The organism is Acinetobacter baumannii, assembly GCF_009759685.1.
Classification (GTDB): Bacteria; Pseudomonadota; Gammaproteobacteria; order Pseudomonadales; family Moraxellaceae; genus Acinetobacter; species Acinetobacter baumannii.
This window is the reverse complement of the sequence record NZ_CP046654.1, coordinates 3,861,927-3,919,597: the sequence shown is the minus strand read 5'-3', so window position 1 is coordinate 3,919,597 and position 57,671 is coordinate 3,861,927. Positions and strand designations below refer to the sequence as shown.

Sequence of the window (57,671 nt, the reverse complement as noted above, 5' to 3'; positions counted from 1 at the left end):
GCGAGTTAAAGCGCTCAATTATTTTTTAGATGACATCTATCATGGGCAACATATTTTAAAAGAGCAATTAATTCCGGAAAGTCAGATTATTTGTCATGAGGCTTTTCAGCCCCATATGCTTAAACACACGCTCAAAGGCAAAATTTATTCTCAAATTAGCGGAATAGATATTATTCGTGACAGTGAAGGCGAGTTTTTTGTACTTGAAGATAATTTAAGAACACCATCTGGCGTATCTTATATGATTGAATGTAGGAATATTAGTCAGCAACTCATGCCTGAGCTCTGTGCTGCTAACAATCTGCAAGGTATTGAACACTACCCAAGCTTATTAAAAGAAATACTTCAAGAAAACTCCGAGGTTGATCAGCCTTTTATTGTGGTCTTAACGCCAGGACGTTTTAACAGTGCTTATTATGAACACGCTTTTTTAGCACGTGAAATGGATGTGCCACTGGTTACCAATCGAGATTTATTTGTAGAAAATGATCAAGTATTTGTAAAAACGATTCGCGGCCGTCAAAAGGTTGATGTGATTTATCGCCGTTTAGATGATGATTTTTTAGATCCACTTGCATTTAGACCTGATAGTGCTTTAGGTGTGGCAGGTTTAATGTCTGCTTATTTACAGAAAAACGTAGTGATTGCCAATGCACCTGGCACTGGAGTAGCTGACGATAAATCGATTTATCCATATGTTGATCAGATGATCCAATATTATTTAGGTGAAACACCCATTTTAAAGAATGTACCTACTTATCAGTGCCGTGAGAAAGAACATCTGGACTATGTACTGGCTCATTTAGATCAATTGGTCATTAAAGAAGCTCAAGGATCGGGTGGATATGGCATGTTAATTGGTCCTAAAGCAAGCTCATGTGAAATTGATGAATTTAGACAAAAACTGATTGCTACGCCGCATGAATATATTGCCCAGCCAACATTGGCTTTATCGGTTGCACCGACTTTAACTACAGCAGGAGTGGCTGAGCGCCACATCGACCTACGCCCGTTTGTACTCAGTTCTCCTTATCGGACCGAAATTGTGCCCGGAGGTTTAACACGAGTAGCCATGCAGGCAGGTTCTTTAGTCGTTAACTCCTCACAAGGAGGAGGTATTAAAGATACATGGGTTGTTGAAACGCTACATTCTTAATGGTTGGTTAAAGAGGAAATTTATGGTTTTACTCAATTCGAGTGCGCACCACATTTATTGGTTGGGTCGTTATTTAATGCGAATTCAATTTGCTGTATCACATTTGCCATTTACAGATGATGCTAAAGCAGCCCAATTTGCAGCAGCATTTGGGCTAGTCATTGATCAAGCAGAATTACTGAATTGCTATATGTTGGATACGAAACAAACATATTCGTTACTGAATCAGTTCGCTATTGCCAAAGATAATATTCAAGAGTTAAGAGGAATATTATCTTCAAATGCCTATGCAGAATTAAATCATGCGATTAAGGGAGTTCAAGCTCATCCTGACTCATTAAAGCAGGCTTTAGCGAAATGTAATCAAATACTTGATGCTGAACATGAAGATATAGCGTTATTTCTGCATTTAGGACAAAAGATAGAATTATTTGATATACAACTACGTTTTCAGCAAGACCTTACACAGCTCTTGCAGGAGTTAGAACAATTACTTCAACAGCTGAATGACTTAGGGTGGAATAAATTAACTCAACCATGGCAATTATTAAAAGATCATCCAAATTGGGAAGCTTATTATAATTTTACCCAGCAGTTGGAATATATGTTCGAGGCATAATTATGAAATTGATGGTTAATCATCAAACGCATTATAACTATACTGAAACTGCTAAAAACAGTATTCAGTATATCAAGATGATGCCTCAAACATCGCTGCATCAACATGTTATTAATTGGGCAATCAGTGTACCTGGTGACAAGACGCTCAAAAGAGATATTTTTAATAATATTTGGATAACGGCTAGCCAGCGTTATGAGTATCAGCACCTTACTTTTATGGCACAAGGCATTGTAGAGCTTCTAAATACAGAAATAGGAGGAGTAGATGTATCTATACCAATAAATCTATTTCTCCAAAGTACAGAGGCCACTAAATATGATGCTGAAATGTTGGATTTTGCCCAGAGAATTGTAACTGTCAAAGACCGACAACATATTGCTTTGCTCAGTGAAAATATTCTGCAAAAGATGCCATATCAACCGGATAGTACATCTGTTCATACAACGGCTACGCAAGCCTTTCAGGCAGGTCAGGGGGTGTGTCAAGATCATGCACATGTTTTAATCGCTATGTGCCGTGCGTTACAATTACCAGCACGTTATGTCTCTGGTTATCTATTTGATCAAAATTCTCCACACCTTGCCAGTCACGCTTGGGCGGAGGTATTTTTAGATAATCAGTGGTATTGTTTTGATGTGAGCAATCAATTGTTTACACCAAAGCATCATATTTATCTTGCTGTTGGTCGGGACTATCTCGATGTTGCGCCCATTAGGGGAGTGCGAGAAAAAGGTGGTACTGAAAATATGATGTCTGTGGTTCAAGTGCTGGCTTGTTGAATGTAAAGAGAACGAAATGACCTATTGTTGTGCGCTGAGATTGGAACAGGGGTTGGTGTTTATAAGTGATACTCGAACCAATGCCGGGGTCGATCATATTTCTGTGTTCCGTAAACTGCATACTTTTGGAGTAACGGGAGAGCGGTTTATTGCCTTGCAAACAGCAGGCAATTTAGCAACTACACAAGCGGTTATCGGGCATTTGCAAAATGCGCTTATTTTGCAACAAGAACCTAATTTATATAGCATTAATACTATGTTTGAAGTGGCTGACCTAGTCGGTAAAACCTTGAAAAGCGTTTTAGAAGATATCAGTTCAGATACCCAAGAACAAATGAATTATGCCTGTAGTATTTTAGTGGGGGGACAAATCAAAGGCGGAGATATGCAGCTTTATAATGTTTATCCGCAAGGCAATTTTATTTGTGCCACCACAGATACGCCTTACTTTCAAATTGGCGAAAGTAAATATGGCAAACCTATTTTAGATCGAGCTTTATATTATGCGATGCCATTAGATGATGCTCTTCGTTGTAGTCTAATTTCATTTGATTCTACATTGCGTTCTAATGTCTCTGTTGGTTTACCGTTAGATGCATTGGTTTATAGTAAAGATAGTTTTGTGATCCCTATGGGTAAGCGAATTACTGAAGACGATCCATATTTTTCACAAATTAGTCGTCAATGGTCAGATACGTTACGCCGTGGTTTACAGGAAATGCCAAAACCTACAGATGATTATTGGCGCTAAAATTTATTCAAAAAAAATCCAAGCAAGCTTGGATTTTTTATTTACTAAATTATTAAGTACTTTGGCGGACTGGACGAGTGCTTAAGCGGCAAAGTAATTCATAACCAATTGTGCCGTTAGCTTCAGCAACGTCATCAACTAAACGGTGATTTCCCAAAAGTTCAACTTGGGTGCCAAGTTTTACTTGAGTATTTGTGACATCAATCGCAATCATATCCATACTTACACGGCCCACAACTGGGCAAAGTTTGCCATCAATAGCGACAAAATTTTGCTTAACATAAGCTCTTGGATAACCATCACCATAGCCAATAGAAACAATGGCGATATCCATAGCCTGTTGAGCACAAAAAGTAGAGCCATAACCTACGTGTTCACCAGCTTCAATATGGTTTAACGCTATTATTTCTGCAGTAAAAGTCATGACAGGTTTCAAATCAAGATCATGCACTGTTTTATCTGCAAAAGGTGAAGCGCCGTAGAGCATAATACCAGGACGTACATAGTCAAAATTTAGTTCTGGCCATTTAAAGATGGCAGCTGAATTGCAGCACGATGCTAAAATTGGATCGCAAGTTTCTTTAATATGCAAAAATTGCTGTTTTTGTTGTTCATTTAAAGGGTGATCTACATCTGCATTTGCAAAATGCATAGCAAGTACACATGTAAAACCTTCAGACTTTAATGTCTTAATCACTTCAATAATTTCTGGGTTTTTAAAACCTAAACGGTTCATACCGCTATTTAATTTAACCCATACTTTTAAGCCTTGGGCAATATATGCTTGTTTGTGTTTAATTAACCATTCAAACTGTTGTTGATGGTGAATGACGCATTCAAATTTTTGTTCAATTGCGATGGGCATTTCATCTTCAGAAAATACCCCTTCAATTAAAGTAACTGGTTGCTCGAAACCAAGTTCGCGGATTTCTAATCCCTCTTGTAGGCAGGCGACACCAAAGGCATCTGAGGCATTTAAGGCTGCTAAACAGTCTTTGACTCCATGTCCGTAAGCATTGGCCTTTACCATGCTTACGATTTTTGAATTTGCTGCGAGTTGTTTGACACGGTTTAAATTATATTGAAGCGCTTGGCGATCAATATAAACTGTTGCTTGACGCACCCTCATTTACTCCTTTGGGCTAGAGATAGAGTTTATTCTTCATCATCATATTGGCTGTAATACTCAGGAGAGAGATTACTAAACCGAGTATATTGGCCTTCAAAGGCAAGGCGAACGGTACCAATTGGACCATTACGCTGTTTACCGATGATAATTTCTGCGGTGCCTGCTTCTTTCGATTCTTTGTTATAGACTTCATCACGGTAAATAAACATGATTAAGTCGGCATCCTGTTCAATCGCACCAGATTCACGTAAGTCAGACATTACTGGGCGTTTATTCGGTCGGTTTTCCAGACTTCGGTTAAGCTGAGATAGTGCAATCACAGGACAGTTCATTTCTTTAGCTAAAGCTTTTAAGCTACGTGAAATTTCCGAGATCTCACCAACACGGTTGTCACCCATGCCCGGAACTTTCATCAACTGTAAATAGTCGACCATGATACAGCCGATTTTACCATCATGCATTTTTGCGATACGTCTAGCTCGGGCACGAACTTCAGTAGGTGGTAGGGCAGAGGAATCATCAATATACAAATGCATTTGTTGAAGTTGCAGAATGGTACCCGTTACTTTAGTCCATTCATCAGCATCCAAATTACCTGAACGTAAATGCCCTTGATGCACTTTACCCATAGCTGAAATTAGACGCATCGCAATAGAGTCTGCTGGCATCTCCATAGAGAATACGAGAGCTGGGAGTTTATTGTATTGCAAAACACTTTCAACCAAGTTCATGGCGAAAGTAGTTTTACCCATAGATGGACGTGCTGCGACAATAATCAAATCACCCGGTTGCATACCAGAAGTTTTATTATCGAGCTCTAAGAAGCCAGTCGTTAAACCAGTAATATTTCCGTCTAATTTTGAAAGTTCATCAAGTTTACTAATTACATCGGCAGTTACAGAACTAATTGCTTTAGGTCCAGAATCTTTTTTATTGTTGTTATGTTGTTCTGCTAAAGAGAAAATACTCGTTTCGGCTAAATCTAAAATTTCACTTACACCTCGACCTTTTGTGTCGTAAGCATTTTGTAAAATTTCAGTACTTACCTTAATCATACTGCGTAGTGTAGAAAATTCTTTAATTTTAGTCGCATAAGTTTCAAGATTATAGAAACTCGAAGGTGAGTCAGCCATAAGCTGCATCAAATATTCTTCACCGCCAATCGCATCGAGTAAGTTTTGTTTTAAAAGCCAGTCGTTGACCAAAACCGCATCATACGGTGAGTTTTCCTGTGCTAATTTTTCAATTGCACGATAAATATATTTATGGCGAGTGGCATAAAAATCATTTTCTTTGAGTAAGTCACTGACTTGTTCAAAAGATTCAGCAACGGTCATCAGCGCAGCAAGTACAGCTTGCTCAATGGCTAAATTGTGTGGGGGAGTGCGAAACTCTTTAAGTTGGCCTGATTCACTCGTCTTATTTTCTGTTGGAGATGAAAGGGTTAAAGAAGTGGCATTCGCCTGAGACATAATTAGACCTGATGATAAAATGTGTACACAAAAAGGGTTTTAAGCCGAGAACTATCTTAAAACAAAACTAAATAAACTACCTAATTAAAAAACCAATTAAACTGAAGAACTGATCAGGAATTAATATATCTAATTTTATTGCTTAAATTTAAGAGATAAAAAAAGAGCATGCGTAAGCATGCTCTTTTTTTGATGAGAAATTACTCAGATACGATAGTAACGAGAACTTCTGCAACAACATCATGGTGCAATTGAATTGCGATGTTGAATTCACCAGTGTGACGAAGCGCACCGTTTGGTAAACGAACTTCTGCACGGTCAACTGTAAGACCAGCATTCGTTAACGCGTCAGCGATGTCACGAGTACCGATAGAACCGAAGAGTTTACCTTCGTCACCAGCTTTAGCAGTGATAACGATGTTAACTTCGTTCAATTGTTCAGCACGTGCTTGAGCAGCAGCTAATACTTCAGCTTCTTGCTTCTCAAGTTCAGCGCGACGAGCTTCGAAAGCAGCAGTGTTAGCTTCAGTAGCTGCAACTGCTTTACCTTGAGGGATAAGGAAGTTACGGCCGTAACCAGCTTTAACTGATACTTTATCGCCTAATTTACCAAGGTTCTTAATGCGTTGTAATAAGATAACGTCCACAGATCACCTCACTTATGGTTGTCAGTGTACGGAATCAAAGACAAGTAGCGAGCTTGTTTGATAGCAAGCGCTAATTGACGTTGATAACGAGCTTTAGTACCAGTGATACGGCTAGGAACAATCTTGCCGTTTTCAGTGATGTACTGTTTTAAAGTATCGATATCTTTGTAGTCGATGTACGCAACATTCTCAGCTGTAAAGCGGCAGAACTTGCGACGACGGTAAAAACGTGCCATTGATGTTCTCCTTATTCAGCTTCTTGAGCAACTTGCTGTGCTTCTTCACGTTGAGCTTTACGCGCACGCTTTTCTTCAGCACTCTTAGCAAGCAATGACTCTTCAGTGATTGCGTGTTCACGACGGATGATAAGGTTACGAATGATTGCGTCGTTATAACGGAATAATTCTTCTAACTCATCAAGCGTAGATTGACCACATTCAACATTCATAAGAATGTAGTGCGCTTTGTGAATTTTGTTAATTGGGTAAGCCAATTGACGACGGCCCCAATCTTCTAAACGGTGAATTTGACCATCAGCTTCTTTGATCTGAGAGATATAGCGTTCAACCATACCTACAACTTGATCGCTTTGGTCTGGGTGTACCAAAAGTACGATTTCGTAATGACGCATTGTCAGCTCCTTACGGTTTAAACAGCCCCTAATAAAATTAGAAGCAAGGAGTCATAGCTAAAAATATAAATAGCTACGTCGCAAAAAATGCGAAGGCTGAATTATAGGTAAAAATTAGACTAAAAACAAATCTTTTGATGAGAAATATAAAAGTTATTTGAGAGAGGAGGAAATCCTCCCTTAATTAAAAGAGAGGAAGATTTGGAGCAGGGGATTGATAGGTAAAGCTAAAACTTAAACTTAGCAAAGTAATTAAGATTACTGAGTAAAGGAAAAAGCGTTTAGCCCAAAGTTGGTCGTTTTCGGCTTTAAATCCAATAATTGATAAATAAAACCAGTATGCGGTCAAAGCATTAAAGGTAATCAAGAAAAATACATTGGTGTAGCCAAAACAATATAACCCATTCAAAACAGCTGCAAACAACAGGATATAGATTACACATTCAATTTTCGTGCGATAAATGGAACGTGCTACAGGCAAGATAGGAATTCCCGCATTTTTGTAATCATCAAAACGATAAATTGCAATTGCCCAAGAGTGAGGCATTTGCCATAAAGCGTATGCTAAAAACAAAAGCAAGGCTGCCACATCAAATTGATGAGTTACTGCTGTATAACCAATAACAGGAGGGCTCGCTCCGGAGATACTACCAATGACGGTTTGATGGATTGAGGTACGTTTAGTCCACAAACTGTAAAAACCGACATAGACAATAAAACCAATCATTGCAAACAAAAATGCGTAACCATTTACACCAAACCACAAAATGCTAAAACCTATTACTCCGAGTACGAAAGCATATACAAGCGCAACAGTAGGAGAGATGGTTTTTTTAACAAGTGCACGGTTTTGAGTGCGTTGCATCTTTGTATCAATATCTTGATCTATAACATTATTAACCACACAGCCTGAAGCAACAACTAATGTTGTTCCAATAAGAGTGAGCAATAATAATAAGATGTCTATAGAGCCTTGGGCGGCTAAGAAGAAGCCGCCCAAGGTGGTAATGAAATTACCGAAGAGAATTCCTGGTTTAGTCAGGAATAAATACTTTTTCAACATGACAATCAGTTTAGATCATCATATTGTAGTGAAGGTAATTCATAATCCACACAGAACCGATTAAAAGTACAGCGATACATAGGATTGTGTAGATAAATGCAATCATATTCCAACGTTGTTCAGATGATGTATTCATGTGTAAGAAATACACAAGTTGTACAAGAACCTGAGCAACGGCAGTGATTGCAATCACTGTAACCAAAAGACCGCGGCTGAAACCACCTGCCATCACCATCCCGAATGGGATGATGGTAAGGATGACAGAAAGAATAAAGCCAACAGTGTATTGCTTAAAGTTACCGTGTGACGCACCAGCAGCATTATGCTCATGACTACTCATTAGAGAACTCCCAGTAAGTAAACGACGCTGAATACACAGATCCAAACGATGTCAAGGAAGTGCCAGAACAAGCTTAAGCAAGCAAGACGACGTGTATTCGGTAAAGTCAAACCTTTAGTTTTGATTTGATACATCAGTACCAACATCCACACTAAACCAGAAGTTACGTGGATACCGTGCGTACCTACCAAAGTAAAGAACGATGATAAGAAAGCACTGTGAGTTGGACCATGACCTTCTTCTACAAGGTGATGGAATTCATAGAGTTCCATCCCGATGAAGGTTGCACCAAAAAGGAATGTAATAAATAACCAAGTGATAACTTGATTTACATTCTTTTTATAAGATGCAAGTACCGCAAAACCGAAAGTCACCGATGAAATCAATAAGGCAAATGTTTCAGTTAACACGTAGCCTAATGATTCATGGAACAGGTCATATGCACTTGGAGTTCCTGGTGGAACATGACTGCTTAATACAGCGAACGCAATGAAGAGTGATCCGAAAAGAATCAAGTCACTCATCAAGTATGTCCAGAAACCAAAGACCGTTAAGTCAGTATCATCATGTTCATGATGACCATCATGGCCATGGTTGTCGTGATGAAGTACTTCAGCCATTTCCTTAGTCCTTCTTCAAGTGTTTTTCAAGTAAAGCATAGCGTTCGTTTTCAATACGCTCAACTTCTGCAGCTGGAACATAGTAATCAACATTCTTAGTGAATGAGCTTACGATCAAGCTAACAACAGCTGCAACGAATGAAACAACAACGAGCCACCAAATATGCCAGATGAGTGCAAAGCCAAGAAGAGTAATGAACATTGCAATGACAAAACCAGCAGCACGATCAGTCGGCATGTGGATGTCTTCATATTTAGTATTACGTGCGTATGCTACACCGTTCTCTTTGTCAGTCCAGAAACGGTCAATACCGCTTGCATCTGGTTCATGAGCAAAGTTATAGAATGGAGCAGGGGAAGAAGTAGCCCATTCAAGTGTACGAGCATCCCATGGATCGCCTGTGTAGTCCATGTTTTGGTGACGTTGTAAGAAACCAACGATGATTTGCATTAAGAAACATGCAATACCAATCGCAACAAGAACAGCACCGAATAATGCAATCGCAAGGTATGGGTCCCATTCAGGGTTGTCATATGTATTCAAACGACGAGTCATACCCATGAAACCAAGGATATAAAGTGGCATGAATGCAAAATAGAAACCGAAGAACCAGAACCAGAATGCAGCTTTACCCCATGCTTCATTGAGCTTCCAACCAAACATTTTTGGCCAGTAGTAAATGATGCCGGCAAACATACCAAACACCACACCACCGATAATTACGTTATGGAAGTGAGCGATCAAGAATAATGAGTTGTGTACAAGGAAGTCCGCAGGTGGAACAGCCATAAGTACACCAGTTAAACCACCGATACCGAATGTTACAAGGAAGCCAAGCGTCCATAACATTGGAGTAGTAAAGGTGATGCGACCTTTATACATGGTGAATAACCAAGAGAAGATTTTCACACCAGTAGGAATCGCAATAACCATGGTCATGATACCGAAGAACGCGTTAACGTTCGCACCAGCACCCATGGTGAAGAAGTGGTGAAGCCATACAACAAATGCTAATACAGTAATTGCAATTGTTGCATATACCATAGACTTGTAACCGAACAACGCTTTACGAGAGAAGGTTGCAACGATTTCTGAGTATAAACCAAATGCTGGTAATACCAAGATATATACTTCAGGGTGACCCCATGTCCAGATCAAGTTCACATAAAGCATTGGGCTACCGCCAAGCTCATTTGTGAAGAAATGGAAACCGAAGTAACGGTCTAATGTAAGCATCGCAAGAGTACCTGTTAATACAGGGAAAGATGCAATGATTAATACAGCCGTACAAAGTGAAGTCCACGTGAAAATAGGCATATCCATCAATTTCATGCCAGGCGCACGCATTTTGATGATGGTAACGAAGAAGTTAACACCAGATAAAAGCGTACCTAGACCAGAAACCTGAAGTGCCCAGATATAGTAGTCAACACCTACACCAGGAGAATATTGAATACCAGACAGAGGAGGGTAAGCCATCCAACCAGTCGCAGCAAATTCACCTAATACAAGTGAAAGCATCATTAAACCAGCAGCACCAGCGAATAACCAGAAGCTTAAAGAGTTTAATAATGGGAAAGCAACGTCACGAGCACCGATCTGTAAAGGTACAGAGATGTTCATCATACCTACAACTAGACCCATTGCTACGAAGAAGATCATGATTACACCGTGTGCGGTGAAGATCTGGTCGTAATGGTCAGGATGTAAATAACCTTCACCACCGCCTTTAGCGAGGAAAAGTTGTAAACGCATCATGATCGCATCGGCGAAACCACGCAAAAGCATGACAACAGATACGATGATATACATGATACCAATCTTTTTATGGTCTACAGTTGTAAACCATTCTTTCCACAAATATCCCCATTTTTTGAAATAGGTGATACCGCCAAGCACAGCAATTGCACCAAGTGCCATAAAGACCATGGTGACAAGTACGATTGGCTCTGTCGGGATAGAGTCCCAACCCAATTTACCAAAAATCATATCCATGTCTTATTCCCCTTGAGCAGCGTGTTCAGCTGCAACATGAGTTTCTGCTGTTGTATGTGCAGCAGAGTGGTCAGCACCATGATAGTTACTCATATAATGGTTGATAATTGTTTCAAACAATTTTGGTTCAACTGAAGAGTAATAAGTCACAGGGTGTGGCTTAGTCGGGAACGGTTTCATCGCTTCTGCTTTAGCAAGCGCTTCTTGATCACCAGCAGCTTTAGCACGATTTACTAAATGCTCGATTTGGTGCTTAGAACGATCGCCATCACGTAAGGTTGCCAATTCAGCTTGGTCAAGCGTAGTTTTTTGAACTGCTTCTGGGTTAATAGTTGTACCATTACCTGCTTTAACAGCCGCTACCCATTCGTTGAATTGTTGCTCTGTAACGCTATGCGCTTTGAAACGCATTTGAGAGAAACCATAGCCTGAGTAGTTAGAAGAGAAACCACGATATACACCAGTTTCATTTGCTAACAAATGAAGGTGAGTTTGCATACCTGCCATTGCATAAATCTGACCGCCTAACTGTGGAATGAAGAATGAGTTCATCGTGAAGTTAGAAGTGATTTTGAAACTTAACGGAGTTTTCTCTGGGAAACGTACTTCGTTAACAGTCGCAATGTTTTGTTCAGGATAAATAAAAATCCACTTGAACTGTTCAGCAATAACCTGAATAGTTAAAGGTGCTTTATCTGATTCTAAAGGACGGTATGGGTCATACTTGTGGGAACCCCACCAAGTTAACCAAGCTAAAATACCAATAATAATGACAGGAATACCCCATACTACAACTTCAATTGCAGTTGAGTGTGCCCATGTAGGTTTATAGTCTGCATCTTTATTTGACGCACGATATTTCCAACCAAACCATAATGCCATGATGATTGAAGGAATCACCACAAGTAACATTAAATAGATCGCAGTCATCATAAGGTCACTTTGACCTTGACCAACTGGACCTTTAGAGTTTAGAAGTACCATATCACCACCACACCCAGTCAAAAGTGCGGCAAGCGTTGATAAAGACAATACAGCTAAAATCGTTTGTCTCATTTTACAACCTCGGTGAAGAGTCCCATTCCCTAATTAAATATGGGATAGCGATTAAAGTGTCGCATGATTGAGAACGCTAGTCTTAAAAATTAGACTTCTCAATGATGTGACACCGCTACGTTGTAGGGCATTATGCCTCATATCGACAAACTAAGCTACACATAAAGTCGTCTGAAATAATTGTTTTAAAACCCGATTTTTTTTGTAGGGTATCTAATTTCAACAGAGCTTTTATTTAAATATCAACTCTCTATGGAAAAAAAGGAGGCGAGGTGCCTCCTTTTTTTTAGACATTAAATGAATGAGTCATTTACTATCATTTGATCACTTTTGTTCTTGCAATTTTGTCATGTAGAGCTTGTCGCTTTTGTCCTAATGCAAAAGCATAGTCAATAATTGTACTAATAGGCATAAATAGTAAGTTTAATATAATGAAAACGACACTTCTTAGAAGGAAGATACGCGTTAAATTAACTTTACCATTGTTTTCGGCATCGACAATTCTAATTCCGACAATTTTTTTACCAATACTTTGCCCAAACTTGGTCAACAAAAATGCTTGAATAGCGAGCATTATGACGACATAAAGTAGCATTGTATGCCAAGCTTCTATAGGAATAAGGGTAAAAAGCTGCTGTTGGAGTTCAGCTGCTTTAGTTGATGCAACTTCTGCAGATTGCATCTGTTTTTGTAACTCAAAAAGTTGTTTATATTGAGCTTCATTAAAGAAAAAAGACGGAATAGCTGCAATAGGTAGCCAAAGTAATAAGTCAATAATTTTTGCAAGAGCACGAGACGAAATTGAAGCAAGCTCGTGTGTTTTAGTTTCTACACGAATGTGCTGAATGGTCTTATTATAAGGCGTATTTGTATTTGCTGAAAAAGCAGAATAACCAGTAGGTTGATATACAAGTTTACCTTGGGTTAATTCTCCTAAAGCTTTCCATTCTGTCATGCCTTCATGCCAAGCTAAATCAGTAAGCAAAACTTGTTGGCTTGCCAACATTTGATTTAGTTGTTCTAAGGTATAAGGCCCAGCTTGTTGATTATTACGTGCCAAGTAAATTTGCATAAGTAAAAATTCTCTATTCTAAAGATGAAAAAAGACCCACGGATGGGTCTTTTTTTATAACAAATTAGATTTGCTTGATTTTTTCTTCAGCAAGGAAGAACCATGTATCTAAAACCGAGTCAGGGTTAAGAGATACTGATTCAATGCCTTGCTCCATTAACCATTTTGCAAGGTCAGGGTGGTCTGATGGTCCTTGACCACAGATACCGACATATTTACCAGCTTTACGACAAGCATGAATTGCCATTGAAAGGAGAGCTTTTACAGCAGCATCACGTTCATCGAACAAGTGAGAAACAATACCAGAGTCACGGTCAAGACCAAGTGTTAACTGAGTTAAGTCGTTAGAACCGATAGAGAAGCCATCGAAGTGTTCAAGGAATTGTTCAGCTAACAATGCATTAGTTGGTAATTCACACATCATGATGACTTTTAAGCCATTCTCACCACGCTTCAAGCCATTTTGAGCTAATAACTCAATAACGCGTTTCGCTTCAGACACTGTACGTACGAATGGGATCATGATTTGGATGTTAGTTAAACCCATTTCATCACGAACTTTTTTAAGTGCGCGGCATTCAAGTTCGAAACAGTCACGGAAATTGTCCGAAACATAACGGCTTGCGCCACGGAAGCCAAGCATTGGGTTTTCTTCTTCTGGCTCGTATAACTTACCGCCAATAAGATTCGCATATTCATTTGACTTAAAGTCAGACATACGAACAATAACTGGTTTATCAGCAAATGCTGCTGCAAGTGTAGCAATACCTTCAACTAGTTTTTCAACATAGAATTCTACAGGTGATGCATAACCAGCTGTACGGGTCATTACCGCAGCACGAGTTTCGCGAGGCAAGCTTTCAATGTTCAGAAGAGCTTTAGGGTGAACACCGATCATACGGTTAATAATGAACTCTAGACGAGCAAGTCCAATACCTTCGTTTGGAATTTGAGCAAAGTCAAAGGCACGGTCAGGGTTACCTACGTTCATCATGATTTTGAATGAAAGTTTAGGCATAGATTCGATAGAGTTACGTTGAACTTCAAAATCTAACGCGCCTTCGTAGATGAAACCAGTGTCGCCTTCAGCACAAGAAACAGTAACTTCTTGACCATCAGTCAATACTTCAGTTGCGTTACCACAACCTACGATTGCTGGTACGCCAAGTTCACGGGCAATAATTGCAGCGTGACAAGTACGGCCACCACGGTTAGTAATGATGGCAGCAGCACGTTTCATTACTGGTTCCCAATCTGGGTCAGTCATGTCTGATACAAGTACGTCACCGTCTTGTACTTTGTCCATTTCTTTAATTGAGTTAACAATACGGACTTTACCAGAACCAATACGTTGGCCGATTGAACGGCCTTCACAAAGTACAGTACCTTTTTGCTTGAGTAGGTAGCGTTCCATTGTGCCGACATTTTGACGGCTTTTTACAGTTTCAGGACGAGCTTGAACAATATAGATTTGACCATCGTCACCATCTTTTGCCCACTCGATATCCATTGGAGCGCCATAGTGCTTTTCGATAATAAGCGCTTGTTTCGCTAACTCTTGTAACTCGTGATCATTTAACGCGAATTGTTGACGTTCTTGTTTTTCAACGTCTACAACTACAACAGATTTACCCGCTGAACCTTCTTCACCATAAATCATTTTCTGGTGCTTAGAACCAAGGTTACGGCGTAATACCGCGTGTTTACCTGCATTTAATAATGGTTTAGAAAGATAGAATTCATCCGGGTTAACGGCACCTTGTACAACCATTTCACCTAAACCGTAAGATGCAGTAATAAATACAACATCACGGAAGCCAGACTCAGTATCAAGGGTAAACATTACGCCTGCAGCGCCAGTTTCAGAGCGAACCATACGTTGAACACCAGCAGAAAGCGCAACTAGACTGTGTTCAAAACCTTGGTGAACGCGATATGCAATAGCACGGTCATTAAATAATGATGCAAATACTTCTTTTACAGCAATTAATACGTTATCAATACCGCGAATATTCAAGAAAGTTTCTTGCTGACCGGCGAAAGATGCATCCGGTAAGTCTTCTGCAGTAGCAGACGAACGAACAGCAACAGCAATATCTGGGTTACCATTTGAAAGTGCAGCAAATGCTTCACGAATTTCTTGTTCTAAGCCAGGTGTAAGTGGAGTCTCTACAATCCATTGACGAATTTTAGCACCAGTTTCTGCTAAGGCATTTACATCGTCAACGTTAAGCTCTGCAAGTTCTGCTTGAATTCGAGCGTTAAGACCGCTTTGGTCTAAGAACTCACGATAGGCATCAGCAGTTGTTGCAAAACCACCAGGTACCGATACACCAGCATTTGATAAATGGCTGATCATTTCACCCAAAGATGAGTTTTTCCCACCTACGAGTTCGACATCGTGTTTCCCTAATTTTTCTAGACCGATTACGCGCGCTTCCAAAGTTTTCACTCCACTTTTGCAGTATTAATGTCTATCTTGGCATGAAATTAAAAAATAAAGTGCTTAGTTGAGAATTTTACTAAGCGACAGTCATGTAAGATCAGTTTACTATAAAGATTATATAGCACTAAGACAAATGTTTAAGGAGAATTTTAATGTCAGAAAGTAAACAATTTAAGCGGAGTGTTTTTTTTATTTCTGATGGAACTGCGATTACTGCCGAGACCCTTGGACATTCGTTATTAGCTCAATTTCCTAACGTAGATTTTGATATTCACATCATGCCTTATATCACCACTGAAGAGGCCGCAATGGCAGTGGTGGTCGAGATTAACAAGTGTCAGACCAGAGATGGTTGCCTGCCATTAGTATTTGATACTTTGGTCGATCCGCATGTGCGAGAAATTATTAATACGGCTAAAGCGGTTAATCTGGATGTGTTTGAAGGGTTAATTAGTAAGCTGGAACAGGAGCTTGGAACCCCGCCTACAACTTTAGTCGGACAGACTCATGCTGTGACCGATTCGGAGTATTACAAGGCCCGGATTGATGCTGTTCATTTTGCGCTTGATAATGATGATGGAGCACGTACCCGCCATTATGACAAAGCCGATTTAATTTTAATTGGGGTGTCTCGTTCCGGTAAAACACCGACTTCTATTTATCTATCTTTGCAATTTGGTATCCGTGTTGCTAACTATCCTTTAACCGAAGAAGATTTAGACGATAATCGTTTACCGGCAGTTTTAAGAGAGCACCGCAGTAAATTATTTGGTTTGATGATTGATGCCGAGCGCTTGGTTGCCATTCGAAGTGAACGTAAAGCGAATAGCCGATATGCAAGTTTTAGCCAGTGTCAGATGGAGTTGCGGGCTATTGAAGGTATTTATATTTCTGAGGGAATTAAATACTTAAATGTTACCGAAATGTCGATTGAAGAAATTTCTACTCGTATTTTACAAATGACAGGTTTAAAACGTCGTATTGGTTAATTAAGTCAATTATTTATTTTAACCATTCAATTTAAACTTTATTAATATGATTAAATTGAATGGTTTTAAATATAAAACAAATTAAAAATAAAAGTTTTAAATATAAAACCATTTATATAAAAATGTTTTTGATTGGTTAATGTTAAGTGTGTTTTGTGCAAATTAAATATATTCAAAAAGAATAATTTTGAAAAGAAATGTATATAAAAGAATAATCTATATTTTTATAAATGTTTGTTTTTAGGTGGCTTTTAAAAAAACAAATACTTTTTTTCTCCATATTTATCATTTGTGATTAAAGTTGCTAGTTATTTGATTATTGTGATGTATGTCACATTTTTAACTATACTTTCCCATCTCGATATGGGACTATTCGATTCTCAAAATGCTAAAGAAATGTGTTTTTTCATTGGTCTATCTCTTGCCAATTCATTTATACGCTGCTCAGGTTGATGTATTGCGTGAGCAAGCTATTCAAAATTATAGAGCAGGACAAACTCAACAAGCTGTATCTCAACTAGATCAATTGCTAAATAAATACCCGCATGATCAAAAGCTGCTTGCTGATTATCTGTTTATTATGTCAAGTGAAAAAAGGGATCTTACGAATTTTTCACGGTTTTTGGTAAATATTAATTATGTAGACTTTCCAGAATATGCAAAGTTACCTTTAATTCAAAATTTCCGTGATTTTAAGCATTTTAAAACTGCAATTGACTGGTCAAATAAGTTCAATATTCAAAAGTCAGTTGATGGGCGTATTTTATTATCGGTTTTGTATGCTGAAGCTCAAGATGTAGCGAATGCTAAAGATCAGTTGTCGAAGATCGATATTAAAGGTTTAACTGCTGATCAGTTGGTACGGGTTGCATATGCTTATCGTTTAATAAATTTACCCGTAGATGCTTTAGCTACAGTTGAGCATGCTTATCAACAACAACCAAAATCTTCATCCGTTTTACAAGAATATGTTTACGATCTAATTGCTATTGGCTCATATAAAAAGGCGCAGCAATTGCTGCAAGCGAGCGAAAAAACTGAACAAACAGCGCAAATGTTGCAGACTTTACAAGTTAGTGAGTTTTCTCAACATATCAACAATGCAATTGCTCGATATAAATATTTAAATCGTGAAGGACTAGCCGATGCCGAAAGCTTTGCTGAATTAGATAAAGTGCTGGAGCAAGGACAAAAAATGCATCAGCAAATGAATCCTTCCGATCCTAATTACTTACGGTTTTATTACGATTATTTATATGGATTAGATTTTAGAGGGCGTTCAAAAGCGGTTATAGAGAATTTTACCCAGTTGAATATTCCACTCGAAAAATTACCGGCATATGTACGTCATGCAATTGCGGATAGTTATTTGGCGGAGCAAAAACCGAAAAAGGCCGAGTTTGCTTATAAAACGCTTTTAAGTGAAAAGAATTATCCGGATATGACCGTTTATACGGGACTGTATTATTCTTATATTGAACAAGAAAAATATAAGGAAGCTGAACAACTTCTCGCTGAAGTTGATCGGCTTATTCCGACTTATAAATATAGTCAGGCTAAGGGTGTAGATAAAACCAGCCATCCTGATCGTGATGATTATATTGCTTTACAAGGAATGCATTTAGCCTACGCTAATCATCTGGATCAAGCTGAAAAGCATTTTCAAAAAAAAGTAGAGCAGACGCCTGCGAATGAGAGCCTGATTAATAATCTTGCGCGTGTAGAACGTTGGAGAGAAAAACCGCTAGAGGCAAAAAAAACAATTTCCCGGTTAAATGGTATAGATCCGATTGCTAAAGACACCCGCATTAATGAAATGCAAAATGCTCAAGCTTTAGGTGATATTCCGACATGGCGAAAAACGACTCAAAACTTAGTGCAATATTACCCTGATGATAGTGGGGTTATTAAAAGTCGAAAAGAATTAGAAGATCGTAATAGAGCCACAATTTCACACTCAACCACTTGGGGCCAAAGTAAGGCTGACGGTCGCGATACTGTAAGTGGGCAGAATGGTTTAAAAGACCGTGAAATGGAAACGCGTCTTAATAGCCCTTGGATTAAGAATAATTATCGTTTATTCGCTTGGCATCAAGATCGTTATGGGGAGTACCGTTTTGGCGATGTGCATGACCAGCGTTATGGGATCGGAGCAGAATGGCAGGCGAACCGTAAGGCGTTGGCGGCAATTGTGTCGCAAAGTACGGATGGTGGGCAAGCAGGAGTCCGTCTTGATTGGTCCCAATGGCTAAATGACCATTGGCAGTATCAATTGCAATATAACAGTCAGGCTGACATTCCTTTACAAGCCCTTGATGCAGGGGAAGATGGTCAATCTTACCGAGCTGCTGTTACATGGCAAAAAGATGAATCTCGCCAGATTGGCGCGAGTTACGGTTTAACTGATATTAGTGATGGTAACAAACAACAAGAATTTTCAACATTTTGGCGTGAAAGGCTATTCGACGCACCTCATCATATTACGTATGGCACTGTTCGAGGTTTCTACGGTACTAACAGCCAAGATCAAACAGCTTATTTTAGTCCAAGTTCACATTACAGCGCTGAGTTGAACTTAAGTCATGACTGGGTGACTTGGCGTGAATATGAGCGTTCATTTAAGCAGCATTTTGAAGCGGGTGTAGGCCTTTATAAACAGGCCGATTACTCTGCTAAACCTACTTACTCTTTGCAATATCAACATCAATGGCAGCTATCACGGACATGGCAGCTCAATTATGGAATTGGTTGGCAATACCATCCTTACGATGGACATGATGAACAACATACCTACGGTATTTTTGGATTTGAAGGGCGTTTTTAATGAATAATTTATTGTCGAAAATGTTGGGCTGTACCTTGGTCTCAACATTGTTGCCTCTGCAATTTGCATATGCCCAGATAGAAAAAGATTTACCAAAAAATCATACGGTTTCTTTAACTTTTCATGATGTCAGGGATGATGTCTTAAAAGAAGGGGATCGGGATATTTATGCAATCCAAACGAAAAATTTAGCACAGTTCTTTGACTGGTTAAGTCAATCTGACTGGAAGCCCATTCGCTTAAAAGATATTGAAGAGGCGCGTAAACAAGGTAAGGAATTACCTCATAATTCTATTTTGTTAACTTTCGATGATGGCGCTTTAAGTAGTTATAGCCGTGTATTTCCATTACTTAAGCAATATCAGATTCCGGCAGTATTTGCACTTCCGACCAGTTGGCTAAATGGGAATACACAAGCTGGTTATGAAGCTTATGGGCAAGGAAATCTAGTCAAGTGGAAGCAAGTGCGAGAAATGCAAGCTTCGGGCTTAGCCGAGTTTGCAAGTCATAGTGATGATTTGCATCATGGAGTATTGGCTAATCCTCAAGGGAATGAACAGCCTGCTGCGACTTCTTACACGTATTTAAAATCCCAAAAGCGTTATGAAACGGATGTGGAATATCAACAACGTATTTTGCAGGACTTAAAAAAATCATACGCCGTTTTAAAGAAAGAAGTGGGTGTTGAACCTAAAGCAATTATTTGGCCTTATGGTGCTGTGAATGAGCAATTAGAAAAATTGTCTCAAGAAGCCGGCTTTATTTTTTCTTTCAGTTTAGGACGTGATGGAATGAATAGGGTGAGTGACTCGACTTTTAAACGTAGTTTAGTCACTAATAATCCTACAGCTGAGCAGTTAACAGAGGGTATGATCAATATTCTCAACTTTGAAGAATTAGATTTATTTAAGCAACCTCGCCACTTTGTGAGTATGGACTTAAAACAATTAACTGCTTCAACTAATACTCAGTCAGATGAGAAACTAGGATTATTGTTATCCAAGCTTTATAGCTTAAAAAATAACACATTGATATTGAAACCTTTAGATGATCAAGATGGCGATGGGCAGTATGACATTGCTTATTTCCCAACAACTCAACTAAGCGTCCAGCAAGATATTTTGAACCGAACTTTATGGCAGGCACAGACTCGTGCCGGACAGTCGGTTATTTTAGAGTTGCCTGTATATCCTCAAAAAAATGAACCGTTTTTGGTGGCAGACTTAGCGAAGGATATCGCACGTTTCAATAGTAATTTAAGTGGTATTCAACTTAATGCTGGAACCACTTTAAATTGTGCTATGAAAAGCACAACAATAAAAGAAAATGCCTGTGCTGACCAATTAAAACAGCTTACATATGTGAGCCAGCTTACTCAAAAGGCTGTGAAGCCTTATTTAAACATGAGTAATCAGGCTCAGTTTAGTTTATTGCTTACACCTGATTTTGAGCATATCGAAAATTTACCAACACTTTTAAAAACGCTGTTATCCCAACATGATTTAGTAAATCTTAATTTCAATATAGTGGGTAAGCAAAAACAGTTTAATCACGTATTAGCACTTTTAAATACGCTTGATGCGAAATATAAACAGCGCATTATGCTGACTTTATCATTACCCGAAAATAATCAGCAAAATGCCTGGCAAGAAGTAAAACAAGGTCTTTTCAATATTCAGCGTATAGGTATTCAGAAATTTGGTGTTGATGGCTATACCAATGAAAACTCAAAAAATGTTCATGAATATTTATATAACCCGATTAGTTTAAATTCGAGTTCGGTCATGTATCAGCCCTTTGCAGGTCTCGCGACTGAGGGGAAAAAGTAATGAAAGTATTACTCGATATTTTATTTGCTTTTGCCTTTTTATATCCGTTGTTGATGGCTTGGACATGGATGGTAGGAGGTCTCTGGTTTTTCTTTAAAAGGGAATATCATGAGCAGCAACTGCCTGAGCCATCAAGTGAAGGGTGCAGTATTATTATTCCTTGCTTTAATGAAGAAGCTCAGGTCCGACAAACGATTCGTTATGCATTACAAACAAAATATCCGAATTTTGAAGTCATTGCCGTAAATGACGGAAGTAGTGACAGCACTGCCGAAATTCTTGATGAACTGGCAGCTCAAGATGCCCGATTAAGAGTTGTGCACCTGGCAGAAAACCAAGGTAAGGCAGTGGCTTTAAGATCGGGAGTGTTAGTAAGTAAATACGAATATCTAGTTTGTATTGACGGAGATGCTTTATTACATCCTCATGCAGTACTTTGGCTTATGCAGCCTTTTTTAAATTTTCCAAGAATTGGTGCTGTAACTGGGAATCCTAGAATTTTAAATCGCTCAAGTATTCTAGGTAAATTACAAGTTGGCGAGTTCTCTTCAATTATTGGCTTGATTAAGCGCGCACAAAGAACATATGGCCGTATTTTTACAGTATCAGGCGTAATTGCAGCATTTAGAAAGACCGCTTTGGTTCGCGTGGGCTTTTGGTCTGATGACAAAATTACGGAAGATATTGATATCTCTTGGAAGCTCCAAATGGACCATTGGGATATTCAATATATTCCTCAAGCCCTTTGTTATATCTATATGCCAGAAACCTTTAAAGGCCTTTGGAAACAGCGTTTACGCTGGGCACAAGGTGGGGTAGAGGTATTATTAGAATATATTCCGAAAATGTTCAAACTGCGCTTGCGCCGTATGTGGCCGGTAATGCTCGAAGCTTTAGTTAGCATTATTTGGTCATATGTGATGATTATGATTTTTATTCTATTTTTTGTGGGATTGTTTGTGGATTTACCGCAACAATTTCAAATTAATTCACTCATGCCGCAGTGGTATGGCGTGATATTAGGTGGAACATGTCTTGTCCAATTTCTAGTAAGTTTATGGATAGACCATCGTTATGATCGTGGTCGGCTTTTTAGAAATTATTTTTGGGTAATTTGGTATCCATTATTTTTCTGGTTACTGACGTTATTTACCAGTGTTGTTGCAGTACCTAAGACTATTTTTAACACCAAAAAACGTGCTCGTTGGGTAAGCCCTGACCGAGGCTTCCGTGGAGATCATTCATGAAAAATGATGCAAATATCGACGTAGAAGTTTTAGATATACCTGAATATATTGATCAGCCTGAATATGTGAAAAATAAAACTGCAAACTATACGTTACAAACAATAGGTTGGTTTTGTTTAATGTGGCTGCTTTTTCCACTCATTTCATTATTTTTATGGATTTTTGAAGGCCACCTCATTTATGACTATGTGTGGGTAGATCATGTTTCAGAAGTGAAAACTTTATTGCATTTACTTCTGTTAATAGGTCTGAGCGCGCTCATTTTAATTTTATGGGCAAGTTATAACTGGCTTAGATTTCATGGAGATGATCGCCGCAGCAAAGCTCCGAATAGCTCTGTTGAGTTGCTGGCCTCACAATTTATGGTCAGTACCGAATCATTATCAGAATTACAAAAGTCTCAGCGCATCATCTTACATTATGATGAGCAGGGGTATTTAACTCGATATGATTTGAAATGAGTGAAAAAAAGCATGGTCTATCAACCATGCTTTTTTATTTTTAAGGTGTAGTTCTGATAATGATATCAACGGGTCGTTGAGTGCCATCCATACTATAAATGGCTGTATCGGTAACTTTTACAATCGGCCAAGTTTGTAGTTTGCAATTTGGTCTTTGCAGTGCCGTATAGTAGCTATCCGATTTAAAAAATGTTTTATTTGCCCGTGCGGTATTGGGCGTCAAAAGTCGTTTAAGCCATGTTTCATTTACTTGGGTTTCAAGAAAACGTAAAGCTAAGATGCTTTTAACACGATTGTTAAATAACCTCCGGTTCTTGGCAATAAGTGGATGGGTAATTAATCGATGTATACCAATTTGACTGTGAGGTAAAATAAAGTGAGGCGTAATTTGAAATACCGTTACAAATTTTGCCTGTTGGCAGATTTTTTCTAATTGCGTTACGGTCTCCTGATCCGTTCCAATAATGGCTACATTTAAATGAGAAAAATCAAATTCTTTAAGTTTATTTGATGGCAGAATTTGACCAGTGAAGGCTTCAAAATCCTCAACTGTATTTTGAAAAATAGCTGATTTAGCGACATTATTTTTAAGGTCAATACTCATTTTCCAAAAGTCCTTTTGGTTTTCATTTATGATGATTTTTATCGTTTTAATATAAATAACCAAGCAAGGAGTCTGGGTAAAGTATTTTCAGATAGGTGGTTATCTCATGCTTGATATAGATTCAAACATGAGATGTCGCGGATATGTTAATTGCCTGATTTTACTTGCATTAATTGAGTAAAACTATCTAAGCGTTTAGCTGTGTCGTATACATCACAAGTAAAAATAAACTCATCGACTTCATAAGTGTCCAGAAGTTTTTGCAGACCCGAACGTACTGTTTCAACTGAACCGATTTGTGCCATCGTATAGAAGTTTTCAACAGAAAGTTGTTCTGCCGTGTTCCATAATCCCTGCATAGATGTAACTGGTGGCTTAAGTTTGAGGCTTTCCCCACGAATTAATCCTAATACACGTTGATAAGCACTTGTTGCCAAGAACTGTGCTTCTTCATCTGTATTAGCAACGACAACTGGAACACCCATTGAAACGTAAGGTTTATCTAGATATTCAGAAGGCTCGAAATTCTCACGATAAAGTTCAATGGCTTGACCAAGCATACGTGGTGCAAAATGTGATGCAAATGAGTAGGGTAAACCAAGTTTTGCAGCCAACTGGGCACTAAATAAGCTTGAACCTAACAACCAGACAGGTACATGAGTATTTTGTCCAGGTGTCGCAATAATCTTTTGGCCCACTTGAGGTGTTTTGAAATATTGCAAGATTTCTACAACATCTCTCGGGAACTGATCTTCTGTTTCCTGATGTCCGCGGCGTAGGGCACGCATGGTGACCTGATCTGTACCTGGAGCGCGACCTAAACCTAACTCAATACGGTCTGGATATAAAGTAGCTAATGTACCGAATTGTTCTGCAACCACTAAGGGAGCATGGTTTGGCAGCATGATCCCGCCTGAACCTAAGCGAATGCGCTGGGTATGAGCCGCGATAAAACCAAGTAAAACAGCTGTTGCCGAACTCGCAATTCCATCCATATTATGATGTTCTGCAAGCCAAAAACGGTCATAACCTAACTTTTCTGCATGTTGGGCAAGCTCTAATGCATGACGTAATGAAAACTCAATAGTTTTATCATCACGTATAGGGGCAAGCTCCAAAATTGAAAATTTAGTATCTTGAAGTGATCGCATGCGATATTCTCGGAAAACGTTATATCGAAATAATACGATATAAAGAAGCCAATGTATATCGTTTTTTTTCGATATGGATTTCTTCCTAAAATAAAAAAGCACCACTCAGGTGCTTTTTTAGATTGATATATAAATTAACGATGTTTGTACCAACCACGGTGTAAACCGTTGTCATGACGGTAGTTACCACCTCTGTAATAGCGGCGATCACCATCATAATATCTACGGTCATCACGATCATAACGACGGTCATAACGGTCATCATAGTTACGATCTTGGGCAACTTTACGACCTAGAGCAGAACCACCAGCGGCACCAACTGCTGCACCGATATATCCGCCATTTGTACCGCCCATGTTTTTACCAACGGTGTAACCTGCGCCACCGCCTAAAGCACCACCAATAGCCGCTTCTGTACGGTTACGACGGTCACTTGCTGCTGCTGCACCACCAGCACCACCTAAAGCTGCACCAATTGTTGCGCCTGATGTACCACCGATACTTTTACCGATTGCTGTTCCTACTACACTACCTAGAGCAGAAGTTGCCGCTACACGGGTACCATTATCTGCATGAGCAACTGTAACCATAGATGTTGTTGCGATTAATGCACTTGCTAACCAAACATTCATTTTCATTGTGGAACTCCATGCTCTTTTCAATAACGAGCAATCTTTATGTCTTGAGCTAAATGTAATTAAAAATTTCGAGAAAATTATGAAGAAGGCACATGCTGATACGATAGTTTTGTGTCTGCTTTGTATTGTTTCTATTAATATGTGGATAAACTATGAGCAACTATCTTGGAAACCAAAATTTTTGGTTATAAAAAAACACCCGAAGGTGTTTTTAAGCCGATTTCATCACGGTAATTAGTGACGATGATGACGGTGTTTTTTCTTCCAATACTTAGAAGAATGGTCTGCATCACGGTCTTTAGAAATTTTATTACCTAAAGCAGAACCACCTGCTGCACCTAAAGCAGCACCGATGTAACCACCGTTCGTACCACCCATGCTTTTACCAACAGTATAACCTGCACCGCCACCTAAACCACCGCCAATTGCAGATTCTGTACGGTGACGACGGTCACTTGCAACTGCTGCACCACCAGCACCACCTAAAGCAGCACCAATTGTTGCGCCAGATGTACCACCCATGCTTTTACCAATTGCAGTACCAGCGATACTACCTAAAGCAGAAGCTGCTGCTACATGAGTTGTGTTGTCAGCATGTGCTACAGTTACCATAGAAGTAGCTAAAACAGCACTACATAATAAAGCATTTAATTTCATCATTTACTCCGTGTCCCAAGTTACAGGACCTTAATATCTTTCGTTACGGCAAATGTAACAAAACACTTCTCTTTAAATGTGGAGAACCTTCATTCGATTATTGGAGTTTAGTGTCTTCTTTGTATGCTTTCTATTAAAATAGAATATTTACTATTCACCTAGAAAAATTAAATACCATTTATATATATTCAGTTTAGCTAGTCATCATTTGAACATAAGAAATCAATTAAAGCTCGGGTAGCAGAGGACATGTGTTTATGCTGCGCATATAACAAAGAAAAAGGACGTGTATGGCCTGCATATGTATTAAGTATAGGTTGTAGTTTTCCTTGTTGAATTTTTTCATTAACAATAAAGTCATAACTTTGACATATACCTAGCCCGCTTTCAGCAAGAGTTACCACACCCACAATATCCTCTTTTACTAAAATTCGATTTGTTGGTATCCATTGAATTTCCTCATTATCATTTTTTAAAAACCATGGGGTTATTTTGCCGCTACTGGGCAATTCAAAGGCAATACATTGATGATGTTTTAATTCTTCCAAATTTTTTGGAATACCCATGCGTTTCAAATAAGCAGGTGAGGCAACAAGTTTTAAAGGTGCTTGCTCTAAAGGCCTAGCAATAAGGGTGCTGTTAGGAAGTTGTCCTTGACGGATGGCTAAATCAAAACCCTCAGCAATTAAGTCAACGTTTCGATTAGAAATACTAATTTCAATTTGAATGTCCGGATATTTCAAAAGAAATTTTTCTAATAAGGGGGGGAGACGATAGTGCCCATAAGACGTAGGTACACTTAATTTAATTTTTCCAGAAATTTGTAGTTGTTCACCTTGAACCACGCGTTCAGCATGGTCAATTAATTGAAAAGCATGTTGCATTTTTTCATAGTAAAGCTGGCCTGCTTCGGTCAGACTTAAATGGCGAGTAGTTCTTCTAAAAAACTGTATACCTAATTTTTTCTCGAGTCTTGTAATTGTTCTACTAATGACTGAAGGCGTTGTAGATAAATCAATTGCAGCTGCACTAATAGAAAGCTTTTTAGCCACAATTAAAAAGACTTCAACATCGGCAAGATGGTCAAATTGGCGAGACATTTTGTCCTCAAACGCAAAAAAGATTTGTGAAATGAGTTGTTTTTCTACCTCTGGGGTAAAAATAGAATATATCCATCCCAGTTATAAATCCAGCAAATGCTTGGAATGAAGGTCGAATAATGAAGAAGTTAAATCAAATAATGTTTGCAATGATTGCAGCTTCGGCAGCATTAAGTGCAAATGCCGCTCATGTATTGGTTGTATTGTCTGATGAAGGACAGTTACAGCTAAAGAATAAGCAGGTTTTTAAAACGGGCTTTTATCTTAATGAGTTGATGCAGCCTACAAAAATGCTTTTAGATGCAGGGCATACCGTAACGTTTGCCACTCCAAAGGGGAAAGCTCCAACGTTAGATGAGTCATCAAATAATGCAATGTATTTTAATCAAGATGAAAAAGCATTAAAGCAGTATGCTGGTTTATTACATGATCTAAAGTTAACTTCTGCTCAAGATTCTCCTGTTGTAAGTCTGGCGCGTATTGAGCAAATTGGTATAGATCAATTTGATGCTATTTATATTCCGGGTGGACATGCGCCTATGCAAGACCTATTAAAAGATAAACAACTTGGAAAAGTACTTACAGCTTTCCATAAAGCTGGAAAACCTACAGCTTTGGTTTGTCATGGGCCTATAGCTTTGATGTCAGCTTTACCTAATGCCTCGGAAGTAGTTGGACAACTAGAACAAGGTAAAACAGTCAAAACTGGCGAATGGATTTATAAAAATTATCGGATGACAGTAATTAGCAATCAAGAAGAAGAGCAAGCGAAGGGCTTATTAAAAGGCGGTGAGATGAAGTTCTATCCACAAACTGCATTAGAGTCACTTGGAGCAAAATATCAAAGCAATACGAAAGCTTGGTCGCCAAATGTAGTGCTGGATCGTGAACTTATTACTGGACAAAATCCAGCTTCGGCTGTTCTTGTCGGTAAATCTTTATTAGAAAAATTAAAATAACTATAGCGGTTAAAGAGGCTTTATAAATAAAGTCTCTTTTATTATATGGATTTGGAAAGTTAATGTTTTGAAGGATTACATATGTCATTTAATCGGCATAAACTGTAAACTATGCGCTATTTTTATGATTTGGCTTATCTTCTTATATTTATCTAGATAAGTTTTTTGGACTTTTGAGATATTTCCTCTTATGAAAGCGTCACTCCGTTTACGTCTTGATCAACTCTGTGATCGTCATGAAGAACTTACTGCATTGCTTGCAGATGCAGAAGTGATTTCCGATAACAAACGTTTCCGTAAACTGTCTCGTGAACATAGTGATTTAACTGAAATTACCGAAGTTTGGGGCAAATACCGTCAAGCAGAAGAAGATATTGAAACTGCTGAAATGATGAAGTCGGACCCTGACTTTAAAGATATGGCAGAAGAAGAAATTCAAGCAAATAAAGCATTGCTTGAAGAATTAGAAAGCCAGCTTAATATTTTGATGATTCCAAAAGATCCAAATGACTCTAATGCTGCATATTTAGAAATTCGTGCCGGGACGGGCGGTGATGAAGCTGCAATTTTCTCAGGCGATTTATTCCGTATGTATAGCAAATATGCCGAATCGCAAGGTTGGCGTATTGAAGTCCTTTCTGAAAATGAAGGCGAGCATGGTGGTTTTAAAGAAGTCATTTGCCGTGTAGATGGTGATGGTGTGTATGGCCGCTTAAAGTTTGAAAGTGGCGCGCATCGTGTACAACGTGTACCAGCAACTGAATCACAAGGTCGTGTGCATACGTCAGCTTGTACAGTAGCAATCTTGCCTGAAATTGACGTTGATACTAACGTTGAAATTAACCCGGCAGATTTGCGTATTGATACTTACCGTGCGTCAGGTGCGGGTGGTCAGCACATTAACAAAACCGATTCGGCAGTACGTATTACTCACATTCCAACGGGTACAGTGGTTGAGTGCCAAGAAGAACGTTCACAGCATAAAAACAAAGCTAAGGCGATGGCATTGTTAGTATCACGTCTAGAAAATGCTAAACGTGCAGCAGCCGATGCAGCAACTTCTGAAATGCGCCGTGATTTGGTCGGTTCTGGTGACCGTTCTGAACGTATCCGTACTTATAACTACCCGCAAGGACGTATGACGGATCACCGTATTAACCTAACTTTATATAAGTTAGATGCCATTATGGAAGGTGATCTAACGGAATTGCTCGATAGTTTACATCGTGAATATCAGGCAGATCAGCTTGCGATGCTTGCACAGGAAAATGGCGGCTAATGAATATTGCTCAAGCGCTTGCAATTCGTGGTGAGCCTGACAGTTATGAACGACAGGAAAATGCTTGGTTACTTGAGCATTTTCTAAAAATCAATTCACTCGAATTAAAGTTCAGACTTGAGCAAGAGTTAACAGCCCAACAAGAGCAAGATTACTTGGCTGGTCTTGAACGTATCCAAAATGGTGAACCTTTAGCCTATGTGACAGGTTCGCAGCCATTTTGGACGCTCGATTTAAAAGTAACGTCGGATACTTTAGTGCCACGACCAGATACTGAGGTTTTGGTCGAAACTGTTTTAAATCTAAATTTGCCAAAGAATGCAAATATCGTGGATTTGGGAACGGGAACAGGTGCAATTGCGCTTGCATTGGCAAGTGAACGTCCAGACTGGTTCGTCACAGCAACTGATATTTACGCACCTACTTTAGATGTTGCAAAAGAAAATGCACAAACACACGGCTTGCATCATGTGAAATTTGCTTGTGGCGCTTGGTTTGAAGCACTAGAACCCCAACAATTTGATTTAATTGTTTCTAATCCGCCTTACATTGACCCTGAAGATGAACACATGCAAGCTTTGGCAACAGAGCCGCGCCGTGCATTGGTTGCAGACCATCATGGGTTAGCCGATATTGAAATTATTATTGCTCAAGGCAAAAACTGGTTAAAACCGCAAGGCTGGATTGCACTAGAGCATGGTTACGATCAGGGACAAGCTGTGCGAAATGTATTTGCTGCGCATGGTTTTAGTGAGATAAAAACTATTCAAGACTATGGCCAAAATGATCGAGTCACTTTGGCATCATTATTAATAAAATAAGAAAAACTTAAGCTGTAGAGTTAAGGGTTGCTTCCCGATAAGCGCCGGGGCTAACACCTGTCCATTTTTTAAAAGCACGGTGAAATGCACTCGGGTCATGGAAATTTAAGTCTTCACTAATATCTTGTATTGAATCATTGCTTTTGCTTAAACGTTCAATTGCAATATCACAGCGAATTTCATTTTTAATTTGTTGATAACTCACTCCTTCATGTTTGAGTCGGCGTTGAACGGTAGCTTCTGAAATATTAAGCTGCTGTGCGACATCTTTGAGTTCGGGCCATTGGGCTGGGTGAAGCTTTAATAAATGACGCCGAATAACAACACTCAATGCATTTTCATTTTTAAAGCGAACTAATAGATTTTGTGGAGTTTGTTCTAAAAAATCATAAAGCGCTTTTTTATCTTTTTTAACTTTTATATCTAAATAGTGGGCATCAAATTCAATCTGATTTGTCTCGGCATTAAATTGTATATCTTCACAAAAGCGTACCAAATAATCTTGAATATCGTTCGGTTTTGGACAACGTACCGCAATACTGTTTAAACTAATTCGTTGATCTACTAACCAACACATAAGCCCATGTACCAACATTAAAAAGGTTGCGTAGGTAAACATACGTTTGGGTTGTTCTTGATCATGAATCACCAAATAAGCTTTTTCTTGTTCTCGAATGAGTTCTCCTCGTATATCGTCAAGCACAAAATTAAAAAACTTCAAAATATCGTAGAGCGCTTTTTCTAAAGTTTCAGCCGTACTGACGAGTTTTGTAAGTAATTTATAACTACCACGGCGCATAGGGTGACTATCCATGCCAAAAAACTCGTCATCCATGGCATTGGCAAGTTCTATCCATAATTGTGCATATGTTGCTACCGGAACACGCGCTTTAGGTGTCATAAGTAATTCAGCAGGAATGCCAGCTTTATTCAAAATAATTTGAGTATTTAGACCTTTAGCATAAGCCGCACTTAATGCTTCATGTACCAGTGCAATCGAAATTGTTCCTTTACTTAAAGAAGATTGGACAACCATGACAAAGACTCATTTTTTACGTATTTCAAGTGAAATATTTCATATTCAAAATTTGGATTGATCAAAAGCTGCAAGCATTTTGAGGTTTTTTGAAATTGTATCGGAAAAAAACAACTTTTACTCTCACTACTAAGCTTAAAGAACATTTCTATAGGACATTACATAATGAAAATTCAAGGAAAACATTTCGTGATTACAGGTGGTGGCTCTGGTTTAGGAGCTGCAACGGCTGAATATTTAGTAAAGCAGGGTGCCTCAGTCACATTAGTAGACATGAATATAGAAGCAGGTGAGCAGCAGGCGAAACAGTTAGGACCAAAAGCTGACTTTGTAAAACTTGATGTAACCGATGAAGCAGCTGCTGAGCAGTTCTTTAAAGATGTGTTGGTTAAACATGGTCATTTGCATGGTTTGGTTAATTGTGCCGGTATTGGCCCTTCTGCAAAAGTAGTTGGCCGTGAGGGCGTTCATGACTTGGGGTTATTTGCAAAGACTTTAAATATTAATGTCACAGGTACATTTAACATGTTGCGTTTTGCAGCAGATGCAATGAGCAAAAACACGGTTGAAGAAGGTGAAGAGGACCGTGGCATCATTGTGAACACTGCTTCTGTTGCAGCATTTGACGGTCAAATTGGACAGGCAGCTTATTCTGCATCAAAAGGCGCTATTGTGGCGATGACTTTGCCGATTGCTCGTGAGCTAGCACGACATGCCATTCGTATTATGACCATTGCACCGGGAATTATGGAAACTCCAATGCTTAAGGGTATGCCACAAAATGTACAAGATGCTTTGGGGCAAATGGTGCCGTACCCATCTCGTTTAGGAAAACCAGAAGAGTTTGCTCGTTTGGTTGCCCATATTGCTGAAAACTCTTACTTAAATGGTGAAGTCATCCGTCTAGATGGTGCAATTCGCATGGCAGCAAAATAATAAAATAAGGATGTTGAAATGATTCTAAATGCTGAACAAAGTATGGTTCAGGAGATGATGCGTAACTATGCGCAAAATCAGTTAAAACCAACTGCTGCACATCGCGATAAGACCCATGAATTTCCGGCTCAGGAATTAAAAGACTTAGGCGCCCTAGGCGCTATGGGGATGACTGTGCCCGATGAATGGGGCGGTGCCGGAATGGATTATGTATCTTTGGTACTCGCAATTGAGGAAATTGCCGCAGGCGATGGTGCTATTTCGACAATCGTAAGCGTATAAAACTCTTTGATTTGCGGTATTACACTGGCATACGGTTCAGAGCAGCAAAAACAAGCCTATTTGCCAAAATTTGCTTCTGGTGAATGGCTAGGATGCTTTTGTTTAACTGAGCCACATGTCGGTTCCGATGCGAGCGCGATTTTATGCAAAGCTGAGCGAGATGGCGACCATTGGGTACTCAATGGCGTAAAGCAATTTATTACCAGTGGTAAAAATGCTCAAGTGGCTTTGGTATTTGCGGTTACAGATAAACAGGCTGGCAAAAAAGGCATTTCGTGCTTTCTTGTACCGACCAATACACCAGGTTACTTGGTGACTCGTATTGAAGACAAAATGGGTCAACATGCTTCGGACACCGCAACCATTACGCTTGAAGACTGCCGAATTCCTTTAGAAAATTTGGTGGGACAAGAAGGTGAAGGTTATAAAATTGCGCTATCTAATTTAGCAGCTGGACGTATTGGTATTGCGGCTCAATCTGTCGGTATGGCAAGAGCGGCTTTTGATGCAGCCGTGCAATACGCAAATGAACGTAAGGCCTTTGGTGTAGAGCTGGTTCAGCATCAGGCGGTTGGTTTTCGCTTAGCCGATATGGCAACTCAGATTGAAGCGGCGCATCAGCTAGCATTGCATGCTGCAACTTTAAAAGATGCGGGACTACCTTGTTTAAAAGAGGCCTCAATGGCGAAACTCTTTGCATCAACTATGGCTGAGCGAGTATGTTCGGATGCAATCCAGATTCATGGCGGTTATGGATACGTCAGTGATTTCCCTGTTGAGAGAATTTATCGGGATGTTCGTGTAAGCCAGATTTATGAAGGTGCTTCTGATATTCAGCGCTTGGTGATTGCTCGTGAAGTGGCTCAAGTTTAGATCATAAGGTATTGAGTTTTTAAACTTAAAACTGCAAGAAGCCGCACACTATGTGCGGCTTCTTGCAATTGAAATGATGCATTTTTGCTATTAGTTTTGCTTGAAATAGATGGAAAAGTTGAAGAAATATTCTTCGAGCTTTAGCTAAAACAATAACAGACAGGACAGATTTTGTGGCCTTACACAAAATCAATCATCAAACGGAATGAAGGTAAGCATCATGAAAACTTTGGCAGAAGCTTATCAGCAATTTGATCTTACAAGGCTCATCGAAGAGCAACTTGTTGGGCATCCCCAAGCAATAAATGCTTATGTTGAGTGCTGTGAGCGTTATGTAGGAAAAAATAAGACAGCGCTTATCTGGGAAGGAAAAAACGGGCAGGCAGAGTACTATACGTTCGAACAACTTGCTGAACTTTCTGGAAAACTTGCTAACTTCTTTAAAGCACAAGGAATTCAAGCTGGAGATTGTATTGCAGGACTTCTACCAAGAACGCCTGAGTTATTAATTACAATTTTGGCAGCATGGCGTATAGGTGCTATTTATCAGCCTTTATTTACTGCCTTTGAAGCAAAATCGATTGATCACCGTATTACGACTGCTCAAACTAAATTGATTGTGACCAATGATGAACAGCGTCCTAAACTGAATAGTTTGAATGTTCCGGTTATTGTCACTGTTCATCAAACAGGTCTTTTATCTGAGCATGACTTTGATTTTTGGCAATCTTTACAACGCTATTCTAAGCAATGTGAGCCAGTAAATCGTAGCGTTGATGATGACTTTTTAATGATGTTTACCTCTGGCACAACTGGGCTTGCGAAGTCTGTACCTGTTCCACTAAAAGCAATTTTGGCATTTAAAGGTTATATGACTCATGCTGTCGATTTGCGTGAAGAGGATATGTTCTGGAATCTGGCAGATCCGGGCTGGGCGTATGGATTGTATTATGGCATTACTGGCCCTTTAAGCTTGGGGCATAGCATTATTATGGATGAGCGTTCATTTAATGTAGATCAGGCAATTGAGTTAATTAAAAAATATAAAGTAAGTAATTTAACAGGATCGCCTACAGCATTTCGCATGTTCTTTGGTTTTAAGGAAAAATTTGACCCTTCAATTAAACAACATTTACGCGTAGTGAGCAGTGCAGGTGAGCCATTAACTCCTGAGGTTGTGAACTGGTTTAAGCAGGATTTAGAGGTCAATATTTTTGATCAATATGGCCAAACTGAGCTAGGGATGATGATTGCAAATCATCATGCTCTTGAGCATCCATTAAAAGTAGGTTCAGCTGGTTTTGCAATACCTGGACATCGTTTTGCGGTGTTAGACCAAAATTATCAAGAATTGCCAACTGGTGGTGTTGGTATTTTGGCAATGGACTCGGAGCAATCTCCATTGATGTGGTTTAAAGGTTATGGTGGCAATAATCGCAAAGCCTTTGTTGGCAAATACTATTTAACTGGTGACACGGTCACTTTAAACGAACATGGGGGCATTGATTTTGTGGGTCGTGCTGACGATGTCATTACAACTTCGGGCTATAGAGTTGGACCATTTGATGTTGAAAGTACTTTATTAGAGTGTGAGGCCGTATTAGAGTCAGCAGTAATTGGTAAGCCAGATCCGGAACGAACCGAAATAGTCAAAGCTTTTGTGGTACTTAAGCCTGCTTATCAAGCGTGTGAAACATTAAAAGATAAGTTACAGCAATATGTTCGTAACCGTTTATCTCGTCATGCTTATCCAAAAGAAATTGAGTTTGTGGACAGTCTACCGAAAACCACGAGCGGAAAAATTCAAAGAGGACTGTTGAAGCAGCAAGAAATTGCAAAAATGCAGCAAGCCTACGCAAGCTAATTTGAACAAAGGGAAATATTTAGAATTTCCCTTTATTCTTTATATTAAAGATCGGCTTTCACTTCCTCACCAATTAAATAAAATGTTCCACCAGCAATATAGTGCAGGCTACGAAGTTCTTTTGGTGCATCTTGAAAATGCCAGTGCCCATCTCTAAAAACGCGACTATCTGCCCATGCACCTACAACAGAACCAATAAATAGGTCATGAGCTGACTGATTATGTGGCTCAGGAATAACTTTACATACCAGCCATGCGATACAACCTGATACAAGCGGACTGGTCAGATCTTTTTGGTAAAACAGCTCAACCCCGCAGTGTTCAAGTTTTTGTGGGTCATCTAATTTGCTAATGGTACCAAGTTGCTTGGTCATATTGAGCTGTGCATAGCAAGGAACTTGTAGTGTGAAATAACCACTTTGCTCAACCAGCTGTCGGGTTTTAGTACTTTTATCTAAAACGACGGTCACTTTGGCAGGTTTAAACTCTAAGGCACATGCCCATGCGGCAGCCATCACGTTACGGTCATCACCATGCTGAGCAGAGACTAGTACAGTTGGACCATGATTTAACAAACGATAAGCTTTTTCTAACTCTACTGGTGCAATATATGATTGGGACATATTTAGCCTAAGTAATACAGAAAAGGGATAGCTCTATTGTTGCAGAAAGCATGTGAGAAGTAATGTAATAGGGGATTAACTGAATAAAAAAGTTGTTTCCATTTTATAGCTTTCCTAATGACGAACTTAGTCATAAAATCACTTGGCTTCTAAGTGAAAGGATTAACGTGTGACCGAGCTCCAAGATATCGATTTTGTAGAGTTAAGTGATGAAGAAATGCATCTCTATAGCCGTCAGATTTTACTTGATGGATGGGATATTGAAGCTCAGGAAAAACTCAAACTTGCTAATGTGCTAATTGTCGGTGCTGGCGGAATAGGCTGTAGTAGCGCGGAACTACTTGCACGAGCAGGAGTCGGGAAAATTACCCTCATTGATGCAGATACCATTGAGATAAGTAATTTACAACGACAAATCGCATTTGGTCATGAAGATATTGGACGTTATAAAGCTGAAGTTTTAGCTAAACGGTTACAGAAAATTAACCCTTATATCTGTGTTGAATACTTTAATGAACGTTTAGACGAACATAACATTGATAAACTAGTTGAACATCAAGACGTCGTTTTAGATGGCTGTGATAACTTTACAACGCGTTATTTAGTGAATGCAGCTTGTAAAAAGCATCAAGTCGCATTAATTAGCGCTTCTGCAATTGGTTTTCAGGCGCAAATGTTTATGGTTGAAGGTGATTCAGCTTGTTATGAATGTTTGTTCCCAAAAGAACAACATGCCAATGAAGGGCTGCGATGTGCCGAATCAGGTGTGCTTGCGACCACACCTGTAATGATCGCGTCATTACAAGCACATCACGCTTTATTGTATTTAGGACTAAACAGAACGCCGCTAAAACAAAAACTGTTACTTTGGGATGGGTTAAATATGACGCAACGTATTGTTAGTTTTGATAAAGACATAAATTGTCCACTTTGTCAGGCAAGCTAATCAGCAAATAAACCAAAATTTGCTACACTTGATTTGAATATTCTGGTTTTAAAGAAATATGAAAAAAAATATTTTATTTGATGGATTGCGCTCAGTTGCCCGCATCGGTGAAACCGCAGTAGTTGCGGCTAAAGCCGGTATTAAGTATGCAACTGATAAGCCAAGTAATGCCAAACTCATGCGTGAGACTTTTGAGTCGCTTGGCTCAACATATATTAAGCTTGGTCAGTTTATCGCGAGTACCCCATCGCTATTCCCACGTGAGTACGTAGAAGAATTCCAAGGCTGTTTAGACCAGACCCCAACTTTACCTTTTAGCTATATTCAAGGTGTACTTGCGTCTGAGTTTGAAGGGCGTGATTTAAGCCAGATTTTTAGTTATATCGATGAAACACCACTAGCTTCTGCCTCAATTGCTCAGGTTCATGCGGCTAAACTAACTACTGGTGAAGATGTCGTTATTAAAGTACAAAAACCGGGCGTTGAAACCATTTTGTACACTGACCTAAATGTGGTGCATTGGGCTGCTAAATTACTTGAACGTGCGGTACCTAAAATTAAATTTGCCGCTCTTTCTGACATTGTTGATGAAATTAAAACCCGTATGGTGCGTGAAGTCGATTTCATTGAAGAAGCACAAAATTTAGATGACTTTGTGGAATATTTAAATATTTCCCAAAATCAAGCTGCTACTGCACCTAAAGTTTATCATCAGTTTTCTACGCGCCGTGTTTTGACCATGCAGCGTTTATATGGGGTCCCTTTGACAGACTTTAGCGTGGTTAAACAATATGCTAAAGATCCATCGCAAGTACTCATTACTGCCATGAACACATGGTTTGGTAGCTTAATGTTATGTAAGAGCTTCCATGCGGACTTACATGCTGGAAATCTAATGCTGCTTGAAGATGGCCGTGTTGGTTTTATTGATTTCGGTATTGTCGGGCAGTTAAAGCCGGAAGTTTGGACAGCATGCATTGCATTTATGGATGCTTTACAAAAAACTGATTATCAGGCAATGGCTGAAAACATGCTCAAAATGGGTATGACCCATAATAAAATTGACGTTCAGGTTTTAGCACAAGATCTAGAGCGTTTATTTAATGGTGTGTTAATGGCTGATCCACAGCAGATTTTGGCTTCTAATCCAGCCGATTTAAATGACATCATGATGGATATGGTGGCTGTTGGTGAGCGTCATGGTATTAAATTCCCTCGAGATTTTGCCTTATTATTTAAGCAAATGCTTTATTTCGATCGTTTTATGCGCGTACTCGCACCTTATACTGATATTTATGCAGACCAACGTTTGAAAATGGTTCAAAATATGGAACCTGCTTCGTTGTTAAAGCACTAAGGTCAGTTTAAATTTATGGATGCCATTATTATTGAAGGCTTGAAGGTTGAGACAGTGATTGGCTGTTTCAACTGGGAAAGACAAATCATTCAACCTTTAATGTTGGATTTAACCATCCATAATGATTTGAGCCGAGCTGCAGCGTCTGACAAGCTTGAGGACACACTCAACTATGCCCAGATTTGTGAGTTATCGGCTCAAGCCATTCAACAAGCTAAACCTGAATTAATCGAGCATGCAGCACATTTGGTTTTACAATGTTTGTTTGAAACCTTTCCATCAATTGAAAAAATTACCATAACCATCCGTAAGCCAGCCATCATTGCAGAAGCAAATGCTGTAGGAATTCGTCTTGAACGCACCAGAAACAATTTTTGCGCTCGCCCTAGCGAGTAATTTAGACGCAGATCAGCACTTTACTTTTGCTTATACGCAATTGGCAACTTTGGGGAAAGTGCAGTTTTCATCTGTTTATCAAATTCCATGCCGAGATGGTATTGGAGATGATTACTGGAATTCGGCATGTCTATTAAAAAGCAATTTATCGTGTGAACAAATTGAATCTTTTCTAAAGAAACTTGAGTCAGATTCGGGGCGTGTTCGTCCGTCGCATCATATTTCTTTAGATGTAGATTTGATTGCATGGGGAAGTGATCTGGACCATATGCAATTTAATTCTAAAAAGCTACCTTTGGCACTCGATGTAAAAATTCCTTTATATGAACTTTGGCATTGTGAAACCTTAAAGGCTGATAGCATGATTTATCCAGTCGTTAATTTTAAAGTTTAATACCCTTCAAACTAAATTTTACGCAAACTTTACGCGGGCTTTGACTTCCTCAATAGAGAATTTACGGGCATTTTATCAATACTGAAATTCACTAAATTAGTGTTATTTCAGGACAATAAAGATGCTTATAAATTCTCAAATGCGCATCTTGCATCAGTCTGGCATTGTCTTATGCGGACTTAAAACAAATGATATTTCTCCATCTCTCCTTATTTCCAGTTTGGCAAATCAAGCCAACAAGGGGTATAGAGGAGAATAGCCATGTTAGAACTTATACTTGTTTTATTTATTGTTATTTTTCTAGCATGGTGCCTCAGTAAATATCTATCCAAAGTGATGGCAAATCAGCCGATGTGGGGTGATGGATTATTTCGCTGGATTGAAAATCCTGTATACCGCTTATTAGGTGTATCTCCACAACAACAAATGAACTGGAAACAATATTCTCTAGCATTTGTTGTGAGCTGTATTTTTCTTGCAGTGGCTATTCTTGCTATTTTTATGACGCAAGCATGGCTACCATTAAATCCAAATCATGCACCAAATATGAGTTGGGATTTAGCGCTACACACTGTTATTTCATTTTTAACAAATACGAACCAACAACATTATTCTGGTCAGGCTCAGTTATCTTATTTGTCGCAAATGACAGGTATTGTGGGTTTGCAAGTCATTACTCCAATGATGGGGCTGGCTTTGGTGGTCGCGACCTTAAGAGCTTTCTTTTATCAACGTCCTAACCATATTGCGGCCGATGTTGCCGAGCAGCCAGATCAAATTTTAATTGGTAACTATTGGGCAGATGTAATTCGTCCTACAGTTCGCTTTTTGCTTCCACTTTGTTTTGTCTGGTCATTATTGCTCAATAGCCAAGGCGTGCCAGCAACTTTTCAAGGTGGGCCAGAAGTACAGCTTATTGATAAAGCCAATAGCGTTGAAACTCAAAAAATTCCTTTAGGACCAGTTGCGCCAATGGTGGCGATTAAGCAATTAGGTAGTAACGGTGGTGGTTGGTACGGTCCAAATAGTTCTGTGCCTTTAGAAAATCCAACACCATTTTCTAATTTACTAGAAATGATTGCGATCTTACTTATTCCAATCACAGTCATTTTTATGGTGGGGCATTTTACTCAGCGTAAAAAGTTTGCTTACTTCGTCTTTGGTAGCATGCTTTTCATGTCGATTATTTCAGGTGCAGCTGCTGTCTGGTCTGAGAGTATGTCAGCGACAGCATCTCAATTTGCTGTAATGGAAGGTAAAGAACAACGATTTGGACCAGCCGCATCAGCAGTTTGGGCAGCGATCACTACTCAGGTGAATAACGGCTCGGTCAATATGATGCATGATTCTTCTGCACCGCTTACCGGGCTGGTTGAACTCATTAACATGCTGATTAATGCCATTTGGGGTGGTGTGGGCTGTGGTCTGCAACAGTTTATGATTTATCTGTTACTCGCAGTATTTATTGCAGGTTTAATGACAGGTCGTACCCCTGAATTGTTTGGGCGCAAGATTGAAGCGGCAGAAATTAAGTTGCTCGCGATTATTATCTTGATTCAACCTTTAGTCATTCTTGCGTTTACTGCATTAAGCCTCAGCATTCCAAGCATATCTGGAATTAGTAATCCAGGACCACACGGTATTAGCCAAGTGTTCTATGAATATGTTTCTGCGTTTGCTAATAACGGTTCAGGTTTTGAAGGTCTTGGAGACAACACTGTATGGTGGAATGTCACTTGTAGTATCGGTCTACTGTTAGGACGTTTCCCTACATTAATTTTGCCATTAATGATTGCCACACGTTTAGCAGCAAAAAGAAAAGCACCCGAAACATCAGGTAGTCTTCAGGTTGAAACACCAACCTTTGCCTTAACGCTGATTACGATAGTTGTGTTGCTTACCTTATTACAATTTATGCCAGTTCTTGTCCTTGGGCCTATTGCCGATCAACTTTTGTTGGTTAAAGGCTAAGGAGGCGAGTGAAAATGAATACACAAACTCATGTAAATAGCCATAAACAAACCATGGCAGTGCCAAATTTTGAAGTTTGGAAAAATGCATTTGTGAAACTGCTACCACAGCATGCAATTAAAAACCCTGTGATGGCAATTGTATGGCTTGGAACAGTGGTTACAGGCATTAGTACAATCTTAGGTTACACCACGCTGTTATTTGGTTTAGTGGTTACAGCAATTCTGTTTATTACCATTTTATTTGCTAACTATGCCGAAGCTGTTGCAGAGGCCAGAGGTCGTGGACAGGCATCTTCATTACGTGCAGCAAGAGAAAATTTAACGGCTCGAAGACTTAACTCTTTGACAGACCGTCAAGCGACTCAAGTTGCAGCGACCGAACTTCATTTAAATGATTTTATTGAAGTACATGCAGGTGAGCTTGTTCCAGCCGACGGTGAGATTGTAGAAGGCTTTGCAACTATTAACGAATCGGCTGTTACAGGTGAGTCAGCACCTGTGCTACGTGAAGCTGGAACAGACCGTTCAGGTGTTATTGGCGGAACCAAAGTACTTACAGATCGTATTGTTGTGCAAGTGACTGCTGAATCTGGTCAAAGTTTCTTAGACCGTATGATTGCTTTGGTCGAAGGCTCAAATCGCCAGAAAACTCCGAATGAGATTGCGCTTGGCTTCTTGTTAATGGTGATGACAATCACGTTTTTAATTGTCGTGATTAGCTTGCCATTTATTGCCAAGTATTTGCATATTGAACTTGATCCAGTCGTGCTCGTGGCGTTATTGGTCTGCTTGATTCCTACAACCATTGGTGGCTTGTTACCTGCGATTGGTATTGCGGGGATGAACCGTGCACTCAAAGCCAATGTTTTGGCAAAATCAGGTAAAGCTGTAGAAGTCGCGGGTGACATTGATGTGCTTTTACTCGATAAAACAGGAACCATTACTTATGGTGACCGTCAAGCGACCTCTTTTTATCCTTTAACTTCTGTGAGTGAATCTGAATTAAGAGCCGCTGCTTGGGTAAGTTCACTTGCCGACCCAACACCAGAAGGGAAATCAATTGTTAAGTTGGCAAAAGAGCAAGATTTAAAACAGCAAGAACCTGAGCAAGCCGAATTTATCTCTTTTAGTGCTTCGACTCGAATTTCTGGTGTGAATTTACCGAATGGTGACCAAATTCGTAAAGGTGCTTTAGATGCAATCTTGAAATTTGTAGATGAAGATTATTCTCAAGATTTAGAGTTAAAAGCACGTGTTGAACAAGTTGCCAAAAAAGGAGCAACACCTTTAGTCGTCGCAAATCAACATCATGTATTGGGCGTGATTGAACTTTCAGATGTGATTAAACATGGCATTAAAGAACGTTTTGCTCGTTTGAGAGAAATGGGTATCAAAACCGTCATGGTTACAGGTGATAACCCATTAACTGCGGCCGCGATTGCTGCTGAAGCGGGTGTAGATGACTATATTGCCGAAGCAAAACCAGAAGACAAATTGGCTTGTATTCGCACCGAACAACAACAAGGTCGTTTAGTTGCAATGGTCGGTGACGGAACCAACGATGCGCCAGCATTAGCACAAGCTGATATTGGTCTAGCCATGAACTCGGGTACACAAGCTGCAAAAGAAGCCGGCAACATGGTTGATTTAGACTCAGATCCAACCAAACTACTTGCTGTGGTCGAGATTGGGAAACAGCAGTTGATTACCCGTGGTGCTTTAACAACATTTTCATTGGCAAACGACGTCTCTAAATACTTTGCCATCTTGCCTGCATTGTTCGCTGCTGCGATTCCACAAATGCAAGTATTGAATGTAATGCATTTAGCAAGCCCAAACAGCGCGATTTTATCTGCATTAATTTTTAACGCGATTATTATCCCGCTATTAATTCCAATCGCACTACGAGGCGTCAAATTTAAACCTTCAACTGCAACTCAGTTATTACGTCGAAATATGTTGATTTATGGTGTGGGCGGTGTGGTTCTGCCATTCCTTGCCATTAAAGCGATTGATGTAGTGATTGTTCAATTATTTGGTTTGTAATCTGGAGTTTGAAATGAAAACTTATGTACAAAATTCAGAAGCAAATTTGGGTCAGACCTTAAGAGCATCTTTCGGACTTCTAATTTTTACCTTAGTTGGCTGTGGCGCTGCTTATAGTGCGATTGCTACAGGTGCGGGACAGGTGTTATTCAACAATCAAGCAAATGGTAGTTTGATTGAAATAGATCATAAAGTTTTAGGGTCAAAATTAGTTGCTCAGCCATTTGTTGGAGAGGCTTATTTTCATCCACGTCCTTCAGCAGTCGCTTATGACCCGATGGCGATGGCAGGTACAAACTTAGCGCGTACTAATCCTGAGCTACAGCAACAAATTGATGCTCAGATTCTTGCTGTGAAAAAACAAGATCACACGGGCAATACACCTATACCAAGTGATTTGGTGACTAAATCTGGTAGTGGTATTGATCCGCATATTAGTCCTGAATCTGCTCAGTTACAGGTTGCTCGAGTGGCTCAAGCGCGTCATTTAGACCCTAAGGTTGTGGAAGAGCTTTTGCAAAAGTATGTTGAACCGAAGCAGTTTGGTGTATTGGGGCAAGCTCGTGTTAATGTATTAGAACTCAATATTGCTTTAGATCAATTACAATCTACACATTAACTTAAAAATAAAGTTGTTAGTTTACCGGATGATATCAAGTGCAAAGCAATCGCGAAAATCAGGCTGAGGCCTTATTAAATCATGTTAATAGATATCAAGCCGGTCGACTAACGGTCTTTCTTGGTGCGGCACCAGGTGTAGGAAAAACCTATGCCATGCTCGCCCGCGCTAAAGAACTATTTCAACAGGGCACAGATGTTGTTGTTGGTATTGTTGAAACCCACGGAAGAATTGAAACTCTAAAAATTTTGGAAGGGTTGCCTCAAATTGCTAGAAAGGAAATGCAATATCAGGGGCATACTTTAGAAGAAATGGACTTGGATGCTATTTTACTTAGGCATCCGCAAATCGTTTTAGTTGATGAACTGGCTCATCGCAACGTCCCAAATAGTCGCCATGAACGACGTTGGCAAGACGTCAATGAATTGCTAGACGCAGGTATTGATGTATTCACCACTATAAATATTCAACATTTAGAAAGCTTAAATGATGTGGTGTACCAGATTACGGGAATCCGAGTAAATGAAACGGTACCAGATCGGGTATTTGACCGTATTCGGGACATTCGCTTAATTGATTTACCCGTCAGTGAACTCATTGAAAGGCTCCATCAAGGAAAAGTCTATGTACCAGAGCAAGCAAATCTGGCATTACAAGGCTTTTTTAGCATTTCAAATTTAACAGCATTACGTGAACTCGCAATGCAATGCGTTGCTGAGCATGTCGATTCAGACTTAAAAGAGAGTTATGCTTCAAAGGGATTGAAATCTATCTCGTTGCAAAATGAATTGATGATTGCGATAGATGGGCAAGGCTCTTCTGAATATTTAGTGCGAGCAGGCTGTCGTTTAGCAGAACGTAATGGTGCTACATGGACTGTAGTGAATGTTGCTAAAAGTTCGGACTTTGGACAGAGTTCAGCGAATTCTTATAAAAAAGAATATATCGAGATTGACCGTGCGTTTGAGTTGGCTCGGCAACTCGGTGGCCGAACCGAGGTTTTATATGGGCCGCGAGTTGCGTCAGTGTTAATGGATGCCGCCGTTGATCGAGGTATTTCCAATCTAGTCATTGGTAAAAGTATTTCACCGTGGTGGTTAAAGTTATTTAAGAAAAATTTAGCTCAGCAATTATTAAATCAAGAAAATTCGATTGCTTTAACCATTTTGCACCCAGAACAGGGTACTAAAAAGATTAATCAGCTCGAAAAACCTTCATTTTTATCATTAAAAGAAAGTGTTTTTGTTTTAGCTGTTACATGCGCAAGTATTTTTATAGCTCACTTCGCAGAAGTTCTATTTGGTATTGAAGACTTCTCTGTCATTTTTATTATTTCTGTTTTAATTGTTGCAACGAAAACCCGAATGTTAGCTGCAGTAGTGGCTGCTCTTATTTGTTTCTTAGCCTATAATTTTTTCTTTATTGCCCCGCGTTATACCTTTCAGATTTCAGCACACCAAGGGGTAGTCACCGTTGTTGCTTTTTTTGCAGCAGCTTTAATTGCTGGCCGTTTAGCTTCTCAGTTACGCCAGCAAGTTTTGTCTTTAAAAGCTGCGAATGCTTATACTACGGTAATGCAAGACTTGGCGCGTAAGCTTTCTAGTGCAGTAAACCTTGAAGAAGTCATGCAAACAGGACGTATGACTTTAGAAACACAACTTCAAACTAAAGTGTGGATTTCTATTCAAGATAAAGTTATTTCATCTGATATTGAGCTAAATGATAAAGAAAAAGTAGCCGCAGAATGGTGTTTGAAACACAAGCAGCCGTGCGGACGTTTTACCGATACTCTGAGTCAATCAAACTGGTGGTTTTTACCACTTTTAGAGCAGAAAAATAGCCTAGGTATTGTGGGAATTTACTTTAAGGATGACGTAGTTTCTCTAAATTTTGAGCAAAAGAAATTGACTGAAAGTGTAATTGAATATATTGCACAGGCAGTACTGCGAACCCAATTGGTGAATGAGCTTGAACAAGCAAAAGTCACCAGTGAAACAGAGCGCTTACGTTCTGCTTTATTATCTTCGGTATCGCATGATTTACGCTCGCCACTCGCTTCTATTATTGGGGCAGCAGACACACTTGCCAATTTTAAAGCTGAAATGACAGAACAAGACCAACAAGATCTGCTTGAAACAATTCATTTAGAAGGTGAGCGCTTAGACCGTTATATTCAAAACTTGCTTGATATGACCCGTTTGGGACACGAAGGTCTAACTTTAAAAAGAGACTGGATTGGCGTAGATGAATTAATTGGTTCGGCAACCCGCCGTTTAAAGCGTTATAAACCAGATACGCAAGTGGTCGTTCAGTTACCTGAGCAACCAATTAGTTTGTATGTTCACCCAGCACTGGTAGAGCAAACTATTTTTAATGTTTTAGAAAATGCCGCAAACTTTTCACCTCCAGATGAACCAGTCATGATTCGTGCTCAGCTTTCATCAGAAGATGAAGTAAAAATTGAAATTGAAGATAGAGGAGCGGGAATTCCTGAAGACGAAAGACACCGCATTTTCGATATGTTTTATACTATGGAGCGTGGGGACCGTGGAAAGTTTGGTACAGGTTTAGGGCTAACAATTGTAAAAGCGATCATAGGTGCTCATATGGGTACAATAGAAGCATTTTCAGGGCGCCAAAATAAAGGTACTTTAATTCAAATCAAATTACCCATTCATCCAGTAAAAGAATAAGTTGTAAATTCATGATAAGTCCAGAAACATCACCTGTAGAAACACGTATTGTGATTATTGATGATGAGCCTCAAATCCGTAAATTTTTAGATATTGCTTTAAGAACTCAAAAATACAAAACCACGCTCTGTGAAACGGGTTACAAAGGCCTAGAGGCATTGGCAACCCAAGGGGCTGATTTGGTGATTCTAGACTTAGGCTTACCCGATTTAGATGGGAAAGAAGTCCTTCAAGAATTACGTAGCTGGTCGACTGTTCCCGTTATTGTGTTATCTGTACGTGCTGATGAATATGAAAAAGTTGCCTTGCTAGACGCAGGGGCAAATGACTACATGACCAAGCCTTTTAGCGTGCAAGAGCTTTTGGCGCGCATTCGTGTCATCTTAAGAAATCAACCAATTCAGCAAGAAGCTCATGTGTATGACGATGGTTATCTTAAAGTCGATGTCACGCAACGTTTAGTTTGGATCGAGCAACAGCCAATTACTTTAACTCGAAAAGAGTTTCAACTTTTGACCTTATTAATGCGCTATCAAGGGCAGCTTTTAACACAGCCTCAGCTCTTAAAAGAGCTATGGGGACCCACCCATCAGGAAGATACGCACTATTTACGTATTTTGGTGGGTAAATTGCGCAGTAAACTGGGGGATAACGCAATTCAACCACGCTATATTGCTACTGAACCTGGTGTTGGATTGCGTTTTTTAGCTAAACAGAAAAATAATTAATGAAATATAAAAAAACCTTAGGGTATTTCTCCCTAAGGGTTTGCAAAGTGGTTTATAGTTTTTTTGCTTTTTTATTTATATATCCCAATGTTGTTCTGCTTCAGTCATTTGGGTGTAAATGCTTTGATATTCAGCCTGTTTAACTGTGTACCAATGCTCTACAAAGTCAGTTCCTAAATATCCTTTTAAAATAAGGCTTCCTTTAAATATTTTTAAGGCTTCTGGTTGGTTGTTGGCTAATAAAATGTGCTCGTCTGGAAATTTTAAAAGATGGGCAGGTTTTGGTAGCGGTAACTTATGAGATAAGCCATAAGACGCGCCCGCTAAAATAGTCGCTGTAACTAGATAGGGATTACAGTCCGCTCCAGCAACACGATATTCTAAGCGTTGATTTTGTACATCTGAGCATGGAATTCGGATTGCGACATTACGATTATTGGTATCCCAATTGGCTTCTAATGGCACGTGATGACCAATTTTAAAACGTCTATAAGAATTAATATTAGGAGCTAAAATCGCCATAGATGCAGGCATTAACTCAATGAGTCCACTAATCGCGCTCAATAATTTGGCTGAAAGCTCATCTTTTTTTACTTCTGAACTAAATATATTTTTATGGTATTGATTAAGTATGCTCATATGAAAATGCATGCCACTACCAGCCTTTGCCAAGTTTGGTTTCGCCATGAAACAAGCGGTTAAGTCATGCTTTCTTGCGACTTGTTTTACAATTCTTTTTAAAGCATTAATTTGATCGCAGAGTTTTAAAATATCATGGCTGTGTTGAAGATTTAATTCGTATTGTCCAGGCGATGACTCTGCAACAATAGCGGTAATTTCAATAGATTGAAGTAGGGCTGCTTTCTCAACTTCATCTAGGACTTGTTGATAGTTATTTGGCGCATCTATATCAAAACATTGGTTTTCTGAACATGTCTCGAATTGATGCTGAGGTGAGAAAAGATAAAACTCTAGCTCGGCAGCCATGACAGGGAAATAATTATTAGCATGTAACTGATTTAATAATTTTTTTAATATATTACGTGGTTCATAGCGACAGCCAGAACCATCTTCTTCTTGCATGGATAGGTAAAGCTGAGCATTTAATTCTGGGGATAAGGCACTGGGTTGCAAGCTGCCTAAAATGGGCAGGCAAAGTCTATCTGGTTCACCAATATATTTTCCCAGTCCTGTTTCTTCAATCACTTTTCCATCAAGGCTCATGGCATAAACAGAAAGAGGAAAATAACAACCATTCGATAGATTTTTCAAACTCTTAAAGTCAATACGTTTGCCACGAATATGCCCGTTTAAGTCATGTAGACAAATATCAATGTGCTGAGTGTGTGGATATAAACTTAAATATTCTTCAACTTCTTTTAAAAAAAGCTCTGAGTTGAACGTATGAATTTGCGTTTGTGGAATAAAATCATCTGATATTTTAAATGCTTTAAAGTGAGAATCTTTTAAGTTTAAACTTGGGTAAATAAGCGTACTCATTATAAAAAACCTTGGTGGTTATTTAGCTAAAATCCTACCTTAGCCTTTGAAGTTAATCTCGTAAAAAAAGAGTAAAAAGACAAAGGGTTTTTTTATAAATAATTTTGGATTTTTATTTTAATAATTAAAAAGTTAATTGGTGCTTTTATGATAAGTCTTTAAAGTAAAATTAACGTATAAGGGCCATCAAAGAGTTGTCTGATCGTTCATGATTTCGCTTTTAAAATTAAACATAATTAGGAATTGTGATCCTTAAATTTGGTGAGATGGTCAAACTGCTTTAAACTTAAAATCTTATCCAGTTAAACATTTATGTATAAATCTTGAATTGAGCAAGACTTATATAGTGTATGTACTGGAATTTTATTTTTTGCGTTTTTTTAATTTTTATTTTTGAGTTCTCTTAATATGAAAAATATCGGTTTAGCCATTTTAGCAATCAGCCTTTCAGGTTGTGCTGCAATGAGCGTAGAAGAATGTAAGACTGCGAATTGGTCATTAGTGGGTGAGAAAGATGGTTCGAAAGGTTCTTCGCCACGTTTAGATCAATATTACAAAGCATGTGGAAAAGCCAATATTGTTCCAGATCAAAAGTCATATGAACGTGGGTATAAAGAAGGCCTTGGTTATTATTGCCAGCCAGCAAATATTTTTTATAATGCTTTAGAAGGTAACGGTAATATTAATGTATGCCCAGTTGAGCAGCGTAATCGTTTAAGACCTTATTATCGAGCTGCCTCAGATTACTACAATGCAAAAGCTGAATATGATCGTTATGACGAGAAGTTTAAGCAATATTCTGATAGCGCTTATAACGAAAAATTAAAGCCAGAAGAGCGTGAACGTTATCGTAAACTTTTAAGAGAATTACAAATTGATCGTGACCGTATTAACAGAAACTATTGGAACTCAATTCGAGATATCGAACGTTTTAAATATGATCATGGATTAAAATAATATTTTAAAAAAGGATTGATCTGTTTGAGATCAATCCTTTGTTTTTTTAAAGATAATAACTCGTTTTTGTCATTAACTTTGAAATAGCAGTCATCGTGATTTTTACTGCATATGGTAATTCAACGCCGCCTGCTTCAAGTGCAGTATGACGGTGATGCAATTCATCTTCATTCATTTGCTCTAGAATTTTGCGCGAGCGTTCATCTTGAGCGGGTAACTGGTTTAAGTGATCTTGCAAATGTAGACTAACTTGACGTTCAGTTTCAGCAACAAAACCTAAGCTATATTTATCACCTGCAATACCGGCAAGAGCACCCATACCATATGAAAGGCCATACCAAATCGGGTTCAATAAGCTTGTATGACTATTTAGCTCTTTTAAACGGTCTTCACACCAAGCTAAATGGTCTTGTTCTTCAATCGCTGCCTGTTGCATTTCGCGGCGTACATTTGGCAATTTCGCTGTCAATGCTTGCCCATGATAAAGTGCTTGAGCACACACTTCACCACTGTGGTTAACACGCATTAAACCTGCAACATGGCGAGCATCTTCTACTCCAAGTTTTGCTTCTACTGTTTCAGCTGGATTTTGGCGCTGCGCTGCTGTTGCACCCGGAACAAGACTACGTAATGCTTGATCAAAAGAGTTAATAAGTTGATCAATTCCAGTATAGTGGCGCATAAATTAGTCCTCCAAAGAAAGATGTGCTGTGGCAAGCATTGGTTTTAGTCGGGCAAGAAGCCATATACTAAAGATTGCACTAAGTACAGCTGTAATAATAAATAGTATTTTAATATCAATTTTTAAAACACTTAAGATTAAGATTGAAAAAATTGCAGAAGAAACCATAAAAACGGCATTTAAGATATTATTTGCCGCAACAACACGTGCACGATGTGAACGTGGTGAATAAGCCTGCATCATGGCATATAGGGGAACAATATAAAAACCGCCACTAATACCCAATAAAGTCACAGCAATCATGACATGGTAGTAAACCCAGCCTTGGGTGAAAACATCTTTTAAAGTCAGTAATGCTCCGGTTCTTTCTGGTACAAAAGCCAGACTGGCAGCAAGGTAGAGCGCAAAAACAGTAAGGCCAATTGCACCAATCGGCACCATTTTAATATTAATTTCTGAACCACCAATTTTACGGCAAAGAAGAGAACCCACACCAATACCGACTGAAAAGAAAGTCAGTAACAGGCTAACCACATTTTCCGATGCATGAAGGTTTTGCTGAGTCAACTGCGGAATTTGAGTTAAATAAGTCGCTCCATAAAACCAGTACCATGAGTTACCTAGCAAAATTGTGAATACTAGCGGTAAGCTTTTGGCATATTTGATAGTTTGAAAGCTTGTACGAATAAAGTTCCAGTCAATATCTAAATCAGGTGCGGCAACTTTTTGTGGCAAGATGAAACGGCTGAATAAATAACCTATGCAAGCAATCGCTACTACAGTAATACTAATCCACAATAAGTTTCCATCTGATGATGCAATTACGGCACCACCCAAGATCATTCCGAATAAGATGGCCATGGATGTACCAGACTGAAACAAGGCATTGCCAGACATGAGTTCATGTGGTTTTAAGATTTCTGGCAAAATGGCATATTTAATGGGGCCAAAGAAAGTCGAATGTGTGCCCATCAAAAATAGGGCTAAAAGAAGCAACCATAAATGCCCCAATAAAAAACCGGCAGAACCGATGAGCATAATAATGATTTCTAAAATTTTTATGCCACGGACAAGTTGTGAGCGTTCATACTTATCAGCAATTTGTCCGGCAGTTGCTGAAAAAAAGAAATATGGCAAAATAAACAACAATGCTGCTAAATTATTGAGTGTGCTTACTGGGGCAGATTGTTGCTGAATCCAACCATAAGTAATGACTAACAATAAAGCTTGCTTATAAACATTGTCATTTAATGCGCCAAAAAACTGGGTAAAAAACATCGGTACAAACCGACGTGATGTCATCAGGGATTCATCTTGTTTCATCATGTGCAAGCTTCATTGAGTTTTATAAAAAAATGTGACGGAGTGTTAATTTGCATCTAAAACCATGTATGATATTTTTAACGCTTGATTAAATGAAAAATCAATGGTTTTGAGTGAGTTTTGTCCTCATATTGGTGCGTTTATTAAAAAATAAGTTTAGAGTTTTTCATGCCTTCTAAAATTAAGTTTAAACAGTCAACTCTTTCTCACTCTATGCATTTAATCTTAAAAATGCAGAGTATACCTAAACTTATTTGTAGCAGCTTATTATTAAGTTTATGTGTTACTCCTTGTTATGCTCAAAGTTCGGCTGAGACCGTTACACCAGAAGCAAATCAGTCGGTAACAGATTCATTGGTACAACAAACTAATACAAATAACCCAAGTGATGTTCCAATTACCGATGTCGCTACTCTTGTAACTCAAGCACAGCAACAACAAGATAGCTTGGCTATATTGCAACAACAAGAACAATTTCCGAATCAGATTGAAGAATTTAAGCCAATTACGCTTGATAATCTTGAAGACTTACCGGTTATGCCTGTTGATCAGAATATGGCAAATGAAATTTATCGGGTAGCAGAAGAGGCAAAAAACGAGGCTCAAAACTTCCAGAATGGTACGCAAAAACAACCAGAAATGGTGGTGAATGACGCATCACAAGCAGAATTACATGAAATTAATCAGGCCCCTGTAAATATTGACCAGCTCATGCATGAGATTCAATCTGATAGTAAGATTGTGGTTGAAGCCAATGAAACAGGAAAAACTTTACCTGAGCTTACTGCTGCCGTTGAAGAGCCACCCGAAGAAAAAGGTTTCTTTAGACGTATATTCAATAAAATCCGTCCACCTCGGGTAATTCCAATGGAGCAGATACCCCGTATTACTGCTGAGGTTACGGGTGCGCCAGATGATTTAGCTAAAAATATCAAAGGTAAATTATCTACATTTACCCAAGAATCATTTGAAGATTTTAATGCAGCGCTACCGCAACTTAGGAGCTTAAGTAATCAGGCTGCTCAAGCTGTAGGTTATTACAATGCTGAGTTTCGTTTTGAAAAGTTAAGTGCCAGTCGCGTACGCGTTAATGTAACGCCAAATGAACCAGTACGGATTAATGAACAAAACATTGAATTTACTGGTGCTGGTGCAAAACAGCCACAATTTCAGGTCATTCGTTTAGTTCCTGACCAAGATGTAGGTGATATTTTTAATCATGGCCTTTACGAAACCACAAAAAGCCGAATTGTCGATGCTGCATCGGATAATGGTTATTTTGATGCGTATTGGCGTTTACATGACGTAAAAGTGAGCCAACCTGAAAATAAAGCGGATATTAACCTCAAGTATGAGACTGGTGAGCGTTATAAGCTTGGTAAGGTTGAGTTTCGCATGAGCGATCCATCAAAACCATTACCTTTAAATATGAATATTCTTGAAAGCATGGCACCGTGGAAAGAGGGTGATGACTATGCTTTTTGGCGTGTAAATGTTTTAGCAAATAACCTGACTAACTCACGTTATTTTAACTATACCTTGGTCGATTCAATTAAACCCGACCCAATTGAAAAACCACTTGAGTTACCACCCGATTTACAAGCGTTGGTCGATCAGCAGAATGTTGATATTGACGAATCGAAGCTGCTTCCTTTAGAGCAACAACAACTTGCCAAAGCACGCCAGTTGGCTTCCTCAAGTAAAGAAGTAACACAAAATGTGGTAGATGAAAAACAATTTGCCGGAACTGAAAGTGTACAAGCCGCCCCTGCATCTTTAAAAGCTGCAACTGTACAACATGAAGAACAAGAGTCTGAACAAGACCGTTTACAGGCTCAAGCTCGGGAAGAAAAACGTATACCAGTGATTGTGACGTTAAATGCCGATAAACTAAATAGTCTGGAAACAGGTATTGGTTATGGTACCGACACTGGCGCCCGTTTACGTAGCCAATATAGACGTTCGATTGTGAATAAATACGGTCATTCATTTGACGCAAACTTGGAGCTTTCCCAAATTCGTCAATCTATAGATGGGCGCTATAGTATTCCTTATAAACATCCGTTAAATGATTACTTTAATATTGTGGGTGGTTACGAGCGTGAGACGAGGGATGATATTGGTCCGGATGTAAGTTTACTTACAGAATCGGCAGTTTTAGGGGGTGAGCGAGTTATTAAAAAACCGCTCGGAAACTGGCAACATACTATTGGGGTACGTTATCGTCTCGACCGCCTAACTCAAAAGGGGAATGTGGATATCTCTGAGCTACCAGATGCATTTAAAACTGCTGCATCAGAGCAAGAAGCATTATTATTTAGTTATGAGACCTCTAAAACTTCAAGTAATACACGCTTAAACCCGACCAAAGCTTTTAAACAAACTTATAAATTAGAATTAGGTAGTGAAAGTTTACTTTCAGATGCCAATATGGCGATTGCAACTGCGGGTTGGAGATTTATTTATTCTTTAGGTGAAAATGATGACCATCAGTTTGTTGGGCGGTCCGATTTTAGTTATATTTTTACCGATGAGTTTGATAAAGTTCCATACAATTTAAGATTCTTTACTGGTGGTGACCAGACAATTCGTGGTTTTGATTATAAAAGTCTTTCACCAGAAGATAATGGATATAAGATTGGTGGACAGGCTCTAGCAGTAGGCTCTTTAGAATATAACTATCAATTCAAAGAGGGTTGGCGAGCAGCTGTTTTTTCTGATTTTGGTAATGCTTACGATAAGAGTTTTAGTAATCCGACGGCCTATAGTGTGGGTGTTGGTATTCGTTGGAAGTCCCCAATTGGACCAATTCGTTTAGACGTGGCTTCTGGTATTTCTGATGATAACCATCCGATTCGTTTGCATTTCTTTATTGGTCCACAACTTTAAAAATAAAATTTTATTAGGTTTATTTTATGGCGGAAGTAGAACAGCAGCCCACTTCGGCACCTAGCTCTCCTAAGAAGCGACGTATTTTGCGTAGCTTCTTGCTGACAATCTTGATCATACTTTTATTACTTGTTGCTTCCATCATTATTATGATGTCGACTGACCGTGGAAGTCGTTTTTTATTAGATCGTGTTTTACAAGCTCAGCAAGTCATTAAATACGAGTATGAGGGGGGTAATTTACTCAGGGGAATTATTCTTAAAAATATTATTGTTCAGTTAAAAGAAGTTGACGTTACTTTAGATAGAGCTGATGTCCGTTTAGGGTGGCGTTCTTTAATATTAGAAAAAGAAGTGCATTTGAGCAATGCAGATGTCCGTAACTTAGTTATTATTAACAAAGCTCCGCCATCGGATAAGCCATTTGAGTTTAAACCCATTAAATTACCATTTGTGCTTCGTGTAGATGTTGGAGATGTTGATCATTTAGAAATTAAAAATTCAGGTTCTGTCGTAAATTTCCATGATGTTCATTTAAATGATGCTTTGTGGTCAGAGACAAAACTGAAATTTGAAAATTCAAGTATGGATATGGGGTATCTTTCTGTTCATAACGCAACAGGAAATATGGACTTTAGCGGCAAATACCCACTGAATGCGACTGCAGATTTAAGAATTCCTTCTTTAAAAAGTTTAAACATCCAAAATATTAAGGTGGCAGCGCGGGGTAGTTTAGATACCTTGCAAGCCGGTGTAGCAACGACAACACCAGATTTATTAACAGGTTGGGTTGTTTTACATCCTGTTCGTCATGAAGTGCCTATGCAAGGTGCATTGTTACTCAAAAATTATCACTTGCCTTTACTGGTTGAGCAAAAATTATTTGCTAAAAACGGTGTAATTAAATTTCAGGGTGATATTAAGCAACTCAACTTAGCACTTGAGACAGATTTAAAAGGGGAGAATTTACCTGAAGGCCAGTACAACGCCTTAATGAATACTGATCTGGTTCATCAGTTGAATATTACTGATTTTAACGGGCAGGTCATGAAGGGTGCAGTTAATCTTAAAGGATTAGTGAACTGGAAAGATCATGTCACTTGGGACATCAAAGGTCGCCTAGATCATGTTAATCCTAAAGACAAAGCTATTCCACAGGTCGTTCAGGATTTCTTGCCGCCAAGTCTAGATGCAGCCGTTTCTTCAACTGGCTCTTTGGAAAAAGGTACGGAAGTATTTGCCAATGTAGACTTTGACCGCTATGAATCTTGGAAACTTAAACTAAACCAAGCACCTGAAAAGAATAAGAAGCCACAACCTATGTTTATGAATGTGGCTTGGGCAAATATAGATCGTGCTATGCCATATATAGGTTGGTTAAGTAGTGATAGTGGTCAAGTTGATTTGACTTTGCGAGATGGTCAGCAAGATATTAAAGTTTCGACAAAAGTATATCAGCATGAACAGACCTTATTACCGGCTGGACAATATTTAGCAACTTTGAATGTTAAAGATAATATTCTTAATGTTCCTAGTTTTAGTTTTGCGGCTCAAAAGGGTAGCCTCACAGGTCAGGCCAAAGTCTTATTACCAAGTGAAAAACGTCAGCTGGCATGGAATGCATTATTAAATGCAAAAGACTTTAATCCACAAAGTATACATACAGCGGCGCCAGTTAACTTGCTCAACGGATCAATTAAAGCCAGCGGTTTTGCAAAGCCAAATCAACAAATTATTCAGCTTGAAAAAATTGATTTAAAAGGTCGCTTGGCTCAAGCAGGTCAAGAAATGGTTGCGCTAGCTGGAAAAAGTACAGCAGCTTTATTATTTAATGATGTTAAAGCTGGTGGCGGTTTTAAAGGCTTTGCGGTCAATTATGACGGATCTTTAAAAGCGCTTAATCAAGCTAATGGACTATTAAAGTTTTCTATTGCAGGTACCCCAGAATTTATCCGAATTAGTCAGTTACAACATGATGGTGTTGCTGGGAAAATCTATGCGACTGGGGCATTAAATTTAAAAGACCGTATTGCTTGGGATATTAATAGCTCGTTAGTACGCTTTAAACCTCAATATTTTGCCTCTAGTGTAAAAGGCGAAATTTCAGGAAATGTAAAAACACAAGGCATCTGGTCTGACAAGTTAAAGCGTATTGATATTCAACAATTGAACCTTGCGGGTTATTTGAATAATAAGCCAGTCAGAGGTAAAGGTAACTTATCCATACTTATGGATTCGAACCAAAAAGGTTTTTTACCTCAGCAATTTGAGGCAAATAATCTATTTTTAGTTTATGCACAAAACCAGTTGCAGGCGACTGGTAATGCACAGAATTTAAAAATTAAGCTGAATGCACCTGCGCTTTATGAGTTGTATCCGGGTTTAAGTGGACGTGCATATGGAGACTTGAGTGTCCAATCTCAACCGCGTTTGAAAGCTACGGCTAATATTGCGGTTGATAATTTTGCATTTAATACATTAGTCAGTATTAAAAAACTTCGTATCCAGGGTGAATTGCCTACTTCCGAAACAACACCAACTCAGTTAACAGCAAAATTAGACAATTTACGTAGTGGTAGCCGTCAAATTCAGTCTGCTGAGGTGAATTTAACAGGAACAAGAAAAGCACATTTATTAAAAGTGCAAGGAAATAATAATGTTTCTAAATTCTATGTTCAGTTAGCAGGTGGATTTAATGCGAAGAATGATTGGTTAGGGCAAATTCAAAAAGGAAGTTTTGATTCACGCCGAATTCGTCTAGCACAAAATCAAAATGCACCAGTTGTTTTCTCATCGGCACGTTCTGAATTATATGTTGGGCAACATTGCTGGCAAAGTACAAATAGTCAGTTGTGTCTTGACCAGCCTGTGCGTGTGAGTAAAGCACAAGGTAATATTTCATTTGTTACTCAGAATCTAGATTTAGGTGATTTTGCTGCGTTCATGCCGGAAGGTTTGGCTATGACTGGCCAACTTAATGGTTATGCTAAAGCCTCTTGGGTAAATGGCGGGCATCCTAAGCTTGATGCACGCTTAGTGACCAGAAAAGGTGAACTGGGCTTAGCAGCGGAAGACCCGCAAGATCCACCGACTACTTTGGCTTATGATGAACTGAGTGTAATTGCGAAAAGTATTTCAGAAGGCTTATTGTTCCGTGTCGATGTAAAAACACCTGATATTGGTACAGGATATGCGAATGTTATTATTAATCCATAC

47 protein-coding genes and 2 pseudogenes (2 of these 49 cut by a window edge) are annotated in these 57,671 nt (G+C 39.1%); 27 read left to right on the top strand and 22 right to left on the bottom strand.

Going from position 1 to position 57,671, the window contains the following annotated elements; translation table 11 throughout:
- The 4 genes in view from GO593_RS18655 to GO593_RS18640 are tightly spaced (at most 22 nt apart) and all read left to right on the top strand, a layout consistent with a single transcriptional unit that may run on beyond the window.
- On the top strand, positions 1 to 1,156 hold the 3' portion of the coding sequence (locus GO593_RS18655) for a circularly permuted type 2 ATP-grasp protein (RefSeq protein ID WP_001295018.1). 395 nt of this gene lie to the left of the window's left edge; the window shows 1,156 of its 1,551 coding nt (coding positions 396–1,551); the start codon falls outside the window, past its left edge; it ends in the stop codon at positions 1,154 to 1,156.
- A gap of 22 nt (positions 1,157 to 1,178) precedes the next feature.
- Positions 1,179 to 1,775: an alpha-E domain-containing protein gene (locus GO593_RS18650; protein ID WP_000243517.1), complete on the top strand. Its 597-nt coding sequence runs from the start codon at positions 1,179 to 1,181 to the stop codon at positions 1,773 to 1,775.
- A 2-nt stretch (positions 1,776 to 1,777) separates the two neighbouring features.
- Positions 1,778 to 2,557, top strand: a complete 780-nt coding sequence (locus GO593_RS18645) for a transglutaminase family protein (protein ID WP_000772586.1) — start codon at positions 1,778 to 1,780, stop codon at positions 2,555 to 2,557.
- Positions 2,558 to 2,573: 16 nt separating this feature from the next.
- Positions 2,574 to 3,308, top strand: a complete 735-nt coding sequence (locus GO593_RS18640) for a proteasome-type protease (RefSeq protein WP_000220477.1) — start codon at positions 2,574 to 2,576, stop codon at positions 3,306 to 3,308.
- Between the two features lie 52 nt (positions 3,309 to 3,360).
- On the opposite strand, the gene alr is transcribed toward GO593_RS18640, so the two are convergent.
- The 12 genes from alr to ppsA form a co-directional block, all read right to left on the bottom strand.
- Positions 3,361 to 4,431, bottom strand: a complete 1,071-nt coding sequence (gene alr / locus GO593_RS18635) for an alanine racemase (protein WP_001248162.1) — start codon at positions 4,429 to 4,431, stop codon at positions 3,361 to 3,363.
- A gap of 32 nt (positions 4,432 to 4,463) precedes the next feature.
- On the bottom strand, positions 4,464 to 5,909 hold the full coding sequence (gene dnaB / locus GO593_RS18630) for a replicative DNA helicase (RefSeq protein ID WP_000075891.1): 1,446 nt from the start codon (positions 5,907 to 5,909) through the stop codon (positions 4,464 to 4,466).
- Between the two features lie 200 nt (positions 5,910 to 6,109).
- On the bottom strand, positions 6,110 to 6,556 hold the full coding sequence (gene rplI, locus GO593_RS18625) for a 50S ribosomal protein L9 (RefSeq protein ID WP_000382591.1): 447 nt from the start codon (positions 6,554 to 6,556) through the stop codon (positions 6,110 to 6,112).
- An 8-nt stretch (positions 6,557 to 6,564) separates the two neighbouring features.
- Positions 6,565 to 6,792 carry a 30S ribosomal protein S18 gene (gene rpsR / locus GO593_RS18620; RefSeq protein ID WP_000090661.1) on the bottom strand — a complete coding sequence of 76 codons (228 nt, stop codon included), beginning with the start codon at positions 6,790 to 6,792 and terminating at the stop codon, positions 6,565 to 6,567.
- A gap of 11 nt (positions 6,793 to 6,803) precedes the next feature.
- Complete coding sequence (rpsF, locus tag GO593_RS18615) at positions 6,804 to 7,187, bottom strand: 30S ribosomal protein S6 (protein ID WP_001216679.1); 384 nt, start codon at positions 7,185 to 7,187, stop codon at positions 6,804 to 6,806.
- Positions 7,188 to 7,371: 184 nt separating this feature from the next.
- A complete protein-coding gene (gene cyoE / locus GO593_RS18610; RefSeq protein ID WP_000915313.1) occupies positions 7,372 to 8,250 on the bottom strand; it encodes a heme o synthase in 879 nt (292 codons plus the stop codon).
- Positions 8,251 to 8,260: 10 nt separating this feature from the next.
- Complete coding sequence (locus GO593_RS18605) at positions 8,261 to 8,590, bottom strand: cytochrome o ubiquinol oxidase subunit IV (RefSeq protein WP_000094534.1); 330 nt, start codon at positions 8,588 to 8,590, stop codon at positions 8,261 to 8,263.
- Positions 8,590 to 9,210, bottom strand: a complete 621-nt coding sequence (cyoC, locus tag GO593_RS18600; RefSeq protein WP_000852577.1) for a cytochrome o ubiquinol oxidase subunit III — start codon at positions 9,208 to 9,210, stop codon at positions 8,590 to 8,592. The genes GO593_RS18605 and cyoC overlap by 1 nt, the downstream gene beginning before the upstream one ends.
- 4 nt (positions 9,211 to 9,214) lie before the next feature.
- The gene (cyoB, locus tag GO593_RS18595) at positions 9,215 to 11,206 is read right to left on the bottom strand and encodes a cytochrome o ubiquinol oxidase subunit I (RefSeq protein ID WP_000367186.1); all 1,992 of its coding nucleotides are present in this window, start codon (positions 11,204 to 11,206) and stop codon (positions 9,215 to 9,217) included.
- 3 nt (positions 11,207 to 11,209) lie between these two features.
- Entirely contained in the window at positions 11,210 to 12,262 is a 1,053-nt protein-coding gene (cyoA, locus tag GO593_RS18590; protein ID WP_001250044.1) for a ubiquinol oxidase subunit II, read from the bottom strand.
- A 316-nt stretch (positions 12,263 to 12,578) separates the two neighbouring features.
- Positions 12,579 to 13,334, bottom strand: a complete 756-nt coding sequence (locus GO593_RS18585) for an RDD family protein (RefSeq protein ID WP_001167812.1) — start codon at positions 13,332 to 13,334, stop codon at positions 12,579 to 12,581.
- Between the two features lie 64 nt (positions 13,335 to 13,398).
- The gene (ppsA, locus tag GO593_RS18580; protein ID WP_000853480.1) at positions 13,399 to 15,786 is read right to left on the bottom strand and encodes a phosphoenolpyruvate synthase; all 2,388 of its coding nucleotides are present in this window, start codon (positions 15,784 to 15,786) and stop codon (positions 13,399 to 13,401) included.
- Between the two features lie 146 nt (positions 15,787 to 15,932).
- Here ppsA and ppsR point away from each other — a divergent pair, with 146 nt between their 5' ends.
- The 5 genes from ppsR (at position 15,933) to pgaD (ending at position 23,130) form a co-directional block, all read left to right on the top strand.
- Positions 15,933 to 16,769, top strand: a complete 837-nt coding sequence (gene ppsR / locus GO593_RS18575) for a posphoenolpyruvate synthetase regulatory kinase/phosphorylase PpsR (protein WP_000004354.1) — start codon at positions 15,933 to 15,935, stop codon at positions 16,767 to 16,769.
- A gap of 385 nt (positions 16,770 to 17,154) precedes the next feature.
- Positions 17,155 to 19,593 (top strand): poly-beta-1,6 N-acetyl-D-glucosamine exporter porin PgaA, encoded by a 2,439-nt coding sequence (gene pgaA, locus GO593_RS18570; RefSeq protein ID WP_000913296.1) that lies wholly within the window; start codon positions 17,155 to 17,157, stop codon positions 19,591 to 19,593.
- The gene (gene pgaB / locus GO593_RS18565) at positions 19,593 to 21,422 is read left to right on the top strand and encodes a poly-beta-1,6-N-acetyl-D-glucosamine N-deacetylase PgaB (protein ID WP_001061328.1); all 1,830 of its coding nucleotides are present in this window, start codon (positions 19,593 to 19,595) and stop codon (positions 21,420 to 21,422) included. The genes pgaA and pgaB overlap by 1 nt, the downstream gene beginning before the upstream one ends.
- Positions 21,422 to 22,669 carry a poly-beta-1,6-N-acetyl-D-glucosamine synthase gene (pgaC, locus tag GO593_RS18560; RefSeq protein WP_000866237.1) on the top strand — a complete coding sequence of 416 codons (1,248 nt, stop codon included), beginning with the start codon at positions 21,422 to 21,424 and terminating at the stop codon, positions 22,667 to 22,669. The genes pgaB and pgaC overlap by 1 nt, the downstream gene beginning before the upstream one ends.
- Entirely contained in the window at positions 22,666 to 23,130 is a 465-nt protein-coding gene (gene pgaD / locus GO593_RS18555; RefSeq protein WP_000786636.1) for a poly-beta-1,6-N-acetyl-D-glucosamine biosynthesis protein PgaD, read from the top strand. The genes pgaC and pgaD overlap by 4 nt, the downstream gene beginning before the upstream one ends.
- Positions 23,131 to 23,170: 40 nt before the next feature.
- Here the strand turns inward: pgaD and GO593_RS18550 are convergent, their stop codons facing one another.
- The 5 genes from GO593_RS18550 to GO593_RS18530 form a co-directional block, all read right to left on the bottom strand.
- Positions 23,171 to 23,734 (bottom strand): NAD(P)/FAD-dependent oxidoreductase, encoded by a 564-nt coding sequence (locus tag GO593_RS18550; protein ID WP_000020767.1) that lies wholly within the window; start codon positions 23,732 to 23,734, stop codon positions 23,171 to 23,173.
- Positions 23,735 to 23,880: 146 nt separating this feature from the next.
- Positions 23,881 to 24,885: an LLM class flavin-dependent oxidoreductase gene (locus GO593_RS18545; protein WP_001257212.1), complete on the bottom strand. Its 1,005-nt coding sequence runs from the start codon at positions 24,883 to 24,885 to the stop codon at positions 23,881 to 23,883.
- Positions 24,886 to 25,019: 134 nt separating this feature from the next.
- Positions 25,020 to 25,523: a hypothetical protein gene (locus GO593_RS18540; RefSeq protein WP_000783724.1), complete on the bottom strand. Its 504-nt coding sequence runs from the start codon at positions 25,521 to 25,523 to the stop codon at positions 25,020 to 25,022.
- A gap of 234 nt (positions 25,524 to 25,757) precedes the next feature.
- Positions 25,758 to 26,180 carry a glycine zipper domain-containing protein gene (locus tag GO593_RS18535; RefSeq protein ID WP_000772604.1) on the bottom strand — a complete coding sequence of 141 codons (423 nt, stop codon included), beginning with the start codon at positions 26,178 to 26,180 and terminating at the stop codon, positions 25,758 to 25,760.
- Between the two features lie 197 nt (positions 26,181 to 26,377).
- On the bottom strand, positions 26,378 to 27,280 hold the full coding sequence (locus GO593_RS18530) for a LysR family transcriptional regulator (RefSeq protein ID WP_000089881.1): 903 nt from the start codon (positions 27,278 to 27,280) through the stop codon (positions 26,378 to 26,380).
- A 119-nt stretch (positions 27,281 to 27,399) separates the two neighbouring features.
- Here GO593_RS18530 and GO593_RS18525 point away from each other — a divergent pair, with 119 nt between their 5' ends.
- The 3 genes from GO593_RS18525 (at position 27,400) to prmC (ending at position 30,339) form a co-directional block, all read left to right on the top strand.
- The gene (locus GO593_RS18525) at positions 27,400 to 28,239 is read left to right on the top strand and encodes a type 1 glutamine amidotransferase domain-containing protein (protein WP_001983648.1); all 840 of its coding nucleotides are present in this window, start codon (positions 27,400 to 27,402) and stop codon (positions 28,237 to 28,239) included.
- 190 nt (positions 28,240 to 28,429) lie between these two features.
- Positions 28,430 to 29,518 (top strand): peptide chain release factor 1, encoded by a 1,089-nt coding sequence (prfA, locus tag GO593_RS18520; RefSeq protein ID WP_000648005.1) that lies wholly within the window; start codon positions 28,430 to 28,432, stop codon positions 29,516 to 29,518.
- On the top strand, positions 29,518 to 30,339 hold the full coding sequence (gene prmC / locus GO593_RS18515; protein ID WP_001017490.1) for a peptide chain release factor N(5)-glutamine methyltransferase: 822 nt from the start codon (positions 29,518 to 29,520) through the stop codon (positions 30,337 to 30,339). The genes prfA and prmC overlap by 1 nt, the downstream gene beginning before the upstream one ends.
- A 7-nt stretch (positions 30,340 to 30,346) precedes the next feature.
- Here prmC and GO593_RS18510 read toward each other — a convergent pair whose 3' ends face one another.
- Complete coding sequence (locus tag GO593_RS18510) at positions 30,347 to 31,375, bottom strand: AraC family transcriptional regulator (protein WP_000261464.1); 1,029 nt, start codon at positions 31,373 to 31,375, stop codon at positions 30,347 to 30,349.
- A gap of 165 nt (positions 31,376 to 31,540) precedes the next feature.
- Here GO593_RS18510 and GO593_RS18505 point away from each other — a divergent pair, with 165 nt between their 5' ends.
- The 3 genes and pseudogenes from GO593_RS18505 (at position 31,541) to GO593_RS18495 (ending at position 35,330) form a co-directional block, all read left to right on the top strand.
- Complete coding sequence (locus tag GO593_RS18505; protein WP_000701528.1) at positions 31,541 to 32,311, top strand: 3-hydroxyacyl-CoA dehydrogenase; 771 nt, start codon at positions 31,541 to 31,543, stop codon at positions 32,309 to 32,311.
- 18 nt (positions 32,312 to 32,329) lie between these two features.
- Positions 32,330 to 33,466 (top strand): annotated as a pseudogene (locus tag GO593_RS18500) (acyl-CoA dehydrogenase family protein).
- A 220-nt stretch (positions 33,467 to 33,686) separates the two neighbouring features.
- Positions 33,687 to 35,330 (top strand): AMP-binding protein, encoded by a 1,644-nt coding sequence (locus GO593_RS18495; RefSeq protein ID WP_000853311.1) that lies wholly within the window; start codon positions 33,687 to 33,689, stop codon positions 35,328 to 35,330.
- 44 nt (positions 35,331 to 35,374) lie between these two features.
- Here GO593_RS18495 and GO593_RS18490 read toward each other — a convergent pair whose 3' ends face one another.
- On the bottom strand, positions 35,375 to 35,953 hold the full coding sequence (locus GO593_RS18490) for a flavin reductase family protein (RefSeq protein ID WP_000083687.1): 579 nt from the start codon (positions 35,951 to 35,953) through the stop codon (positions 35,375 to 35,377).
- Positions 35,954 to 36,122: 169 nt separating this feature from the next.
- On the opposite strand from GO593_RS18490, the gene GO593_RS18485 reads away from it, so the two are divergent.
- The 9 genes from GO593_RS18485 to GO593_RS18445 all read left to right on the top strand — a co-directional run bounded on the left by GO593_RS18485 (position 36,123) and on the right by GO593_RS18445 (position 47,105).
- A complete protein-coding gene (locus GO593_RS18485; protein ID WP_000137896.1) occupies positions 36,123 to 36,899 on the top strand; it encodes a HesA/MoeB/ThiF family protein in 777 nt (258 codons plus the stop codon).
- Between the two features lie 58 nt (positions 36,900 to 36,957).
- Positions 36,958 to 38,256: an ABC1 kinase family protein gene (locus tag GO593_RS18480; RefSeq protein WP_000739367.1), complete on the top strand. Its 1,299-nt coding sequence runs from the start codon at positions 36,958 to 36,960 to the stop codon at positions 38,254 to 38,256.
- A 15-nt stretch (positions 38,257 to 38,271) separates the two neighbouring features.
- Complete coding sequence (folB, locus tag GO593_RS18475) at positions 38,272 to 38,652, top strand: dihydroneopterin aldolase (protein ID WP_000338776.1); 381 nt, start codon at positions 38,272 to 38,274, stop codon at positions 38,650 to 38,652.
- Positions 38,609 to 39,046, top strand: a complete 438-nt coding sequence (locus GO593_RS18470; protein ID WP_000993399.1) for a 2-amino-4-hydroxy-6-hydroxymethyldihydropteridine diphosphokinase — start codon at positions 38,609 to 38,611, stop codon at positions 39,044 to 39,046. The genes folB and GO593_RS18470 overlap by 44 nt, the downstream gene beginning before the upstream one ends.
- A gap of 261 nt (positions 39,047 to 39,307) precedes the next feature.
- Entirely contained in the window at positions 39,308 to 41,017 is a 1,710-nt protein-coding gene (gene kdpA, locus GO593_RS18465; protein WP_000891222.1) for a potassium-transporting ATPase subunit KdpA, read from the top strand.
- 8 nt (positions 41,018 to 41,025) lie between these two features.
- Positions 41,026 to 43,065, top strand: coding sequence for a potassium-transporting ATPase subunit KdpB (gene kdpB / locus GO593_RS18460; RefSeq protein WP_001983652.1), 2,040 nt, complete (start codon positions 41,026 to 41,028; stop codon positions 43,063 to 43,065).
- Positions 43,066 to 43,078: 13 nt separating this feature from the next.
- Positions 43,079 to 43,684, top strand: a complete 606-nt coding sequence (gene kdpC / locus GO593_RS18455; RefSeq protein ID WP_000861111.1) for a potassium-transporting ATPase subunit KdpC — start codon at positions 43,079 to 43,081, stop codon at positions 43,682 to 43,684.
- Between the two features lie 38 nt (positions 43,685 to 43,722).
- On the top strand, positions 43,723 to 46,377 hold the full coding sequence (locus GO593_RS18450; protein WP_001191616.1) for a sensor histidine kinase: 2,655 nt from the start codon (positions 43,723 to 43,725) through the stop codon (positions 46,375 to 46,377).
- 11 nt (positions 46,378 to 46,388) lie between these two features.
- Positions 46,389 to 47,105 carry a response regulator gene (locus tag GO593_RS18445; RefSeq protein WP_000625253.1) on the top strand — a complete coding sequence of 239 codons (717 nt, stop codon included), beginning with the start codon at positions 46,389 to 46,391 and terminating at the stop codon, positions 47,103 to 47,105.
- 75 nt (positions 47,106 to 47,180) lie between these two features.
- On the opposite strand, the gene GO593_RS18440 is transcribed toward GO593_RS18445, so the two are convergent.
- Positions 47,181 to 48,605 (bottom strand): glutamine synthetase family protein, encoded by a 1,425-nt coding sequence (locus tag GO593_RS18440; RefSeq protein WP_000105624.1) that lies wholly within the window; start codon positions 48,603 to 48,605, stop codon positions 47,181 to 47,183.
- A 408-nt stretch (positions 48,606 to 49,013) separates the two neighbouring features.
- On the opposite strand from GO593_RS18440, the gene GO593_RS18435 reads away from it, so the two are divergent.
- A complete protein-coding gene (locus GO593_RS18435) occupies positions 49,014 to 49,562 on the top strand; it encodes a DUF2799 domain-containing protein (protein WP_000789247.1) in 549 nt (182 codons plus the stop codon).
- A gap of 46 nt (positions 49,563 to 49,608) precedes the next feature.
- Here GO593_RS18435 and coq7 read toward each other — a convergent pair whose 3' ends face one another.
- Entirely contained in the window at positions 49,609 to 50,244 is a 636-nt protein-coding gene (gene coq7, locus GO593_RS18430) for a 2-polyprenyl-3-methyl-6-methoxy-1,4-benzoquinone monooxygenase (RefSeq protein WP_001216787.1), read from the bottom strand.
- Between the two features lie 3 nt (positions 50,245 to 50,247).
- Positions 50,248 to 51,570, bottom strand: coding sequence for an MFS transporter (locus GO593_RS18425; protein ID WP_000977588.1), 1,323 nt, complete (start codon positions 51,568 to 51,570; stop codon positions 50,248 to 50,250).
- 387 nt (positions 51,571 to 51,957) lie between these two features.
- On the opposite strand from GO593_RS18425, the pseudogene GO593_RS18420 reads away from it, so the two are divergent.
- Together GO593_RS18420 and GO593_RS18415 are read left to right on the top strand one after the other, a co-directional pair.
- Positions 51,958 to 54,456: pseudogene (locus GO593_RS18420) on the top strand (autotransporter assembly complex protein TamA); the annotation flags it as partial.
- 26 nt (positions 54,457 to 54,482) lie between these two features.
- A protein-coding gene (locus GO593_RS18415; RefSeq protein ID WP_000852513.1) for a translocation/assembly module TamB domain-containing protein crosses the window boundary here: on the top strand, positions 54,483 to 57,671 show its 5' portion. It continues 1,317 nt past the right edge of the window; the window shows 3,189 of its 4,506 coding nt (coding positions 1–3,189); it begins with the start codon at positions 54,483 to 54,485; its stop codon lies beyond the right edge, outside the window.

What these genes read in the sequence shown, in the direction of transcription:
- GO593_RS18525 (WP_001983648.1), top strand. Translation starts at nt 27,400, where the DNA reads ATGAAGAAGTTAAATCAAATAATGTTTGCAATGATTGCAGCTTCGGCA.
- rpsR (WP_000090661.1), bottom strand. Translation starts at nt 6,792, where the DNA reads ATGGCACGTTTTTACCGTCGTCGCAAGTTCTGCCGCTTTACAGCTGAG.
- ppsR (WP_000004354.1), top strand. Translation starts at nt 15,933, where the DNA reads ATGTCAGAAAGTAAACAATTTAAGCGGAGTGTTTTTTTTATTTCTGAT.
- coq7 (WP_001216787.1), bottom strand. Translation starts at nt 50,244, where the DNA reads ATGCGCCACTATACTGGAATTGATCAACTTATTAACTCTTTTGATCAA.
- GO593_RS18535 (WP_000772604.1), bottom strand. Translation starts at nt 26,180, where the DNA reads ATGAAATTAAATGCTTTATTATGTAGTGCTGTTTTAGCTACTTCTATG.
- GO593_RS18510 (WP_000261464.1), bottom strand. Translation starts at nt 31,375, where the DNA reads ATGGTTGTCCAATCTTCTTTAAGTAAAGGAACAATTTCGATTGCACTG.
- GO593_RS18605 (WP_000094534.1), bottom strand. Translation starts at nt 8,590, where the DNA reads ATGAGTAGTCATGAGCATAATGCTGCTGGTGCGTCACACGGTAACTTT.
- prfA (WP_000648005.1), top strand. Translation starts at nt 28,430, where the DNA reads ATGAAAGCGTCACTCCGTTTACGTCTTGATCAACTCTGTGATCGTCAT.
- dnaB (WP_000075891.1), bottom strand. Translation starts at nt 5,909, where the DNA reads ATGTCTCAGGCGAATGCCACTTCTTTAACCCTTTCATCTCCAACAGAA.
- pgaD (WP_000786636.1), top strand. Translation starts at nt 22,666, where the DNA reads ATGAAAAATGATGCAAATATCGACGTAGAAGTTTTAGATATACCTGAA.
- GO593_RS18545 (WP_001257212.1), bottom strand. Translation starts at nt 24,885, where the DNA reads ATGCGATCACTTCAAGATACTAAATTTTCAATTTTGGAGCTTGCCCCT.
- GO593_RS18495 (WP_000853311.1), top strand. Translation starts at nt 33,687, where the DNA reads ATGAAAACTTTGGCAGAAGCTTATCAGCAATTTGATCTTACAAGGCTC.
- GO593_RS18550 (WP_000020767.1), bottom strand. Translation starts at nt 23,734, where the DNA reads ATGAGTATTGACCTTAAAAATAATGTCGCTAAATCAGCTATTTTTCAA.
- kdpC (WP_000861111.1), top strand. Translation starts at nt 43,079, where the DNA reads ATGAAAACTTATGTACAAAATTCAGAAGCAAATTTGGGTCAGACCTTA.
- kdpA (WP_000891222.1), top strand. Translation starts at nt 39,308, where the DNA reads ATGTTAGAACTTATACTTGTTTTATTTATTGTTATTTTTCTAGCATGG.
- cyoA (WP_001250044.1), bottom strand. Translation starts at nt 12,262, where the DNA reads ATGAGACAAACGATTTTAGCTGTATTGTCTTTATCAACGCTTGCCGCA.
- cyoC (WP_000852577.1), bottom strand. Translation starts at nt 9,210, where the DNA reads ATGGCTGAAGTACTTCATCACGACAACCATGGCCATGATGGTCATCAT.
- GO593_RS18435 (WP_000789247.1), top strand. Translation starts at nt 49,014, where the DNA reads ATGAAAAATATCGGTTTAGCCATTTTAGCAATCAGCCTTTCAGGTTGT.
- cyoB (WP_000367186.1), bottom strand. Translation starts at nt 11,206, where the DNA reads ATGGATATGATTTTTGGTAAATTGGGTTGGGACTCTATCCCGACAGAG.
- pgaC (WP_000866237.1), top strand. Translation starts at nt 21,422, where the DNA reads ATGAAAGTATTACTCGATATTTTATTTGCTTTTGCCTTTTTATATCCG.
- GO593_RS18490 (WP_000083687.1), bottom strand. Translation starts at nt 35,953, where the DNA reads ATGTCCCAATCATATATTGCACCAGTAGAGTTAGAAAAAGCTTATCGT.
- GO593_RS18480 (WP_000739367.1), top strand. Translation starts at nt 36,958, where the DNA reads ATGAAAAAAAATATTTTATTTGATGGATTGCGCTCAGTTGCCCGCATC.
- GO593_RS18650 (WP_000243517.1), top strand. Translation starts at nt 1,179, where the DNA reads ATGGTTTTACTCAATTCGAGTGCGCACCACATTTATTGGTTGGGTCGT.
- cyoE (WP_000915313.1), bottom strand. Translation starts at nt 8,250, where the DNA reads ATGTTGAAAAAGTATTTATTCCTGACTAAACCAGGAATTCTCTTCGGT.
- GO593_RS18425 (WP_000977588.1), bottom strand. Translation starts at nt 51,570, where the DNA reads ATGATGAAACAAGATGAATCCCTGATGACATCACGTCGGTTTGTACCG.
- rpsF (WP_001216679.1), bottom strand. Translation starts at nt 7,187, where the DNA reads ATGCGTCATTACGAAATCGTACTTTTGGTACACCCAGACCAAAGCGAT.
- prmC (WP_001017490.1), top strand. Translation starts at nt 29,518, where the DNA reads ATGAATATTGCTCAAGCGCTTGCAATTCGTGGTGAGCCTGACAGTTAT.
- GO593_RS18645 (WP_000772586.1), top strand. Translation starts at nt 1,778, where the DNA reads ATGAAATTGATGGTTAATCATCAAACGCATTATAACTATACTGAAACT.
- pgaB (WP_001061328.1), top strand. Translation starts at nt 19,593, where the DNA reads ATGAATAATTTATTGTCGAAAATGTTGGGCTGTACCTTGGTCTCAACA.
- GO593_RS18640 (WP_000220477.1), top strand. Translation starts at nt 2,574, where the DNA reads ATGACCTATTGTTGTGCGCTGAGATTGGAACAGGGGTTGGTGTTTATA.
- pgaA (WP_000913296.1), top strand. Translation starts at nt 17,155, where the DNA reads ATGCTAAAGAAATGTGTTTTTTCATTGGTCTATCTCTTGCCAATTCAT.
- GO593_RS18540 (WP_000783724.1), bottom strand. Translation starts at nt 25,523, where the DNA reads ATGAAAATGAATGTTTGGTTAGCAAGTGCATTAATCGCAACAACATCT.
- GO593_RS18505 (WP_000701528.1), top strand. Translation starts at nt 31,541, where the DNA reads ATGAAAATTCAAGGAAAACATTTCGTGATTACAGGTGGTGGCTCTGGT.
- GO593_RS18585 (WP_001167812.1), bottom strand. Translation starts at nt 13,334, where the DNA reads ATGCAAATTTACTTGGCACGTAATAATCAACAAGCTGGGCCTTATACC.
- folB (WP_000338776.1), top strand. Translation starts at nt 38,272, where the DNA reads ATGGATGCCATTATTATTGAAGGCTTGAAGGTTGAGACAGTGATTGGC.
- GO593_RS18445 (WP_000625253.1), top strand. Translation starts at nt 46,389, where the DNA reads ATGATAAGTCCAGAAACATCACCTGTAGAAACACGTATTGTGATTATT.
- GO593_RS18440 (WP_000105624.1), bottom strand. Translation starts at nt 48,605, where the DNA reads ATGAGTACGCTTATTTACCCAAGTTTAAACTTAAAAGATTCTCACTTT.
- GO593_RS18530 (WP_000089881.1), bottom strand. Translation starts at nt 27,280, where the DNA reads ATGTCTCGCCAATTTGACCATCTTGCCGATGTTGAAGTCTTTTTAATT.